This window comes from Shewanella electrodiphila (genome assembly GCF_023283985.1).
GTDB lineage: Bacteria > Pseudomonadota > Gammaproteobacteria > Enterobacterales > Shewanellaceae > Shewanella > Shewanella electrodiphila.
This window is the reverse complement of the sequence record NZ_JAKIKU010000001.1, coordinates 403,700-461,370: the sequence shown is the minus strand read 5'-3', so window position 1 is coordinate 461,370 and position 57,671 is coordinate 403,700. Positions and strand designations below refer to the sequence as shown.

Annotated in this window: 50 protein-coding genes and 4 tRNA genes (2 of these 54 running past the window's edge); 25 read left to right on the top strand and 29 right to left on the bottom strand. The window is 39.6% G+C overall.

Annotation, left to right across the window (positions count from 1 at the left end):
- On the bottom strand, nucleotides 1–494 hold the 5' portion of the coding sequence (gene rfaH, locus L2737_RS02090) for a transcription/translation regulatory transformer protein RfaH (RefSeq protein WP_248954581.1). 4 nt of this gene lie to the left of the window's left edge; only the first 494 of its 498 coding nucleotides appear in the window; the start codon lies at nucleotides 492–494; its stop codon lies beyond the left edge, outside the window.
- 317 nt (nucleotides 495–811) lie between these two features.
- Nucleotides 812–1,372: a DUF4136 domain-containing protein gene (locus tag L2737_RS02085; RefSeq protein ID WP_248954580.1), complete on the bottom strand. Its 561-nt coding sequence runs from the start codon at nucleotides 1,370–1,372 to the stop codon at nucleotides 812–814.
- 299 nt (nucleotides 1,373–1,671) lie between these two features.
- Between L2737_RS02085 and yciH the strand changes: the two genes are divergently transcribed.
- The 3 genes from yciH (at nucleotide 1,672) to ruvX (ending at nucleotide 3,268) form a co-directional block, all read left to right on the top strand.
- Nucleotides 1,672–2,001, top strand: coding sequence for a stress response translation initiation inhibitor YciH (yciH, locus tag L2737_RS02080; protein WP_248954579.1), 330 nt, complete (start codon nucleotides 1,672–1,674; stop codon nucleotides 1,999–2,001).
- 80 nt (nucleotides 2,002–2,081) lie between these two features.
- Nucleotides 2,082–2,642: a YqgE/AlgH family protein gene (locus L2737_RS02075; protein WP_102528652.1), complete on the top strand. Its 561-nt coding sequence runs from the start codon at nucleotides 2,082–2,084 to the stop codon at nucleotides 2,640–2,642.
- A gap of 200 nt (nucleotides 2,643–2,842) precedes the next feature.
- Complete coding sequence (ruvX, locus tag L2737_RS02070) at nucleotides 2,843–3,268, top strand: Holliday junction resolvase RuvX (protein WP_248954578.1); 426 nt, start codon at nucleotides 2,843–2,845, stop codon at nucleotides 3,266–3,268.
- 162 nt (nucleotides 3,269–3,430) lie between these two features.
- On the opposite strand, the gene hemH is transcribed toward ruvX, so the two are convergent.
- From hemH to L2737_RS02050, 4 genes are all read right to left on the bottom strand, one after another.
- A complete protein-coding gene (gene hemH, locus L2737_RS02065; RefSeq protein ID WP_248954577.1) occupies nucleotides 3,431–4,444 on the bottom strand; it encodes a ferrochelatase in 1,014 nt (337 codons plus the stop codon).
- Between the two features lie 210 nt (nucleotides 4,445–4,654).
- The gene (locus tag L2737_RS02060; protein ID WP_248954576.1) at nucleotides 4,655–5,200 is read right to left on the bottom strand and encodes a glutathione peroxidase; all 546 of its coding nucleotides are present in this window, start codon (nucleotides 5,198–5,200) and stop codon (nucleotides 4,655–4,657) included.
- Nucleotides 5,201–5,523: 323 nt separating this feature from the next.
- Entirely contained in the window at nucleotides 5,524–6,636 is a 1,113-nt protein-coding gene (locus L2737_RS02055) for a PilT/PilU family type 4a pilus ATPase (RefSeq protein WP_102528656.1), read from the bottom strand.
- Between the two features lie 11 nt (nucleotides 6,637–6,647).
- Nucleotides 6,648–7,685: a type IV pilus twitching motility protein PilT gene (locus L2737_RS02050; RefSeq protein ID WP_102528657.1), complete on the bottom strand. Its 1,038-nt coding sequence runs from the start codon at nucleotides 7,683–7,685 to the stop codon at nucleotides 6,648–6,650.
- A 35-nt stretch (nucleotides 7,686–7,720) separates the two neighbouring features.
- On the opposite strand from L2737_RS02050, the gene L2737_RS02045 reads away from it, so the two are divergent.
- The 8 genes from L2737_RS02045 to L2737_RS02010 all read left to right on the top strand — a co-directional run bounded on the left by L2737_RS02045 (nucleotide 7,721) and on the right by L2737_RS02010 (nucleotide 15,003).
- Nucleotides 7,721–8,410 carry a YggS family pyridoxal phosphate-dependent enzyme gene (locus tag L2737_RS02045; protein WP_248954575.1) on the top strand — a complete coding sequence of 230 codons (690 nt, stop codon included), beginning with the start codon at nucleotides 7,721–7,723 and terminating at the stop codon, nucleotides 8,408–8,410.
- Between the two features lie 229 nt (nucleotides 8,411–8,639).
- Nucleotides 8,640–9,458: a pyrroline-5-carboxylate reductase gene (proC, locus tag L2737_RS02040; protein ID WP_248954574.1), complete on the top strand. Its 819-nt coding sequence runs from the start codon at nucleotides 8,640–8,642 to the stop codon at nucleotides 9,456–9,458.
- A gap of 73 nt (nucleotides 9,459–9,531) precedes the next feature.
- A complete protein-coding gene (locus tag L2737_RS02035; protein ID WP_229367656.1) occupies nucleotides 9,532–10,080 on the top strand; it encodes a YggT family protein in 549 nt (182 codons plus the stop codon).
- Nucleotides 10,081–10,104: 24 nt separating this feature from the next.
- Complete coding sequence (yggU, locus tag L2737_RS02030; protein ID WP_248954573.1) at nucleotides 10,105–10,392, top strand: DUF167 family protein YggU; 288 nt, start codon at nucleotides 10,105–10,107, stop codon at nucleotides 10,390–10,392.
- A 140-nt stretch (nucleotides 10,393–10,532) separates the two neighbouring features.
- Nucleotides 10,533–10,979: a DUF4426 domain-containing protein gene (locus L2737_RS02025; protein ID WP_102528662.1), complete on the top strand. Its 447-nt coding sequence runs from the start codon at nucleotides 10,533–10,535 to the stop codon at nucleotides 10,977–10,979.
- Between the two features lie 174 nt (nucleotides 10,980–11,153).
- Nucleotides 11,154–11,750 carry an RdgB/HAM1 family non-canonical purine NTP pyrophosphatase gene (gene rdgB / locus L2737_RS02020; RefSeq protein ID WP_102528663.1) on the top strand — a complete coding sequence of 199 codons (597 nt, stop codon included), beginning with the start codon at nucleotides 11,154–11,156 and terminating at the stop codon, nucleotides 11,748–11,750.
- Nucleotides 11,751–11,755: 5 nt separating this feature from the next.
- A complete protein-coding gene (gene hemW / locus L2737_RS02015; protein WP_248954572.1) occupies nucleotides 11,756–12,895 on the top strand; it encodes a radical SAM family heme chaperone HemW in 1,140 nt (379 codons plus the stop codon).
- A 254-nt stretch (nucleotides 12,896–13,149) separates the two neighbouring features.
- Nucleotides 13,150–15,003 carry a DUF885 domain-containing protein gene (locus L2737_RS02010; RefSeq protein WP_248954571.1) on the top strand — a complete coding sequence of 618 codons (1,854 nt, stop codon included), beginning with the start codon at nucleotides 13,150–13,152 and terminating at the stop codon, nucleotides 15,001–15,003.
- Nucleotides 15,004–15,583: 580 nt separating this feature from the next.
- Here L2737_RS02010 and L2737_RS02005 read toward each other — a convergent pair.
- From L2737_RS02005 to trmB, 5 genes are all read right to left on the bottom strand, one after another.
- On the bottom strand, nucleotides 15,584–16,525 hold the full coding sequence (locus L2737_RS02005) for a LysR family transcriptional regulator (protein ID WP_102528666.1): 942 nt from the start codon (nucleotides 16,523–16,525) through the stop codon (nucleotides 15,584–15,586).
- Between the two features lie 543 nt (nucleotides 16,526–17,068).
- Entirely contained in the window at nucleotides 17,069–17,899 is an 831-nt protein-coding gene (locus tag L2737_RS02000) for a YggN family protein (RefSeq protein ID WP_248954570.1), read from the bottom strand.
- Between the two features lie 309 nt (nucleotides 17,900–18,208).
- Nucleotides 18,209–19,123, bottom strand: coding sequence for a glutaminase B (glsB, locus tag L2737_RS01995; RefSeq protein ID WP_102528669.1), 915 nt, complete (start codon nucleotides 19,121–19,123; stop codon nucleotides 18,209–18,211).
- An 8-nt stretch (nucleotides 19,124–19,131) separates the two neighbouring features.
- Nucleotides 19,132–19,458 carry a 50S ribosome-binding protein YggL gene (locus L2737_RS01990; protein ID WP_102528670.1) on the bottom strand — a complete coding sequence of 109 codons (327 nt, stop codon included), beginning with the start codon at nucleotides 19,456–19,458 and terminating at the stop codon, nucleotides 19,132–19,134.
- A 76-nt stretch (nucleotides 19,459–19,534) separates the two neighbouring features.
- Nucleotides 19,535–20,251, bottom strand: a complete 717-nt coding sequence (trmB, locus tag L2737_RS01985) for a tRNA (guanosine(46)-N7)-methyltransferase TrmB (RefSeq protein ID WP_102528671.1) — start codon at nucleotides 20,249–20,251, stop codon at nucleotides 19,535–19,537.
- 305 nt (nucleotides 20,252–20,556) lie between these two features.
- Here trmB and mutY point away from each other — a divergent pair, with 305 nt between their 5' ends.
- The 3 genes from mutY (at nucleotide 20,557) to L2737_RS01970 (ending at nucleotide 24,128) form a co-directional block, all read left to right on the top strand.
- Nucleotides 20,557–21,654, top strand: a complete 1,098-nt coding sequence (gene mutY, locus L2737_RS01980; protein ID WP_248954569.1) for an A/G-specific adenine glycosylase — start codon at nucleotides 20,557–20,559, stop codon at nucleotides 21,652–21,654.
- A 22-nt stretch (nucleotides 21,655–21,676) separates the two neighbouring features.
- The gene (locus L2737_RS01975; protein ID WP_102528673.1) at nucleotides 21,677–21,955 is read left to right on the top strand and encodes an oxidative damage protection protein; all 279 of its coding nucleotides are present in this window, start codon (nucleotides 21,677–21,679) and stop codon (nucleotides 21,953–21,955) included.
- Between the two features lie 373 nt (nucleotides 21,956–22,328).
- Entirely contained in the window at nucleotides 22,329–24,128 is a 1,800-nt protein-coding gene (locus L2737_RS01970) for an aryl-sulfate sulfotransferase (protein WP_248954568.1), read from the top strand.
- Between the two features lie 258 nt (nucleotides 24,129–24,386).
- Here L2737_RS01970 and L2737_RS01965 read toward each other — a convergent pair whose 3' ends face one another.
- A complete protein-coding gene (locus L2737_RS01965; RefSeq protein ID WP_229367685.1) occupies nucleotides 24,387–24,560 on the bottom strand; it encodes a hypothetical protein in 174 nt (57 codons plus the stop codon).
- 126 nt (nucleotides 24,561–24,686) lie between these two features.
- On the opposite strand from L2737_RS01965, the gene L2737_RS01960 reads away from it, so the two are divergent.
- The 3 genes from L2737_RS01960 (at nucleotide 24,687) to L2737_RS01950 (ending at nucleotide 29,582) form a co-directional block, all read left to right on the top strand.
- Nucleotides 24,687–26,105: an MFS transporter gene (locus L2737_RS01960; RefSeq protein ID WP_248954567.1), complete on the top strand. Its 1,419-nt coding sequence runs from the start codon at nucleotides 24,687–24,689 to the stop codon at nucleotides 26,103–26,105.
- 4 nt (nucleotides 26,106–26,109) lie between these two features.
- Nucleotides 26,110–28,500: a GH36-type glycosyl hydrolase domain-containing protein gene (locus L2737_RS01955; protein ID WP_248954566.1), complete on the top strand. Its 2,391-nt coding sequence runs from the start codon at nucleotides 26,110–26,112 to the stop codon at nucleotides 28,498–28,500.
- Between the two features lie 188 nt (nucleotides 28,501–28,688).
- Nucleotides 28,689–29,582: a sugar-binding protein gene (locus L2737_RS01950; protein WP_248954565.1), complete on the top strand. Its 894-nt coding sequence runs from the start codon at nucleotides 28,689–28,691 to the stop codon at nucleotides 29,580–29,582.
- Nucleotides 29,583–29,710: 128 nt separating this feature from the next.
- On the opposite strand, the gene L2737_RS01945 is transcribed toward L2737_RS01950, so the two are convergent.
- The gene (locus L2737_RS01945) at nucleotides 29,711–30,286 is read right to left on the bottom strand and encodes a YceI family protein (protein WP_248954564.1); all 576 of its coding nucleotides are present in this window, start codon (nucleotides 30,284–30,286) and stop codon (nucleotides 29,711–29,713) included.
- 201 nt (nucleotides 30,287–30,487) lie between these two features.
- On the bottom strand, nucleotides 30,488–31,039 hold the full coding sequence (locus L2737_RS01940; protein ID WP_248954563.1) for a cytochrome b: 552 nt from the start codon (nucleotides 31,037–31,039) through the stop codon (nucleotides 30,488–30,490).
- A 384-nt stretch (nucleotides 31,040–31,423) separates the two neighbouring features.
- On the opposite strand from L2737_RS01940, the gene L2737_RS01935 reads away from it, so the two are divergent.
- From L2737_RS01935 to L2737_RS01915, 5 genes are all read left to right on the top strand, one after another.
- A tRNA-Phe gene (locus tag L2737_RS01935) sits at nucleotides 31,424–31,499 on the top strand.
- Between the two features lie 38 nt (nucleotides 31,500–31,537).
- Nucleotides 31,538–31,613, top strand: a tRNA-Thr gene (locus L2737_RS01930).
- 471 nt (nucleotides 31,614–32,084) lie between these two features.
- A tRNA-Phe gene (locus tag L2737_RS01925) sits at nucleotides 32,085–32,160 on the top strand.
- Between the two features lie 38 nt (nucleotides 32,161–32,198).
- Nucleotides 32,199–32,274: transfer RNA gene (locus tag L2737_RS01920), tRNA-Thr, on the top strand.
- Nucleotides 32,275–32,680: 406 nt separating this feature from the next.
- Nucleotides 32,681–34,171, top strand: coding sequence for an arylsulfatase (locus L2737_RS01915; protein WP_428848370.1), 1,491 nt, complete (start codon nucleotides 32,681–32,683; stop codon nucleotides 34,169–34,171).
- Between the two features lie 152 nt (nucleotides 34,172–34,323).
- Here L2737_RS01915 and nagP read toward each other — a convergent pair whose 3' ends face one another.
- The 9 genes from nagP to L2737_RS01870 form a co-directional block, all read right to left on the bottom strand.
- Nucleotides 34,324–35,625, bottom strand: coding sequence for an N-acetylglucosamine MFS transporter NagP (gene nagP / locus L2737_RS01910; RefSeq protein WP_102528679.1), 1,302 nt, complete (start codon nucleotides 35,623–35,625; stop codon nucleotides 34,324–34,326).
- A gap of 276 nt (nucleotides 35,626–35,901) precedes the next feature.
- Nucleotides 35,902–37,014 (bottom strand): transmembrane glucosamine N-acetyltransferase NagX, encoded by a 1,113-nt coding sequence (nagX, locus tag L2737_RS01905; protein ID WP_248954817.1) that lies wholly within the window; start codon nucleotides 37,012–37,014, stop codon nucleotides 35,902–35,904.
- Nucleotides 37,015–37,114: 100 nt separating this feature from the next.
- Nucleotides 37,115–38,317: an N-acetylglucosamine-6-phosphate deacetylase gene (gene nagA / locus L2737_RS01900; RefSeq protein ID WP_248954561.1), complete on the bottom strand. Its 1,203-nt coding sequence runs from the start codon at nucleotides 38,315–38,317 to the stop codon at nucleotides 37,115–37,117.
- 110 nt (nucleotides 38,318–38,427) lie between these two features.
- Nucleotides 38,428–39,426, bottom strand: coding sequence for a glucosamine-6-phosphate deaminase NagB-II (gene nagB-II, locus L2737_RS01895; RefSeq protein ID WP_102528681.1), 999 nt, complete (start codon nucleotides 39,424–39,426; stop codon nucleotides 38,428–38,430).
- A gap of 192 nt (nucleotides 39,427–39,618) precedes the next feature.
- On the bottom strand, nucleotides 39,619–40,536 hold the full coding sequence (nagK, locus tag L2737_RS01890) for an N-acetylglucosamine kinase (RefSeq protein ID WP_248954560.1): 918 nt from the start codon (nucleotides 40,534–40,536) through the stop codon (nucleotides 39,619–39,621).
- A 334-nt stretch (nucleotides 40,537–40,870) separates the two neighbouring features.
- Nucleotides 40,871–43,561 (bottom strand): family 20 glycosylhydrolase, encoded by a 2,691-nt coding sequence (locus L2737_RS01885; RefSeq protein WP_248954559.1) that lies wholly within the window; start codon nucleotides 43,559–43,561, stop codon nucleotides 40,871–40,873.
- A gap of 668 nt (nucleotides 43,562–44,229) precedes the next feature.
- Nucleotides 44,230–44,934, bottom strand: a complete 705-nt coding sequence (locus L2737_RS01880; RefSeq protein ID WP_248954558.1) for a SapC family protein — start codon at nucleotides 44,932–44,934, stop codon at nucleotides 44,230–44,232.
- Between the two features lie 253 nt (nucleotides 44,935–45,187).
- On the bottom strand, nucleotides 45,188–46,717 hold the full coding sequence (locus L2737_RS01875; protein ID WP_248954557.1) for a tryptophan halogenase family protein: 1,530 nt from the start codon (nucleotides 46,715–46,717) through the stop codon (nucleotides 45,188–45,190).
- Between the two features lie 94 nt (nucleotides 46,718–46,811).
- Entirely contained in the window at nucleotides 46,812–49,409 is a 2,598-nt protein-coding gene (locus L2737_RS01870) for a TonB-dependent receptor (RefSeq protein ID WP_102529781.1), read from the bottom strand.
- A gap of 443 nt (nucleotides 49,410–49,852) precedes the next feature.
- Between L2737_RS01870 and L2737_RS01865 the strand changes: the two genes are divergently transcribed.
- Nucleotides 49,853–50,863, top strand: coding sequence for a LacI family DNA-binding transcriptional regulator (locus tag L2737_RS01865; RefSeq protein ID WP_248954556.1), 1,011 nt, complete (start codon nucleotides 49,853–49,855; stop codon nucleotides 50,861–50,863).
- A gap of 97 nt (nucleotides 50,864–50,960) precedes the next feature.
- Here L2737_RS01865 and L2737_RS01860 read toward each other — a convergent pair whose 3' ends face one another.
- Nucleotides 50,961–51,299 (bottom strand): P-II family nitrogen regulator, encoded by a 339-nt coding sequence (locus L2737_RS01860; protein ID WP_144210077.1) that lies wholly within the window; start codon nucleotides 51,297–51,299, stop codon nucleotides 50,961–50,963.
- A 240-nt stretch (nucleotides 51,300–51,539) separates the two neighbouring features.
- On the opposite strand from L2737_RS01860, the gene L2737_RS01855 reads away from it, so the two are divergent.
- Both L2737_RS01855 and L2737_RS01850 read left to right on the top strand, forming a co-directional pair.
- Nucleotides 51,540–52,055: a GspH/FimT family pseudopilin gene (locus tag L2737_RS01855; protein ID WP_428848369.1), complete on the top strand. Its 516-nt coding sequence runs from the start codon at nucleotides 51,540–51,542 to the stop codon at nucleotides 52,053–52,055.
- A gap of 271 nt (nucleotides 52,056–52,326) precedes the next feature.
- The gene (locus L2737_RS01850) at nucleotides 52,327–52,836 is read left to right on the top strand and encodes a GspH/FimT family pseudopilin (RefSeq protein WP_248954554.1); all 510 of its coding nucleotides are present in this window, start codon (nucleotides 52,327–52,329) and stop codon (nucleotides 52,834–52,836) included.
- Nucleotides 52,837–52,875: 39 nt separating this feature from the next.
- Here L2737_RS01850 and L2737_RS01845 read toward each other — a convergent pair whose 3' ends face one another.
- The 5 genes in view from L2737_RS01845 to L2737_RS01825 are tightly spaced (at most 9 nt apart) and all read right to left on the bottom strand, a layout consistent with a single transcriptional unit that may run on beyond the window.
- Nucleotides 52,876–53,199 carry a TapY2 family type IVa secretion system protein gene (locus L2737_RS01845; RefSeq protein ID WP_248954553.1) on the bottom strand — a complete coding sequence of 108 codons (324 nt, stop codon included), beginning with the start codon at nucleotides 53,197–53,199 and terminating at the stop codon, nucleotides 52,876–52,878.
- Nucleotides 53,199–53,588, bottom strand: coding sequence for a type IV pilin protein (locus tag L2737_RS01840; RefSeq protein ID WP_248954552.1), 390 nt, complete (start codon nucleotides 53,586–53,588; stop codon nucleotides 53,199–53,201). Before L2737_RS01840 ends, L2737_RS01845 begins: the two co-directional genes overlap by 1 nt.
- 4 nt (nucleotides 53,589–53,592) lie before the next feature.
- Entirely contained in the window at nucleotides 53,593–57,111 is a 3,519-nt protein-coding gene (locus L2737_RS01835) for a pilus assembly protein (RefSeq protein ID WP_248954551.1), read from the bottom strand.
- 2 nt (nucleotides 57,112–57,113) lie between these two features.
- Entirely contained in the window at nucleotides 57,114–57,560 is a 447-nt protein-coding gene (locus tag L2737_RS01830) for a pilus assembly PilX family protein (protein WP_248954550.1), read from the bottom strand.
- Nucleotides 57,561–57,569: 9 nt separating this feature from the next.
- Nucleotides 57,570–57,671, bottom strand: the 3' portion of a protein-coding gene (locus tag L2737_RS01825) for a PilW family protein (protein ID WP_248954549.1). Its footprint extends 870 nt past the window's final position; only the last 102 of its 972 coding nucleotides appear in the window; the start codon falls outside the window, past its right edge; its stop codon occupies nucleotides 57,570–57,572.

The window sequence follows — 57,671 nt, the reverse complement described above, 5'->3', positions numbered from 1 at the left end:
ATCCTAAAACGAGTGATACTCTTCACATCTGTCTCTATTCTCTTTTGCTGCCCCATGATGTTAAACAACACAAAACAGCGTTTTTCTGCATTTTTTTCTTCGAAAATAGCTTCTAAATCAACGAAAGGACCTTCGGTGAACTTTACTTTATCCCCGCTTTGCAATCCTTTATCAATTTCAGGCTTATGCCGCTGAACTCGATTTTTTATTCCTTGTATGATCCTGTCATCAATTGGAGTCATATCTTCACGACAACCAATTATTCTTGAAGCACCGCGAGTTGAATGAATGCGGCTAACACTCACTTCTGTAGGGTCAAAATAAATGAATAAATAACAAGGGAATAGCGGAACTTCAACTAGCTTTGTTTTTCCTTGAGATGTTTTCTCTTCTTGAATGATAGGTAAGTAGCTTTCAATCTGTTGCATGGCTAAATTTTGTTGTGCTCGTATTTCGTTACGAGGCTTACAATATAACAGATACCATGATTTCATCTTTAGCTACTCTTTTATAATCCAATGGTGACTTCCTTTATCACCAGACTCGTGATTTTAGCAAAGGTGAAAGTGTAAAGAAATGGCTTTTAGCGTTTATGCTTATCAATTGATGAGATTTAATACACAAAATATCTCTAATGCTCTTTGCATCATAAAAATTGATGTAATACTCACAAATTAGAAAAAATTTTCCAATAAAAAAGCCAACTCTTTTCGAGTTGGCTAACTACAGCACCATTTACGAAACATTTTTAACAAGTTTCAAGTCTACTTAAACTACAAACATTTCCAAAATGAGATGCATCAAAATAAATTTATTTAACTTCAGGCTTCGGTGGGAAGTTCATCATCACTTCACCAATCGCATGATTGATGATTTCTACTCGCTCTTCTGGTGAGTTTTGTTCACGAATAGTGTCAGCTACACTGCCACGCCATACAAGGTTGCCGGTTTTCTTATCAACTAAATCTACAATCAATGTACCTACTTCGTACTCACGAACCGTAGTTTGAGTGTTCATACCTGCACCACCCCAGCCACGACGGCCATAGTATGGGTAATAACCGTAACTAGTATTAAACGTATCTACATTAATCTTTTTATTGACCTTGGTCAGGTAGTTAACCAGTAAATCAGCTTGATCTACTTCTACTTTTGACAAACCTTTTTGGGTGAGCTGTGAGTTAACGGCTTCTCTCACTCGTTGGTCCATTAAACCATCTAGATGGTAGGTGCTATCTTCATTTTTCTTTTCTACCCAAGCAAAGCTTTTGTATTGTTCAAATGAAACGGCTGGATCATAGTCACTACTGGTCTTCAGTGTACTACAAGCACTTAATGCTAAAACGGCGGCAGCAACGAAAAGCTTTTTCATATTAACTCCAAATGGCAACAAGCAAACAAGTTGTTTTCATTTACTATTTAATGATTATATTCTGATTAATAATTAGCTTACCTAGGTAAACCTTAATCATCAACTGATTATATAAACAAAATGTGTCTAGTTCAGTTTATTTACAGAAACCTTTATACGAGTACCTCAGAAGATAAACTCAACTCATTGAGTTTTATATATCTTATCCTAAATCATTTCAAAGTTACTGAGCCGTTCTCTTTAGCAGCATCATTTAGTTTGCTAAACTATTACTAACACTTTCTTACTTTTGTTATTTTATGAGAATTGATCCAAATATTTCCTTAGTTTACAGAACTGATGGCGGTAAAATTGAACAACCCAAAGTTGAGGCTTCTATCCCTGAAGGTGATGGTATTGTTAGGATCCATAAAGACAGTAAAGGCCGAAAAGGAAAAGGCGTTAGTGTTATAAAAGGTTTGGGGTTGGCACCAAAAGAACTTAAGGCTTTAGCCCAAAAGCTCAAAAAACAGTGTGGTTGTGGCGGCACTGTCAAAGATTTTGATATTGAAGTTCAAACGGATGACCGTGACAAAATTAAAGTGTTATTAGAAAAGCAAAACTACACCGTCAAGTTGGCTGGCGGTTAATATTTTAGCTCAATTGATTTATCGGACGTATACCTTGCTTAGAACAGCATCCAACTTACGTATAAGCACAAGGATTTTTTATGGATAGCTTACAAGGTCATCTATTAATTGCTATGCCCTCATTAGAAGATACTTTCTTCGAACGCTCTGTTATCTATATTTGCGAGCACAACGATAAAGGCGCAATGGGTGTGATGATTAACCGCCCTACCAACATTGTTATTGATGAATTACTGGATCAAATTGGCTTAACCAATGAGTCTGAATTAAGTTTGGATCTCGAAGGTCCCGTTTTACTCGGTGGACCTGTTGATACAGATAGAGGCTTTGTGCTGCACACGCCACAAGAGCAATGGGTTAATAGTGAGTCTATCAGTGATTTTTGTATGTTAACCACTTCTCGTGATGTGCTTAACTCATTAGGAACCAAAGCGTCACCAAAACAATTTGTCGTTGCCCTTGGCTACTCAGGCTGGAGTAAAGATCAACTTGAACAAGAACTAGCTGATAATACCTGGTTAACTATACCTGCCACTTCTGAGTTACTCTTCGGTCAGGATGTTGAACAACTATGGACTGAGGCGACGAAAAAGTTAGGGTTTGATATTTGGCAAATATCTTCCCAAGTTGGCCACTCATAACGTTTAAAAGTGTTGTTTGACCTTTAGTTATTTAGTTATTTAGTTATTTAGTTATTTAGTTATTTAGTTATTTATTTTAGTTACTTATTTTAATTACTTGCTCATTTTATTTTTTAGCGACTTGCAATGCATTCGCATCCCACATTTCTCTATGCCAGTCATTTAGGTTTTAATCAGCTGGTTTTTTTAAAGGCAAAAATATGCAATCAAAAACCGTTTTAGGGTTTGATTTTGGAACTAAAAGTATTGGAGTGGCTGTAGGTCAAGAAGTAACAGCCAGCGCAGCGCCAGTTTCTGCAATTAAAGCCAATGATGGCATTCCAAACTGGGATGACATTGAAGCAATCATTAAGGAATGGCAACCTGATCTAGTCGTCGTTGGCCTTCCGCTTAATATGGATGGCACTGAGCAAGAGATGACTCAGCGCGCGAAAAAGTTTGCTAACCGCGTTAGTGGTCGCTTTGGAGTAAAGGTCGCGACACAGGATGAAAGGCTCACTACTACTGATGCTAAAGCGCGTCTTTTTGAGCTCGGCGGCTACAAAAAGCTTACAAAAGGTCAAGTGGATGCTGTATCTGCTGTACTGATTATTGAGAGCTACTTTGAAAATCAATTTGCCGATTAAAAAATTTAGCTAGAAATTTCAATACAAAAAAGGAGCCTTAGGCTCCTTTTTTAATTTAAGATACTAGAATTAAGATACAAACCTTTAGATACAATCTTTTAGATACAAAGCTTTAAATACAAGCCTTTAAATTCAAGTGCTAAGATGTTTAGCTTCAGAAACTTAAAGGTAAGGCTTAACCAAGTTTGCCATCATATTGATGTGGGCATCATTATCATTTAAACATTCGATATAACGGAATTTCTTACCACCCGCTTGTTCAAACACTTCTCGGTTTTCACCTTTAATCTCTTCAAGTGTTTCTAGGCAGTCAGCGCTAAATGCTGGACATACGACAGCAATGTCATTCACACCTTCTTTTGGTAATGCTTCCATTGTCGCATCGGTATATGGCTGCAACCATTTAGCTTTGCCAAAGCGCGACTGGAAAGTCATCACATATTCTTTTTCATCTAAACCTAGTTTTTCAACCACTAAACGAGTTGTTTTTACACAAAAACAATAATATGGATCGCCTAAATGTAAATTACGTTCTGGCATGCCGTGGTAAGACAACACAAGTTTTTCAGGCTTACCATTCTGGTCAAAATCCGTTTGTATTGATTCAGCTAGCGCATCAACAAAGGTTGGGTCGTCATGATAGGTATTGATAAAGTGCAGTGCCGGAATATAGCGCCACTTACATAGCTCTTTTGCAATCGCGTCAAATGCTGACGCTGTTGTAGGAGCGGCATATTGAGGATAAAGCGGTAAGACAACGATTCTATCAATGCCATCTTTATGCATTTTTTGAAGTACAGAAGGCGTTGAAGGATTACCATAACGCATTGATAAGTGTACCGATGCATCAACATCGTTATCAGCAAATAACTTTGCTAATTTACCTTGTTGTTTAAGGCTGATATCCATCAAAGGGGAACCATCTTCAGTCCACACTTCTTTGTATAAAGCTGCAGATTTTGCAGGACGAACACGTAAAATAATACCGTGTAGAATACACATCCAAACTAGCTTGGGGATTTCTACAACACGAGGATCAGCTAAAAACTCAGCTAAATACCTTCTAACCGCTGATGGTGTAGGTTCATCAGGTGTGCCTAAATTCATTAATAACACGCCAGTTTTACCGCGTGACTTGTGGCCGTCTTCTTTACTTAAACCAGAAAATTTATACAAAACTGTCTCCGAAAAATTCCATCACAGGGTGAGCGATTAAACTCACTCAGATGCTAAAGTCTGTCGCATGCTCAAAACTTATTATTAGTGAGTATTACTATTTAATATTATTATAACTCGCTCTCATCATTACTGATTTAAAGAGCAAGGCTTGTAATGCTCAAAAAGTAGCTAGATTGTAAATAATTAGTTTTATTCACGATGCAAAATTTATAGCACAGACTCTATCGCTTTTTTCAGTTCTTCGCTATCCGGTTTTACTCGAGAGTTGAATTGCTGCACACTTTCGCCATCTGCACTGACTAAGTATTTGTAAAAATTCCATTTAGGTGCTGCTGTCTTGTCACCCAAATAAGCGAATACAGAGTTAACATAACTTCCTCTAACCGCTGATGTTGACACCATAGTAAAGGTCACGCCGTAATTGACGAAACAAACATCAGCAGTTTTTGCTTCATCATCTTCTTCTTGAAAGAAATCATCAGATGGAAAACCAATCACCACTAGGTCATCTTCATATTCTTTATGCAGTGCTTCTAACGCTTCAAACTGAGGCGTAAAGCCGCAATTACTCGCTGTGTTAACAATCAATACCGGTTTACCGTTAGTCACCTCACACAAGTCAACGACTTCATCAGAATGTAATTTTCTGGCTTCTACATTTAGATAATCAGGACAGCTATTTGCAAATACGCTAGGTGCTAAAAAAGAGCTCGTTAAAGCAAGTAAGCTAGAGGTTAATAGAAGCTTTTTCATAATGTTCCCTTTGATTGTTATCCAATAATTTGGGTATCGGCTTAAGTTCATATGTGCAAAGCAATCACTTTGCGAATCATAATCATATAATCGATTATACGTTGTTCTTATAAAAGCAGATCATCGATAGTGTAAATAATCACTTCAATATTTCCAGCCATATCTTCTAGTCACAGCTTCTAGTGCCGCTTCTAGACAGTAATGTCAAAGCTATATAAGTTACAGCCATAAAAAAACCAAAGTGAAGCCACTTTGGTCTTTATATACTGTTATTCACTATTTAGATTTAATCTCATTAAGACTAATTCTATTCAAGACTCTATTTAACCTAAATCTAAAGTCACGCCATCCATCAAGCCTGAACCACTTGTTTCATTAGTTTGCAGTTTAATCATCAAGCGTAAATCATTTGGAGAATCAGCATGGTGCAATGCATCTGCATAGCTGATTTCTTTCTCTAAATATAAATCCAGCAACGCTTGGTCAAAGGTTTGCATTCCTTGCTCACGAGATTTACTCATGGTTTCTTTAAGTAAATGCAGCTCATTTTTCGCAATCAAACTTGCAATACGAGGGGTGTTAATCAAAACTTCAATTGCAGCACGACGCCCTGAACCATCAGACTTAGCCACAAGCTGCTGAGCTACAATGCCACGTAAATTAAGCGATAAATCAAACAGTAATTGATTATGCTTACTTTCTGGTACTAAATGCATAATACGATCTAACGCTTGGTTAGCATTGTTGGCGTGCAAGGTTGCCATACATAAGTGACCTGTCTCAGCAAACGCCAGCGCAAACTCCATGGTTTCTTGAGTTCGGATCTCACCAATCAAAATAACATCTGGCGCCTGACGCAGTGAGCTTTTAAGTGCAGCGTCAAAAGAATCAGTATCAATACCAACTTCACGTTGAGTAATAATACTTTTTCTATGGTCGTGAACAAATTCTACAGGGTCTTCAATGGTCAAAATATGGCCACGAGCATGAGCATTTCGATAACCCACTAATGATGCCAATGAAGTTGACTTACCAGTACCTGTACCACCAACCATAATAATCAAGCCACGTTTACTCATGACTAAGTCTTTTAAGATTGGTGGCAGCTTTAAATCATCAACTTCAGGTATTTTTGTCTCAATGCGGCGCATAACACAGCCAGGAGACTCACGTTGCCAAAAAGCACTGACACGAAATCGACCTAAATCTTTTGCTGCAAATGCAAAGTTACATTCACGCGAGTCATGAAACTCTTGTTTTTGTACATCAGTCATTAAAGACTCAACAAAATCCAAAGACTGCTCTGGGTTAAAACTAGTTTCAGAAAGCGGTCTTAGCTCACCATCAATTTTTGCACTTGGCGGGAATCCCGCTGTCACAAATAAATCAGAGGCTTTTCGGTCAACCATGACCTTTAAAAAAGGACGTACATCCATTCAATTAACCCTTAAAAGTTAGCTTGTTTATTCGAGCTCTTAGACATTGCATCATCACGGGTAATTAAACCGCGATTCACTAAATTTTGTAAACACTGCTCAAGGGTTTGCATGCCATGTGACATACCCGTTTGAATTGCTGAGTACATTTGTGCGACTTTATCTTCACGGATCAAGTTACGAATAGCCGGTGTGCCCATCATAATTTCATGCGCAGCGACTCGACCACCGCCCACTTTCTTAATCAGAGTTTGTGAAATTACTGCCTGAAGTGATTCAGATAACATGGTTCGTACCATATCTTTCTCACCCGCTGGGAATACATCGACAATACGGTCAACGGTTTTTGCCGCTGAGGTGGTATGCAAGGTGCCAAACACTAAGTGACCGGTTTCTGCTGCGGTCATTGCTAATCGAATGGTTTCAAGGTCACGCATCTCACCCACAAGAATAACATCGGGATCTTCACGAAGTGCTGAACGCAAAGCAGCATCAAAACCATGAGTGTGTTTATGGACTTCACGCTGGTTAACCAAACACTGTTTGTTTTGATGTACGAATTCTATTGGGTCTTCAATGGTCAAAATGTGATCATGGCGTTCATTGTTAATATAATCGACCATTGCCGCTAGCGTGGTCGACTTACCTGAACCAGTAGGGCCTGTTACCAATACAAGGCCACGGGGGAAACTTGATATTTTCTTAAAGATTTCTGGAGCACCGAGTTGCTCTAATGATAAAATTTCACTTGGAATGGTACGGAACACTGCACCAGCACCACGAGACTGGTTAAATGCATTCACACGAAAACGCGCAAGGTTAGGGACTTCAAACGAGAAATCGATTTCTAAATGTTCTTCAAAGTCCTTACGTTGTTTATCATTCATGATGTCATACACTAAACCGTGCACGGCTTGATGATCTAATGCAGGTAAATTAATTTTTCTGACTTCACCATCTACACGGATCATTGGCGATACGCCTGCTGAAAGGTGTAGATCCGAGGCATTGTGCTTTACACTAAAGGCAAGTAACTCAGTTATTTCCATGGTCAATGACATCCATTTAAACAAATAAAAACAATATGACAACAATAGCAGACCGAATATCAATCGCCCAGAGCCAAATCGCTCAAGCGGCGCAAAATTGTTCACGTAACAGTGAAGAAGTCACTCTTCTTGCGGTAAGTAAAACTAAACCCATTGAAGATATCATTGCGGCATACGGGGCTGGTCAGCGATGCTTTGGCGAAAACTACGTACAAGAAGGCGAAGAAAAAGTCATCGCCTTAAGTCAAAGCCACCCAGATATTGAATGGCATTTTATTGGCCCGCTGCAATCCAATAAGTCACGCATTATTGCTGAGCACTTTGATTGGATGCATACCTTGAGTCGTGAGAAAATTGCTACACGGCTTAATGAGCAACGACCTGATGACAAATTACCACTGCAAGTGTGTATCCAAGTTAATGTCAGTAATGAAGCCAGTAAATCTGGCGTTAGCTCTGAAGAGGTTAATCATCTTGCACAAATAATTGATAAGTTACCTCATCTTACCTTGCGCGGCTTAATGGCAATTCCAACAGCAACTGAAGATGTAAACTTGCAAAGGCAAGAATTTGCTCAACTTGAAAACTTATATCTTGAACTTAAACAACAATACCTTAGTGTAGACACACTTTCGATGGGCATGAGTAGCGACTTAGCTATCGCTATTGAACACGGTTCAACCATGGTCAGAATTGGCACAGCGATATTTGGGTCAAGAGCTTAAGCTTTGAAGTGACTAATAGTTTTGAAGCGACTAATAGATTTGAAACGTCTAATTAAAAAGTCAGCTTTAAATGTAAGTACACACTTTTATCAAGTGATGGCTATGTTTTTAAGCTGTTATTCATGAAGGATAATTTATAATGACAGCCTTGTAATGAGCCATGAAAGCCCAAATATAAGACTCCTACACGTACTCAACGAGTACATAAAATTAAAAGTGATTTAACCTTATGACTCAAGCAAAAGTATGTTTTATCGGTGCGGGCAACATGCCGCGAGCTATCATTAGCGGATTAGTGACCAACGGATACCCTGCTGATAAAGTTCACGCAACGAACCCAAGTGTCGGCAAGTTAGATGCGCTAAAAGCAGATTTTGGCATTCAAGTTTCTCACGACAATGTTGCAGCTGCGGATGATGCAGATGTGATAGTACTCAGCGTAAAACCGCAGTTAATGCAAATGGTGTGTGAGCAACTAAGTCATTTAGATTTATCCAATAAGTTATTAGTTACTATCGCTGCAGGCATTCCTGCAGCTCGTTATCAAGATTACTTTAAGCAGCCAATTAAACTTATTCGCACTATGCCAAATACACCAACCCAAATTGGTGTTGGCATGACTGGATTATTTGCTGACAACTCAATCTCAGCTGAGCATAAACAAATTTGTGAAACCCTAATGAAAACCGGTGGCGAAGTTGTTTGGGTAAAAACTGAAGATGAGCTTAATCAAGTTATCGCGTTAGCTGGCAGCTCACCTGCATATTTTTTCTTGTTTATTGAGTCGATGATCCAACACGGCATTAAAACAGGGCTTGATGAGCAAACGGCTCGAGCTTTAGCTCAACAAGCTGCATTAGGTGCTGCGCAAATGGTCGTGCAAAACCCTCAGCTATCATTAGAGAAGTTACGCACCAATGTTATGTCTAAAGGTGGCACGACTGCTCGCGCAGTTGAGACGCTTGAAGAAGGCGATTTACGTGGGTTAGTTGACCAAGCAATGACGAACTGCATAAAACGAGCAGAAGAAATGGCAAAAACATTTTAAAATTATACGGATTCAGCGACACTGTCACTATTAATGACATGTTATACGCACCAACCAAACAAGGCACTTAATAATGAATGCAATGCAATTTCTCGTTACCACGGTTTTTGACCTTTACCTTATGGTGGTAATTTTACGTTTTTGGCTTCAACTTGCTAGAGCTGACTTTTATAATCCATTTAGTCAATTTATCGTAAAAGCGACCCAACCGATTATTGCACCTATGCGCCGTGTATTACCTTCCATTGGTGTCATTGATACAGCCTCAATCGTACTTGCGCTTATTGTGGTCTTGGTGAAGTTTTTGACCTTATCTTTACTGGTTGATTTAAAAATCGATGCGGTATCATTACTGATTTTATCTTTAGTTTCGGTGATTAAAGAAGCAGGTGTTTTACTGTTCTGGGTATTAATTATCCGTGCATTACTAAGCTGGTTTAATCAAGGACATAATCCGATTGTGATGGTGATGGACCAATTAACAGAGCCGTTTTTACGTCCTGTTCGTAAAATCCTTCCTCCAATGGGCGGACTTGATTTATCAGTCATGCTGGTATTAATTGCGATGAACTTTATCAATATTTTATTCGCGCAATATATTCCGTTTTGGAATGCGGTTTAACCCTTCTAACTGGGTTTAACCATAATGAGCGCTATCATTCAGCAACAGAGTCACCTGTTGCTGAATCTTTATATTCAACCTAAAGCCAGTCGCGACAAGATCATCGGTCTGCATGGCGATGAGTTAAAAATTGCTATTACTGCACCTCCCATTGACGGTAAAGCCAATAGCCATTTGATTAAATATTTAGCTAAAGCCTTCAAAGTTCCTAAAGCGGATGTCGTAATCTTAAAAGGCCTTCAAGGTCGGCATAAACAAGTCCAAATATCCATGCCTAAACAAATTCCTAGTGAATTATCTCACTTACTGTAAAGCAATAAATTCAAAGTTAACTCATTAAACTTGCTTAGTTTTGTATGAAATTGAGGTGAGTTTGATTAAAATTCTCTATACTTAGGTCTACACTCCATTAGTGAATCACCTCTTGCAAGAGTCGATCAAGGATCACGATTATGTTTCGCACTATCATTTTAAGTTTATTGGTTGTTTTAGGCCTGTCACTCGGACTATCAAATACCGCCCAAGCAGAACAAAAACAGCAAGTAGGTAACTTTGATATCCATTACATGGCATTAAGCAGCACGTTTATCACCCCAAGTATTGCAAAAACCTACGGTATTGAACGAAGCAATTATAATGGCATCGTAAATATTGCAGTATTAGATACCAGTAAAGAGGGTAACCCGCCTGTAGCAATTGAAATCTCAGGTGTGGCAAACAACTTACTTGATGCAAGAATCACGTTAGATTTTAAAGAAATCCGTGAGGGTAAAGCCATTTACTATATCGCCCAAGTGCCATACCGTGACGACCAAGAAATCAATTTCAACATTGCCATTAAGCATGGGAATAAACTCAATACAGCACTTAAATTTAAGCAAAAATTTTACGTTGAATAATCAGAAACGTGCAGCAAAAACATTCTACAAAGCCAATTATAGTATGATTGGCTTTATTTTTATCAGTCCATAAACCATCACCTATTATCATCTTTTGAGCTATCTATCAGCTAAACGCTTAGGTATCATTAGCCAAATTTTCAAGTACCATTTTCCATCCACTAAGGTATTCCCATGCAGCAAATTGTTTTAGCCAGCGGTAACAAAGGTAAACTTAAAGAATTTGACCAAATGTTGTCACAATTTAATATCCAAGTATTGCCACAAAACCAATTCAATGTACCTGAAGTGGCTGAAACAGGAACAACCTTTATTGAAAATGCCATCATCAAAGCAAGACACGCAGCAGAAATAACCGGAAAAGCAGCCATTGCGGATGATTCAGGTTTAGAAGTTGATGCGCTTCAAGGAGCTCCAGGAATATACTCTGCTCGATATGGCGGAGAGGATGCGACAGAAAAAGACAGATACCTAAAATTACTCAATGCACTCGAAGGCCAAACCGAGCGTAATGCACGTTTTCAATGTGTATTGGTTTATATGCGTCATGCTAAAGATCCAACCCCGATTGTTTGCCAAGCAGCTTGGGAAGGAAAAATCGGCACTGTACCTCAAGGCGAGCAAGGTCATGGCTATGATCCTGTTTTCATTCCTGAAGGTTTTGATTGCTCAGCGGCAGAGCTAAGTAGTGAACAAAAAAATCAACTAAGCCACCGTGGTTTAGCATTGAATTTATTGGCTGATGCACTTAAAGCTAAAGGGATCATCTAAGCATTATGTTAACCCTACCACCACTTAGCCTTTATATTCATATACCTTGGTGTGTGCAAAAGTGCCCTTATTGCGATTTTAACTCCCATGGTCAGCAAGGTGAATTGCCTCAAGTTCAATATGTCGAAGCCTTACTGCAAGATTTACACAATGACTTAGGTTATGTTCAAAACCGTAAGCTGCATAGCATTTTTATTGGTGGTGGTACGCCTTCATTGTTTGATGCTAAACAAATAAAGGTCATTCTTGACGGCGCTAGAAAAGCTATTGGTTTTGAAGATGATATTGAAATCACCATGGAGGCCAACCCTGGCACTTTAGAGCATGATGATTTTGCCGCCTATCAAGCCGCAGGCGTAACGCGTTTATCAATTGGCGTACAAAGTTTTTCTAAAGATAAGCTCAATTTACTTGGCCGCATTCATGATGAAAACGAAGCTGTCACTGCGGCTAATACCGCATCAAAATCAGGCTATAACAGTTTTAACCTTGATCTCATGCATGGCCTACCAAATCAAAGCTTTGATGAGGCAATGGCGGATATTGATACTGCAGCAGAGTTAATGCCACCTCACCTTTCTTGGTATCAATTAACCATTGAGCCCAATACGCTTTTTCACTCGAAGCCGCCACAACTCCCTGACGATGAAAACCTTTGGCACATCTATGAACAAGGCCAAAAGAAGCTTGCGGCATTAGGTTACCAACAATATGAAATCTCGGCTTATGCCAAACCAGGGTTTCAATGCCGTCATAATTTAAATTACTGGCAATTTGGTGACTACCTTGGCATTGGCTGTGGCGCTCACGGTAAAATCACCCAACCTGAAAAAGATGTGATTACCCGTACTGTAAAAATCAAACACCCTAAGGGCTACTTAAATACTGAAGACTACACTTTTGAAACCTCAGAAGTGCTGCCAGAAGATAGAGCGCTAGAATACTTGATGAACAGATTACGACTGATGACGCCAATCCCTAAAGTTGAGTTTGAGCAACGCACTGGTTTATCAGCAGATGTGCTTACTGATGGAATAAATAAATCTATCTCAAGAGGCTTATTAACTGAATCAGAGAATCATTGGCAGCTAACATCTAAAGGCCATATGTTCGTCAATGACTTGTTATCGCAATTTATAGATTAATTCAGTCAGTAACTTATTGGGTAAACTCATTACAGTATAGGCTCAGCAAATAGTGCTTAATAGCCACCACTTGAACCAAGTCGGTGGCTTTTTAATGCTCACATCATTACTTAATCTAATAAACCGCAAGCTTTAAGCAACATTTAATACACAATTGCTAACATTTCACTTTACCCTTTTTCGCTTTGCTCTATTAGGATATCAATCAATATTAATAAACGCTTACTTCTATCCCTCGTTTACGGAAACCCACTATGCTACTAAAAACTAAAACGACAATAATAGCCGTTGCATTATCTAGCTTATTATCTACCTCTGCGTTGGCCCATGGATCGGACAACCACCCAGTTAAAAGCGCAACTGAAACCACTAAAAAAGCCACAACGGAATCAGAAAAAGCCAATGAATTATTTGAAAACATTTTCATGGAAAATGTTATGGCTAGCCCTATCTCACAAACCTACATGCGTATTAAAACTGATTACGATAAATGGGGTGATTTCAGTGATAAAGCTGATGATGAAGCATTAGAGCGTACTAAAAAGCACCTTAAACAACTCGAATCAATTGATGTCAGTAAACTTGATGTTCAAACTGCATTAAGTTTTAACCTAATGAAGCAAGGATTAGAACAAGACATTGCTGATGATAAGTGGCGTTACCATACCTATCCAGTTAACCAAATGTACGGCAGCCATACTTTTATCGCGACATTCTTGATTAATCAACACCAAGTATCAAGCGTAAGCGATGCTGAAGCTTATATCAGTCGTTTAAATGGCGTTAAACACGCTAGCAAGCAGTTAGTTGATGCTTTAAAGCTTCGCGCTGATAAAGGCGTAATCGCACCTAAGTTTGTTTTCCCATATGTCATTTCAGACAGTGAAAATATTATTACTGGCGCTCCTTTTAGCGACACTGAAGAAAAGAGCACTCTGTGGGCTGACATTAACAAAAAGGTCACAGCCTTAGATGCGCCTCAAGCTAAAAAAGATGAATTACTTGCTGCAGCTAAAAAAGCCCTCGTTGACAGTGTTCAACCAGCCTATACCGATCTTATCGCTTATCTTAATGAACTTGAGAAAAAAGCCGATACTCGTGATGGTGTTTGGAAACTGCCTGAAGGTGATGACTTCTTCAATTTACGTTTAAGCCGTGTCACTACAACAGACATGAGCTCAGAAACAATTCATCAGTTAGGTTTATCTGAAGTTGCCCGTATTCATGACGAAATGCGCGAAATCATGAAGACAGTAAAATTTGATGGTGACTTACAAGAATTCATGGCATTTATGCGTGATGACGACCAGTTCTACTACCCAGCGACTGATGAAGGCAAGAGCCGTTACATGTCAGAAGCCAAAGCATTAATTGATAACATGGAGTCTCGTTTAGACGAAGTATTCAATATCAAACCAAAAGCTAAATTAGTGGTAAAACAAGTCGAAGCCTTCCGTGAAAAATCAGCCGGTAAAGCGTTTTACAATCAACCTGCACCTGATGGATCACAACCTGGTACCTACTACGCTAATCTATATGATATGAAAGCGATGCCGACTTACCAAATGGAAGCATTAGCTTACCATGAAGGTATTCCAGGACATCATATGCAAATTGCTATTGCACAAGAACTAGAAGGTATTCCTAAGTTCAGAAAGTACGGCGGTTATACTGCCTATATTGAAGGTTGGGGCTTATACACTGAATACTTCCCTAAAGAGATGGGCTTATATGCCGACCCATACTCTGACTTCGGCCGCTTAGCAATGGAGCTTTGGCGCGCATGTCGTCTAGTGGTAGACACTGGTATCCATTCAGAAAAATGGACCCGTGAGCAAGGTATTCAATATTATGTTGATAATACGCCAAACGCAGAGTCTGATGCAGTGAAAATGGTTGAACGTCATATCGTCATGCCAGGTCAAGCAACTGCTTATAAAGTGGGAATGATTAAGATTCTAGAGCTACGTGAGAATGCGAAGAAGCAGTTAGGTAACAAATTCGATATTCGTCAATTCCACACTCTCATTCTTGAGAATGGTCCTTTGCCGCTAGATATTCTAGAAACGAAGGTCAATGACTGGGTTAAAGCCACTAACGCTGCATAACCCCCCTTATAAAAACAAAAACCACTGAGCTCAGTGGTTTTTTTATGCCTAAATTTTATTTTGACTAATACGCTATTGATAAAAAATGAAAATAAGAAATGATAATAAGGAATGACTGAAGCAAACAAGCAAGCAGGAACAAAAAAAGCGGTTGAGTGAATTTCAGGCAAAAATAACCCCAGCACTATGTCTGGGGTAAACCAATATAAACTAGGATGATGGTTTCAAAGCCGGCATTGTTCTAGTTTTAAAACCGTTGCCAGCAGTGATTCAAAATTTGCGAAGTTGCTGATTTGCACAAAAAGTCGAAAAGGGGTCATTTCTCAACAAGATGCGTGACTCAAACCATTCCGAATCAACTGAAATCTATTGTATTGATTTCAGAACATAGTTCAAGATGCGAAAATGAAATTGTTTTAATTTAAAGACAAAACCTTGCTGGACAATTTTTAATCACAAACAATTAAGTCATTGTTTAAAATGAACAAATAAAAAAACCGCACTTAAATGTGCGGTTTTGTTTTAAATTTTGAACAATGTTTCCATATATTCTTACGTCATTGACGACTTAAACTGGTAATTATTTACGCAATTTGTATAAATGGTCATATTTAGTGTCCCAGTATGGAGTACTACCAATATGGCCTTTAATGAAGTCGATAAATGAACTCACCTTAGGTGCAAGATGCTTACGGCGCGGATAAACGGCTTGTAGAGGCAAGTTATTCGTTAACTGCCAATCTGGTAACAAGGGTACTAAAGTGCCTTGTTCAATCTCATCTTCCAATAAGTAACTTGCTAAATATGCAATACCTAACCCGCTAACCGCTGCTGATTTAAGTGCTGGTGCATTGTCTACACGGAAGTTACCTGACACACCGATTTCGCAGTAATCATCACCTTTCTTGAACTGCCACATGCTGTGTTCATGCCACTCACCTTGATATACAAGACAGTTATGATCAACCAGCTGTTCAGGACGAGAAATGGTGCCATTTTGAGCGATGTACTCTGGCGATGCTGCAAGTAAGAACTGACACTTCATCAATGGACGAGCAACCATACCTAAAGGTAATTGCTCTGACATAGTTAATAATAAATCTAAGCCTTCGCTGACTACATCAACCTTGTGATCAAGTAAGCTGACTTGTAACTCAAGCTCAGGGTGTTTAGCCATAAACTCAGGTAAAGCCGGAATGATGTGCATGGTACCGAAAGATTGAGAAATACCCACTTTCAATACACCACGGGTCGCGTCATTTAAATTATGTACACTTGCGACAGCTTGTTCAGCATCACGAAGCAACTCTTCACCTTGAATATAAAGCAAGTTACCTGCTTCTGTCAGACTCAGACTACGTGTAGTACGTTGAATCAGTTGAACCCCAAGTTTATGTTCAAGATCAGCAACCTGAGTACTTACTTTCGACTTAGATATACTCAATCTTCTGGCTGCGGCACTGAAACTACCAGCGCGGGCAACATGAGTAAAAATAGCAATAGGTTCTAACAGTTCTAACATGGGAGTCGCCTTAAGCTGTTTACGACATTAAAAATAGTTTTTGGAATGCCAATCACTGTAACTTATCCGAAACAATACTGAACAAGATTTAATCGATATAGCAGTGCAAAAATGTATGCACGATTAACCAAAAAAGAAATTAAATTGTGATAGTCCGTTATCCTGTATAGCCAATCAAAACTAAAACAATAAGTTAATAGGATTAGCGATGCAGTCTTTTAATTTATGGAGTATACCAAAAAAATTACATATGGCTCTATATTTATAATATACAATTTTTTTATCAGAACAAATCATATCTTCAACAGAAGTGTAGTTGAATTAACATTTTAAAGGCTTTTTAAACGAAAAAGCCCCTGCATATGAATGCAGGGGAAGGTCAGGTGCATTTTGACAATGCTAGAAATTGAACAATCAAGATAATCAAATAAGTCACATAAAATTGCGCTAGCGTTGAACAACCTAATCAATTACCTATTAGTTAAATCAAATACTGATACTTATATATAAAATTCAATTCAACCAATTAACACTCAAGTAAACTTATTCGTATTGGGTACTATCCAATGTTGCAAGTTGGTATGAAGCAAGTTCAGGAATCGATTGACGAACTTCAGATTCAAGCGCCATAAGCTCTTCAAAGTCAGCACAAATCTTTTCAGCTTTCGCTTCAATAGCCTCAGACTGATCTGCTATTTGCAATTCAATGTCTTCACCTACTCTTTCCATTTTGGTAGAAAAAGCTTCCATTTTCTCTTCAAAACTTCCACCTTCAGATGACATCATTTCGGCGCCTAAAGCCATCATAAAGCTACCCATTGAATTCTTAATCATGGCTTCCATTTCTTGTTCAAAATCTTCATTAAATGCTTCTTCAATTGAAGATTCCGTAGCGCCTAAATAAAACTTGTCACCTTGTTGATAGGCCGCTTCATCAATACGAGTTTGAATGCCTGCTAACAGCTCATCTAATTTGGCGCCTGTTGCATCACCAAAGATTGGTGTAAGTGCTAGGCTCACAGCATCCGTTGCTAGTACTACAACTTCATTCACTAAATCGATAATTTCAGGAACTTGTTGAGATAACTCTTCTGAGTAATTGGTTAATAAGTTGCGTTGCTTATTATCTAAATCTATCTTGCTACCTTCGACATAAAGCTCACCCATTTCAACTCGATATAGCTCTTCGCCCTTTTCACTGATTAACAGCTTCTTAGGTTCGACAGTCACATCATAGTTAAGAGTGACATTACATTGCTCGTCATCTAGTGACAGCTTTGCCATAGCAGGCGTGATTGCTCCGGCAGTAAAAATAAGACCTGATAAAGCAAGACCTTTAATTAATCCGTTGGTGAAATTAGTTTGAGTTTTCATTAGCTCTTCCCTTGCTGTAAATAAAACACAGTCATTAAGTTGTAGACTGAATTTTCAAATTTGATAATTAAACCGTTTATTACGATTAAACTTAAATTAGATAAAGCACAGCCCATGCCAATATTTAAAAAACCTTTATTTTCAGAGGTTAAAGTGAACTAGGCGACATTATAGACAAAGAAAGGAATTATGAAGTTAACCGACAATGAGTGAAATAACCAACAAAGTGGTGTTTTTCACTCTTTGCTAATTTTCACTAAAAATAAACAGAAGGAGGGGAGCAATAGCAGTAAAAATGAAATCAAAGCACTAAAAGATTGAACGCCCCAAAGCCTGTGATAAGTGCTCCAGCATACGCGTACCCGCCAATGAATTTCCGTTTTGGTCTAACTCTGGAGACCAAACACAAATAGACATATCACCAGGAATAACTGCAATAATTCCGCCACCAACACCACTTTTACCCGGCATACCAACGCGATAAGCAAATTCGCCCGCACCATCATACAAACCAGATGTTGCTAACAACGCATTCAGCTGCCTTGTTTGTACAGGGGTAACCAGTTGTTCATTTTGAAGTGTCTTGCCGCGATTAGCCAAATAGAACATGGCTTTAGACAAATCAGCACAATTCATCTTAAGTGAGCAATAATGAAAATAGTTTTTTAATACCGTATCGACATTACCATCAAAATTACCAAATGATTTCATCAAGTAGGCAATAGAGGCATTTCTAGCACTAAATTTAAATTCTGAGTTGGCGACATTTTTATCAAAACAAATGTGTGAATTGCCACTGAGCTTTCTGACTTCTTCAAGCATACGGTGCTTGGGTGCGCTTTGTCTGGCTTGAATTAAGTCTGCAATCACTAATGCGCCTGCATTGATAAAGGGATTACGAGGGATCCCGCGCTCTAACTCAACTTGGACCAGTGAATTAAAAGATTGACCAGATGGCTCTTTGCCTACTCTGCTCCAAATTTCATCTTCGGTGTATAAGCTAAGTGCCAGCGTCAAACTAAAGACTTTAGAAATACTTTGAATTGAAAACGGCTCAAGGTAATCGCCTGCTCCAATGGTTTGTCCATCAGCAGTCGTTACAGCAATCGCAATTTTATTAGGATCAACACTCCCCAAAGCAGGAATGTAATTTGCTACCTTTCCAGAACCAATAAGTGGCCGAACTTTGTCGACCACTTGTTCAAGCAAAATTTGCTCAGGCATTGGCTTAATTAGCCCCACCAGATGTCGTATAACGCACTGACTTCAAGTTGAGGTACTTTCTTCGCTTCCCAAAAGGCTTTTACAGCTGCAACATCTTCTTCGGTACATTTGCCGATTTGCTGAGTGGCAATAATACCTTCCCACATTTTGTGTCCGCCACCGTGGAAGCCTAGCTCACGCGGTAAAATAACCTCATCGATAAACTCATCAACGGCTTTATCAATATCCGCTTCTGAAATAGCGTCATCGAATGTCCAATTGATATCAAAACCAAGTTCTTGGAACTCATCAACGCGAAGCTTTTTACGTAGACGGCGATTACGATTCTTAGCCATGTTTTTATCCTAGTTAGTGTTGTACGATTATAAATTATTATATTAATTCAGAAGCTAAGCTTATGTTTTAATAAATTTAGCTGACTTTTTCAAACATTAAATCCCAAACGCCATGACCTAAGCGATGACCACGGGCTTCAAATTTTGTCAGTGGACGGTGATCAGGACGTTCAACGACTGTATTAGTCTCAGATTGATTTTTATAACCTTCAGCTGCTGACATCACTTCTAGCATATGCTCACTGTAGTTTTCCCAGTCTGTTGCCATATGGAAAACACCGCCAATTTTAAGTTTACGGCGAATAAGCGCAGCAAATTCAGCTTGAACAATACGACGTTTGTGGTGACGTTTTTTATGCCATGGATCAGGAAAGAATAACTGTACTCGGCTCAATGAACCGTCAGCAATACTGTTTTCAAGCACTTCCATCGCATCATGATGATAAACACGAAGGTTAGTCACTTCAGCTTTACCCGCATCAACAAGACAAGCGCCAACGCCAGGTTTGTGAACTTCTATACCAATATAATTCAGTTCAGGAGCAGCTTGCGCCATTTCAACTAAAGAAGCACCCATGCCAAAACCAATTTCTAAAACGGTATCAGCTTCACGGTTAAATACTTCTGTAAGATTAATTGGCTCTGGAGTGTAATCTAACCCCATTGCTGGCCAGTGTGATTCAATTGCTTGAGCTTGGCCTTTGGTTAGGCGCCCTTCTCTCAAAACAAAACTTCTAATCTTACGAAGATATTTACCATCTTCGTTATATTCAGCGGTAGTAACGTCGCTCATTTCTGCCTCATCAATTAGGTACTTTTATTAAGTGACCCAATGTTTAACTTCAAATTCATAAAATAGTCAGTAAGTATATCGCAAAATCGTCATGACTAAAGTAGTTAATCCCCTTTGAGGCGGAGATTATTTTGCATATATTGCGTTTTTTACAGAAGTTTAGCTGCATAAGTCAAGATACCTCTGTGACTAGGCGCATTTTAACCTTCACAGACCATTTAACAGCTAGTTATCGTTTTTAGTTTTTCCATTATCAAAACCGTATCTAACTTGTTTATCAAAACGTCGCCATATACACTGCGCCAATGAATAAAGTTAACTCCTTTTCTGAGCGAATTGTTGCTTGGTACGATGTTCACGGGCGTAAAACGCTTCCTTGGCAAATCAACAAAACCCCATATAGAGTATGGATTTCAGAGATCATGCTGCAACAAACTCAAGTTGCGACTGTGATTCCATACTATGAAAAGTTCATGGACAGTTTCCCGTCAATTAGTGATTTAGCCAAAGCTAGCGAAGATGATGTTTTGCATCATTGGACAGGTCTGGGTTACTACGCGCGTGCGAGAAACCTACATAAGGCTGCGAAAGCGATATGCGATCAGCATAATGGTCAGTTCCCTGAGTCTTTAGATGAAGTGATTGCGCTATCAGGTATAGGACGCTCAACTGCAGGGGCAATTCTGTCACTTTCCCTTGGACAACATCACTCAATTTTAGATGGCAATGTTAAGCGAGTGCTTGCAAGACATGGCGCGATTGAAGGCTGGCCAGGGCAAAAAGCTGTTGAGCAAAAGCTATGGACCTTAACCGATTCACTGACGCCAAAAGCTGATGTGCGTAAGTTTAATCAGGCTATGATGGATATCGGCTCTGCCGTTTGCACCCGCAGCAAACCTCGCTGTGATGTATGCCCTGTTGCCATTGATTGTAAAGCGCAATTAGCTGGCAGGCAGAGTGAGTTTCCTGGTAAAAAGCCTAAAAAGACAATTCCCGCTAAATCAGCCTGGATGCTAGTGATAAAAAAAGATGGCCAAGTCATTTTAAACAAACGTCCACCAGCGGGCATTTGGGGCGGGCTATGGTGCTTCCCTCAATTTGAAACAGAAGCTGAATTACATGAGCACGTATCAATCAAGTTTACGGGCAAAAACATCACCCATACAGATTCAGAATGGCTTGCAGGCTTTAGGCATACATTTAGCCATTTCCATTTAGATATTCAACCCATTGTGATTGAACTTGAATCAACACAAGATTTAACAGAATTTGAATCCAGTGTAATGGAACAAAACCAGAGTCTCTGGTATAACATACATCATCCAGCTAAAGTCGGATTAGCCGCAGCAACCGAGCGGATCTTATCTAACTTAGTCGCACTTTCAGCAGCAGATCCTATCTAAGGGATCCCGTTAAGGAAACATCATGGCTCGTAATGTTAATTGCGCATATTTAAATAAAGAAGCTCCAGGTTTAGATTTTCAATTGTACCCAGGAGAAGTTGGCAAGCGAATTTTTGACTCTATCAGCAAAGAAGCATGGGGACTTTGGCAGAAAAAACAAACCATGTTAATCAATGAAAACAAACTCAACATGATGAATGTTGATGACCGTAAATTTCTTGAAGAGCAAATGGTAAACTTTTTATTTGAAGGTAAAGACGTCGAAATTGAAGGTTATGTTCCACCTGCTGAAGACGAATAATCTAGCTTTAAAAATCATCAAGCATAGCGCTTAAGACTCTTTATAATAGTGCTTAAGGCTATATAAAATTGCGCTAAAGACTTTCTAAAATAGCTCGATTCATCTATCAAATCTGTCGCTCACTAGACGATGATATGATGACGAGCTATTTTCGTATCCAGCAAGATACATTGGTTAACTGTTCCCACCTAAAGAAGACCGATGATTACTTTCGTTTAATAGTCAAAAGTTCCCGATTCAAAACAGAAATTTCATATACGTGACCTTTCTTGAAAATAGTAAATATTGTCAGTCCTTTGTTAGCGATAAGACATTAATAAAAAACATTAATCAGTATACTCAAGCACAATTGTTTCAAATGAGATTATTGATAATGAAGCCACTTATTTATTCGCTACTTGCCATCAGCCTGAGCTTTTCAATCACAAATGTGACTGCTGATCCACTTGGGATGAAGCCAATACCCGTTCCAGATGCGCCTTTAGGTTATCTCGTGCATAACCCATATGAAAATGCACCGCTAACTGCTTTAGTTACCTTAAATGGTCACACGATTTCAGATGTAGAAGTGACAGTTCATGCAAAAGATGACACGGGTGTAAGTATTCACTACCAAGTTGATGACATGCGTGTGATGAATGAAGGTGGCGTACCCATATTTGGCTTGTACCCTGCCCTGATGAACCACTTTACAGTTAACTGGACTCAAAACGGTAAACAGCATAGCCATGGCTATCAGATGCTCACACCAGATATTGATATGGGTTTTTCAGAAAGCCAATGGGCTAAAGCCCCCCTCGTTGAAGTTGAGCATGTCGATGCAGACTTTAAAGACCGACTATATTTCGTCAACTGGACTAACCCTGATGGCAAAACAGGCCAATTAGCTCATAACAATCCAGATGCTCCTGGCGCCTTTTCTTGGGATGGCAAGCCTGGCTTCTTTATTATCGATACTGCTGGCGATATCCGCTGGTATTTAAACCCATACACAACTCACGATTCAAAAAGCTTTGAAAATGCCGGTTACGCTATGGGAATGAATGTTACCGAAGATGGCAACATGGTTTGGGTTCAAGGCCAAGGTTGGAAAAAGATGTCTTTGATGGGCAGAATGATTTCTGAACATAGCTTACCGGGTAACTTTATTGATGCATCGCACGAAGGAATTGAAGGTGCTAACGGAAATATCTTTATTCGCGCTGCAGCCAAAGACTACCGCCGTCCTGACGGTAAGTTAGTAAACACTATTCGCGATCAAATTATTGAAGTTGATAGCACAGGTAAACTCGTCGATTACTGGGACTTGAACAGTATTCTTGATCCAATGCGAGACGATGCATTGTTATCTCTTGATGCTGGCGCTGTGTGTTTAAATATTAATGCCTCACAAGCTGGGCATCAGACTACACTTGAAGATTTACAAAATGCGCCCTATGGCGATATTCATGGTGTCGAAACCGGCCGTAATTGGATCCACGTAAACTCCGTGGATTACGATCCCACTGACGACAGTATTATTATCAGTTCACGTCATCAATCAGCCGTTATTAAAATAGGTCGTGACAAGCAAATCAAATGGATATTAAGCCCATCAAAAGGCTGGTCTGAAAAGTTTGCTGATAAACTACTGACACCTGTAGACAGTAAAGGCAAAGCATTAAACTGTAATGAAAAAGGCCAATGTAGAGGCACTAACTTTGATTTTTCTTACACCTCACACACAGCCTATAGAGTACCGCAAAAAGGAACTCTAACCGTATTTGATAACGGTGACGGTCGCCACCTTGGTCAACCGATGTTTGCCAATGAAAAATATTCTCGCTCAGTAGAATACAAAATCGATGAGCAAAAACTCACCGTTGAACAAGTATGGGAATATGGCAAAACTGAGCTAGGTTATAGTGGGTACTCACCTGTGACTTCAATCGTTAAGTATCAAGAAGATAAAGACAGTATGATGAGCTATTTTGCCTCGGCCGGCCTGTTTGGATTAGGGGGCGGATATGGCAACTTAAAAATGGACGACACCACAGGTAAAGTACAATCTATTTTAGTTGAACATAGATATGGTGAAACTGAACCCGCTGTACGAATAAACATTAACAGCCACGATATGTTTGCAACAGGTTATCGCGCTCAGGTCATTCGAGTGCAAGAAATGCTGAAATAACAAAATACTGCTTTTCTATTAGTCACAACTTAATGCCCGATAAAACAATTTGTCGGGCATTTTAAAACTCAGAGGTTTATTACGCCAAGCTGTTATTTTTACAAGCTACTATCTTATATAAGCCGCAACTTGCACTAAGCCATTGTTTTTACAAGATATTGCCTTATGCAAGCCCTTACTTATACCAAGCTATTATTTATACGAGCTACAGTTTATACGAGCTAGTGTTTATACCAAGCTAGTGTTTACTTTTCCAAGCTAACTGTCCCTTCCTTGCAACATTCTTAATATTGAATTTGCAGCTTTTCCATCCTCTTTATTAGCAACTCCTTTTGTGTCATTGCTCAGCAAAAATTGACTTTTAATGTCCAATAAAGCTGCTTTAAATTCAATCTTGAATAAATTAATACTGGTCAAAAAATGATTAATCATTTACATTCTAACAACGATGTAAGCGCTTACACTAATTGTTAAATATAAAAAACATTAAAAATCAGTTAGCTGTAAAGTTGCCATAAATACCAAATTTGGATGGAATCAACCAAGGTAATAAAAACAATGGCTCAAGAACCTAAAATATCACCTGTGACACCTCAATCTGAAAAGTTATCACTCAAAGAAAAAGTCGGTTATGCCCTTGGGGATGTGGCATCTAACTTTTATTGGCGTGTTTTCGATGTCTTTCTATTTATTTTTTATACCGACGTTTTCGGTATTTCTGCTGCTGCCGTCGGTACCATGATGTTAGTGACTCGCATAATAGATGCTGTTTCAGATCCATTAATGGGCGCTTTAGCTGATAGAACATCCACACGTTTCGGCAAGTTCAGGCCTTATCTTTTGCTCGGCATATTACCCATAGCTGCTGCGGGGGTACTTACCTTCACCGTCCCTGATTTAGGCGATGATGGAAAACTCATTTGGGCGTACGGCACATATATTTTCATGATGCTCGCCTATACCTTTATTAATGTGCCTTATGGTGCTTTGCTTGGCGTAGTAACATCCGATAGTCAAGAGCGCACGACCTTAACTAGCTTTAGATTTATCGGTGCTTTTTCGGGTGGCACATTAGTCGCTTATATGACACCAGAACTGGTTAATCTACTTGGAAATGGCAATGAAGCTTTAGGCTGGCAAATGACCATGGGCTGCTATGGCATTATCTCAGCAGTGTTATTTACGCTGACTTTTTTTGCCACCAAAGAACGCATTGCGCCGCCAAAAAATCAGCAAACCAGTATCAAACAAGACATCATGGATTTAACGAACAATAAACCCTGGCTTATCTTATTTTCACTCGCCTTAATCATCATGTTCACCATCACACTGCGGGCGAGTACGGGTACGTTCTACTTTAAGTATTATGTTGGCCGAGAGGACTTAATTGGTACTTTCACTGCGGTATATATGATTTCGCTGGCACTAGGTGCAGCCTCAACGCCGTTACTGAGTCGCTATTTTGATAAGCGCAGTTTACTGATTGGCTTAATGAGCCTAGTGGCTGTTTTGTCTGCAGGTTTTTACTTAATCCCACCGCAAAATTTAACCTTGATGTTTATCATGCAGGCCTTGATTGGTTTTTGCTTAGGCCCTAAGTCTCCTTTGGTATTTTCAATGTACGCTGACACCGCAGATTATTCGCAATACAAAAATGGCCGCCGCGCCACTGCAATGATTTTCTCTGCTGCGGCATTCTCACAAAAACTGGGCGGCGCTTTTGCAGGCGCCATGATTGGCTGGCTTTTATCTTCAATGGGGTATGTGGCCAATCAGCAACAATCGCCAGATTCGCTTATGGGCATATTATTGCTTAATACCCTGATCCCTGCGGCATTTGCAGTATTAGCGGTTTGGGTAGTAAAGCATTACAGCTTAGATGAACAAACAATGCATGATATTAACCAAAGCTTATATTCACCTGACTCGAAACAAGTCGACACTACAAACACTAACAACACAGCAGTGCAGGACTAAGATAGTGATCACTTACAACCAACAAAATGGCGCTGTCAGTCTACATAGCCCAACCAGCATGCCAAATGCATGTGGTTTTCTGTGGAATGAAAACATGATGATTCAAATGAATTGTCGAGGTTATGCCGTGGCTCAATTTATGCAGCCTGAACCGGCTAAATACGCTCATGGCCCCGCCCTTGAAGCCAAGACATTTATGCAGCCTGAGCACGCCTATTTTAGCCACCATCCGGGGCGCTTTTTCTACATAAAGGATAATCAAACGGGTGAGATATTTTCAGTCCCTTATGCCCCAGTAAAACAAGCGCACAGTAAGTTTGAGTTTATCGTCGATAAACATAAAATTAGTTGGAAAGTGGAGCATTTAAATCTAACTTGCCACCTGAGCTTATCGTTAACTGCAGAAGATACAGCCGAACTTTGGCAACTTAGCGTCACCAATCATGCTGATAGTATTCGAGATTTAAGCATCTACAGTTATTTCCCTGTCGGCTACATGTCCTGGATGAATCAATCTGCAAGATTTGATGACACGCTTACTAGCATTTTGTGTGAATCAGTCACGCCTTATCAAAAAGTTGAACAATACCCTGTTCAAAAAGACTTTAAGGACACCACGGTTTTTATCAGTGATAGAAACCCAACCAGCTACGAGACTCGACAAGTTATTTTTGAAGGTGAAGGCGGATTGAATAATCCTGATGCTATAAAAAATGAACATTTAGCCTCTAAGCCTGCCCATTATCAAACTCCTGCAGCCATAATGCAGTTTACGCAAAGCTTAAGCCCTGAAGAGTCATCGCAATTTAACTTTATCTTTGCCCCAGTTAAAGATGCTAAGGAAGCTAAGCAGCTCAAACAAAAGTATCTCAGTTCAGAACAAAAACTGAATAAGGCAAAACAAAAATATCAGCAGTATATTGCTACTTCTGATAATAAACTTGAAATTAGCAGCCCAAATAATGCACTTGATAATTTCATTAATCATTGGCTGCCAAGGCAAGTTTTTTATCATGGTGATGTCAACCGCCTTAGCACCGATCCGCAAACTAGGAATTACTTACAAGATGCGATGGGGATGATGTATATCAGTCCTGATAAAACCAAAAGTGCCTTTATAAAAGCCCTGTCACAACAACATAAAAATGGTGAAATGCCCGATGGTGTTTTGTTAAATGCAGATTCAGAGTTTAAGTATATTAATCAAATCCCGCATACAGATCATTGCGTTTGGCTGGTGATTTGTATTGAAGCCTATTTAAATGAAACTGGTGATTACGACTTTCTTAACCAAGACATCCCCTTTTCAGATAATCAATATAGCGTGAGCGTGCTGGAACACATAAACCTTGCCCTAGATTATTTATGGTCACAAAGAGATAGCAGAGGCCTGAATTATATTAACCAAGGTGATTGGTGCGATCCGATGAATATGGTTGGCTATAAAGGCATCGGTGTTTCTAGCTGGTTAAGCCTTGCAAGCGCCTACAGTATGAAGTTATGGGCCGATGTCAGTGTGGCTGTTGGGGAAAGTGCGCAAGCAGATAAATGGCGACAACAAGCCAATACTTTAAATCAAGATGTTAACCAACATTGTTGGGATGGTGAATGGTTTGCGCGAGGCATTACCGATGCAGGCAACTGTTTCGGTGTCAGCGCAAATACCGAAGGGCGAATCTATTTAAACCCGCAAAGTTTTTCCATGCTTTCTGGCGCCATCACAGAGCAACAATGGCCATTAATGCAGGCTCAAATCAAGCAACAATTGCAAACCCCCTTTGGAATGATGATGCTGGCGCCAAGTTATACCCATATGCATGAAGAAGTCGGTAGGCTTACGCAAAAATTCCCTGGTACCGGCGAAAATGGCTCAGTTTATAATCATGCTGGCGCATTTTATATTTTTGCTTTGTTTGAGAGAGGTGAAACCGACACAGCTTTTGAGCTATTAAATACCATGATTAATCCTAGCTCAGATAGCGATACCCTCGCCCGAGGTCAACTGCCTGTATTTATCCCTAATTATTATCGCGGCGCTTACTTTCAATACCCTGAAGATGCAGGTAAATCCAGCCAATTATTTAATACTGGCACCGTTGCATGGATTTACCGAATCGTCATCGAGCAATTAATTGGCTTAAAAGGGATTAAAGACGGTCTTAAAATTCAACCTCAGTTACCGAGCGCTTGGGACAAGTTAGAGGTCACTCGTCTGTTTAGACAATCAACAATTAAACTCAATGTAAAACGTGAAGAACATATCTCAGAGCAGCAAGTGTTAGTTGATGGGATTCCACTTCATATCAATCAACAGGGCGAATTTATATTAGCGATAAAGCCAAAACAAAATTATTGCATTGAGGTTGCTCTCCCATTGGCACCCTCTGTTAATTAACTGAGCATAGATATTATTTAATGATTTAAAAACAATAGATTAGATAACACTTTCTGGGTTTGTTATCTTTTAGCATTATCTAATCTATTTATTCGAATACCATATAGAATAGACTGCCTGTGACGTTATTTTTAAACACAAGTACACTTATCACAAAGTATAAAATGCAAATTCGGAGCAAGAAAACTATGGAATGGTGTAGTAATCGTTATCGTATCCCCAATAAACAAAATCATGACCTGACAACTGCTAGTTTAGGCATGTTTAACCGAGTTAAATTTAACCATAGCGCTGTAGCCCTAGCATTAATTATAAGCCCTTTTTTTAGCACACTATCCGTTGCTGCAGCCGAGTTATCAACTGAAACATTGCATCAAGAACACAGCCATCAAATCATTGAGGTTAATAGAGCCAATAGTGACATCACTCTTGATGGCATCCCTAGCGAATCAGACTGGCAGCAAGCTAAATGGCACCCCATTGATCAAATGATTATCGGCCCTGCTATTTCTGCAGATGATTTCAGTGGCCAATACAAATTACTCTGGCGTGAAGATAAGTTGTTTTTACTCGCAGAAATTATTGATGACGTACTGTTCGATCAAACTGCTGATCCAACTGTTCTATATTGGGATGATGATACTGTTGAGGTATTTTTAGATGAAGATGCATCAGGTGGAGAGCATCAATTTAACCACAATGCGTTTGCATATCACGTGGCGTTAGACCGACAAGTTGCGGATTTCTCTACTCTTAAACAAGCCATGACCTTTAATGAACATATCGAAACAGTTTGGACTCGTGATCCTATTAATCCTAAAAAGATATACTGGGAGATGGCTATTCACATCTTTCCTGACAGCTATGATGATAGTTTAGATGCTTTTGCACATAACCAAGTGTCACCTATTACGCTTACTGCCGGTAAAGTTATGGGGTTAATGCTCGCTTATTGTGACAATGATGGTTCAAAGCAAAGAGAGAATTTTATCGGTTCGCATCCTATAAAAGCGGTTGATGGCGATATGAATCGAGGTTATAAAAGTGCAGATGTATTCGGTAAAATCAAACTGATTAAATAGCTATTATATGGTGATTTAAATACCTATAAAGACACAACAATGACGCTATTGCTTTACTGTTTTGGATAAAGTTAAGCGGCATTATTGTATAACCAGTTAGCGTTCGACTTCTGGCAACAACATCAAATTTATTGCTTTATACCTTCAACAATAAGATCTAAAGTCACATTGGCAGACGCTGGCCCTAAGTCCATTTTGATGCCAAAGTCTTTCATCGCAAATTCAGTTGTACCTGCAAAACCTGCACGGTATCCACCCCATGGATCTTTGCCTTCGCCAATAAATGCTGCATCAATGGCAATCGGTTTAGTCACACCGTTTAAGGTTAAATTACCATTCAGCACAAGTTGACCATTACCTTTATCTTCGACACTGGTAGATGCAAATTCAGCCTGTGGAAATTTACCTGTATTTAAAAAATCACTGCCACGTAAATGCTTATCTCTTTCTGCATGGTTAGAGTCAACACTGGTCGTATTAATAGTCACGTTAATAGCTGAACCAGCTATGTTCGCTGCGTCATAGCTAAAATCACCACCAAAATCATTAAAACGGCCAGCTACAAAGCTATAACCCAGATGATTGACTTTAAATTGGATAGAAGCGTGAGCTCCCTGAGTATCAATAACATAGTCTGCAGCATTCGCTGTCAGTGGCATTAAAAGTGCTGAACCGATTAGTGTGCCAATAAGTTGCTTTTTCATTTTGCTATTCCCTTATATAAATCTTTAGTAGATTAAATGTATTGATAAAATCTGTTGATAAAAGTCTGTTGTCTGTCTAAATAAAATCAAACTCAGTTAATCGTATATCAAATATTGAGTCGCAATGACTGCCAATACTTTATTTACCGAGCTTTGTATACCGAGCGGACTCATTATCCTGAGCTAACAAACCGAGCTAAATTATTTTCGAATCGGTTTAATCATTTTGCTTAACGTACCGTCTTTATCCTTAAGCTGGTGTTTAATCGCGCCAGCTGCATGGATGATAACAAGTGCAATTAAGCTATAAGCCAAATACTGATGAACTAGCCCAGCAATATCTTCTTGGTTAGAAATAAAGCGGCCTAATGAAGGCACTTCAAACCAATCAAACACCAAAATACCTCTGCCATCTGCAGTTGAAATTAGAAAGCCGCTTACCATTATTAACAGCATTAAAGCGTACAACACTCGATGAGCCCACTTAGCTGCAACCTGTTCCCAAGCCTTATGAGATTGTTCAGGTTGAGGTTTAACAGAAAAGAAGCGCCATAAAACCCTTAGCAAGGTTAACCCCAGTAGCAGAATACCGACACTTTTGTGAATATCGGGAGCTGTTTTATACCAACTACTGTAATAAGTCAGATCCACCATCCAAAAACCTAGGCCAAATAAACCTATGATGGCTAAGGCGCTTAACCAATGAATAATGATAGTCACTAAACCATAGCCATTTTTAGTATTTGCTAACATCGAGCATGTCCCTCTGTATTTCGATGATGTTTATCTTATAGCTTTAACCCTAAAATAAAATCGCAAAATAGAACCTAAAACATCCTATTTTTTCGAAAGGTTGTACTTATGGAAACCAAATGCTTTTGTCATAACATCTAAATAGTCACTCCCACCGCAAACTGAAGAGTGAACTAGAATTGAAAGAAATGATTCAACCTCTATGTAAAAATCATCAAAAAAGCACCATTTTGGATACTAACTAAGCGAACAATTAAAAAGTTTGAAAAAACCACTTGCGTGTTTAAATCCATCCCTATAATATGTGCCCACTCCAAACGACACAGCCACTAACAAGTGAGTTAGCAGCTAGTTTGAAGTAGTTAACTAACGCTTAGTTTAGTTGCCCGAATAGCTCAGTCGGTAGAGCAGAGGATTGAAAATCCTCGTGTCCCTGGTTCGATTCCGGGTTCGGGCACCATAATTTATTTAATAGTGTTGTCACTGTTAAAAAGATAAGCCGGCATAGCTCAGTTGGTAGAGCAACTGACTTGTAATCAGTAGGTCCCGAGTTCGACTCTTGGTGCCGGCACCATATACAGAACAGCCACTCAATAGAGTGGCTTTTTTGTATCTGTTTTTAGATAAAAACTCTAAAGCACTTATCTCATTTTCTTTATTCAACACTCAAGTCAAGTTAGCTAATTAATGCATACTCATATACTGGCTCTGAATAAGCACTTCAATAAAGCCACTTCAAAAAAGTCGCTTCAATATTAGTTAACATATGGTATTGCCTTTAGGTCATCATTAGCCGAGTAACAAACTACCTGCTCTCTGTAGCCTTTATGCTTCTATTTTTACCACGTAAGCTCCCCAAAGAGATCATTTCATCGCTAGCTTGCATATTATATCGCCGCTTAAGCGCTGATTGGTTCAAAAGTGCTAAAAAGCACTTGCACGATGAGAACCATGACTATAGTATGTGCGCACTCCAAACGAGACAGGTGTTAACCACCAAGTATATTGTCAGTTTGAAGTAGATAACTAACGCTTTAGTTTAGTTGCCCGAATAGCTCAGTCGGTAGAGCAGAGGATTGAAAATCCTCGTGTCCCTGGTTCGATTCCGGGTTCGGGCACCACAATTTATTTAATAGTGTTGTCACTGTTAAAAAGATAAGCCGGCATAGCTCAGTTGGTAGAGCAACTGACTTGTAATCAGTAGGTCCCGAGTTCGACTCTTGGTGCCGGCACCATATACAAAACAGCCACTCAATAGAGTGGCTTTTTTGTGTCTAAAATTTGTCTCACAACTCACTCATACATAATTCAAATCAACGCCTAAGCAATTAAGTAAGCACCTTGGCAAACAACTCACCTTCCCTCATTCTGTTTTAATAGTGATCTAAATCTGTCATCAACCTGTATTGGTGATTAATTAGTCTTGTTTTAGTCACACTATCGCATCAGTGAAATATTTATTCATATTTACACTATATTTATGTAAACAACACTTATTACTACTTGTTAAATATCTAATTTAGCTGTTACGTTAATACTTAGTGTTGTTTATGTACCACTTCAATCTTCAAGTCATATAGGGAAATTAACATGGTTAGAATCAAGAAGTTCCTAGGAGTAACTACTGCAGTTACTATAGGTATGCTTTCAGCAAGCGCTGCTGCAGCCAGTAAGCCAAATATATTAGTTATATGGGGTGATGATATTGGCCAAGCCAATGTCAGTGCTTATACGTTTGGTTTGATGGGCTATAAAACACCTAACATTGATAGTATTGCTAAAGAAGGACTGATGTTTACCGATTACTACGGTGAGCAATCATGTACTGCAGGGCGCTCAACCTTTATCACTGGCCAAAGTGTTTTTAGAACAGGTTTAAGTAAAGTTGGACTTCCGGGTGCTGATATCGGCCTACAAGCTGAAGATGCGACTATTGCTGAAGTATTGAAACCTCTTGGTTATGCTACTGGTCAATTTGGTAAAAATCACCTTGGAGATAAGGATGAGTTTTTACCCACTGCGCATGGCTTTGATGAATTTTTAGGTAACTTGTACCATCTAAATGCTGAAGAAGAACCTGAAAATGTCGATTACCCAAAAGATCCTGAGTTTTTGAAAAAGTTCGGTCCACGTGGCGTTATCAAATCTACAGCTGATGGTAAAATTGAAGATACTGGCCCACTAAGTAAAAAAAGAATGGAAACCATTGATGACGAAACCGTCTCAGCAGCCCTTGATTTTATGGAAAAAAGCGTAAAATCTAAGAAGCCTTTCTTTGTCTGGTGGAATGCAACTCGTATGCATTTCCGCACTCACATCAAACCTGAGTTACAAGGCTCTAGTGGCTTAAGCAACTATGCTGACGGTATGGTTGAACATGATAACCATGTTGGTGAGCTGCTGAAAAAAGTAGATGACTTAGGCATTAAAGATAACACTATTGTGTTTTACTCAACTGATAATGGCCCGCATATGAACACTTGGCCAGATGCAGGTTTAACGCCATTTAGAAGTGAGAAAAATACCAGTTGGGAAGGCGCTTTCCGTGTTCCTGCTATGGTGAGATGGCCAGGGAATATTGAACCAGGTAGTGTATCCAACGAAATCATGCATCACATGGATTGGCTGCCAACATTCGCAGCTGCGGCTGGTGATACTAAAATTAAAGATAAACTTCTGAAAGGTTACAGCGCAAATGGTAAAAAGTTTAAAAACCATCTTGATGGTTATAACTTCCTACCTTACCTAACAGGTAAAGAGAAAGCGGGCCCACGTGAAGAAATTTTCTACTTTACTGATGATGGCGACTTGGCTGCACTACGTTATAAGAACTGGAAAGCAGTATTCTTAGAGCAGCGAGTAACAGGTACGCTTCAAATCTGGGCAGAACCTTTTGTTGAGTTACGTCTTCCTAAAATATTTAACCTGCGTATGGACCCATACGAAACAGCTGATCGTACCTCTAACACTTATTATGATTGGTTGATTGACCGTGCATATTTGTTAGTACCAGCGCAAGCTTATGTTGCTACTTTCCTTGAAACATTTAAGGAATACCCTCCAAGACAAAAAGCGGCAAGCTTCAGCTTGAAGCAAGTGATGGAGAAGTTAGAGCAACCTGCTAATCACTAATGTCGATTAATCACATCATCAATAAATGATGATTAATAATCAACAAAGCCACTCAATCGAGTGGCTTTTTATTGAATAAAATAAACTTGATTTAGATGACCTGACTTATCACTTCAGGACTAGAACTATCACGTTTATCACTATCAAATGTCTTATTTCCAGCTCGTCATCTTATGACCTTTGACTGCATAGAATAAAATGAATAAGTAACATGGGATCATCACTAAGTAGCCGCCTTGCATACCAAGAGAAGTAGCAGAGCTTGTTAGCCCCCAAAACACAGGTCCAAAAGCGCCACCAGCAATACCCATAATCAGTAGCGCAGAACCGGTACTGGTTAACTTACCCATACCTGAGAGTGCTAAAGGCCATACTGCTGGCCACACGATAGCATTCGCTAGACCTAAAAATGCAATAAGCAGTAATGTATCAGGTAGTTCAGCTCCACCAAACGGCACTAATATTATATTAGCAATAGTAAAAGATTCACTGTCACCAAACACAATACCTAATGATAATATTACGCCTAGTATTGCGCTAATCAGTAACGCATTAGGCTGTGATATAAATCGAGGAATACAGATAATACCCAGCGTGTAACCTATCACCATACACACCATAGTGTATGAGGTCATTACCCCGTAATTTTCGACGCCTAAGGTTAACGCGTAGGTGCCAATGGTATCGCCAGCAATCACTTCGACTGCAACGTATACAAATAATGCAACCACACCTAAAGCCAAGTTAGGACGTGCTAAGGCCTCTTTAATTTGCCCTTTCTCTGAACCTTCCTCTGCTTCTTGCTCCAATTCTGGCAAAGGTGATTTTTTCACTGCAAACGCTAATACACCAATGAATATCGCCATCCCTAAATACGGAAGGATTAAACTATTGGCCATTTCATCAATCTGTATTTGAGTTAAGGTCGTTCCAACACGGTCTTTAAAGCTATCTAAAATCAAAGCAGTAAATACCATTGGCGCAATAACACCAGCACCTTTATTTAAAATCCCCATCACACTAACACGCGCTGCTGCTGACTCTTCTGGGCCTAAGCGAACCACATAAGGATTAACCGCAGTTTGTAATAAAGTCTGCCCAGTCCCCATGACTAATTGCGCTAACAAGAACAATGGAAATATCTGAGTTTTAGCGGCTGGAATAAACAATAAGCCTGCGATCATCATGATCCCCATGCCTAGGGCCATGCCAGATTTATAGCCCACTTTACGTATAACCCAAGCAGATGGCAGTGCAGTAAAGGTCACGGCAATATAGAAGGAAAATAAGATCAGTGAAGCTTGAAATGGGGTGAGTTGTAAAATCTGTTTAAGGTACGGCATCAATGAGCCGTTTAGCCAAGTGGCAAACCCGAGTACGAAAAAGAGAATGGCGACAATCGCCATCGGCAGTACACTGCTTTTTTGCTGGCTGTTATTCATTGTAGTTTCCATAAACCTGCTTCTTATTGTCATTAATATCTGGCAATAACCGCTCGTTACCGCCCCATATGTGTCTTATTGTTATTGAGGTTTTAGCATTGCTATGATGCCGAATTGTTAACTCATTTCATAGCAAATATGCAATTCATGTTAAAACATAAACACCACAAAGACAACGCTGTCATTCCTTTAACTGGTAGAACCATAACAAGTGAAAATCAGGCTTGAGAAATTACTAAACAAGCCAAGCACTTAAATCGCCACTAAAGCAGATAACTTCAGTCGCTCTTAAATTCTAATAAATATCTTACGTTGATATAGCCATAACAAGGCTAACCATTGCACAGCGAGTAAACTCATCACTGAGAGTAATTGTTGCCAACTAGCTGGTGCGACATTGACTACACCACCAAATAGACTTTGAGCAAAATACTGCCAGTTCATTAAACTAGATGCGAGATAGATGATAATCGCATTCGTGCCAATCACTACAAATACCAACGACCATTTTTGCCACTTTAAGACATCTACGATGCCGTAGAAAATCGCTAAAAATACCATGCTCCAGCCAGACGTCACCAAAACAAAGCTGCTAGTCCATAAGTCTTTATTAACTGGAATGATCATATCAACTAACCAACCTAAACCAATTAATAATGCACCAACGAGCAATAGGGTTATGACTTTTACCCATTCGCCAGACAATTTGTTCAATGCTTGTTGCTGTTTTACTAGATACTGTCCGACAAAGACGCCAATTAAACCATTAACCACAGCAGGGAGTGTCGATAGAATACCTTCAGGATCTAATGCTCGATTTTGATAGGAAATACCTGGAAGGAATAAGGTATCAATATATGCGTTGATACTACCCGTTTGAGTAAACTGGCCAGCTTGACCGTTAGGGAACGGCATGAATAATTGCAATAAGCCATAACCAATTAAAATGGCGAATGCGCTAATGATTTGAGTTCGTAAACTTGTGTGCCACACAAGCATCGCACCAATAAACCAAGCGAAACCAATACGTGCTAACACGCTTGCGTATCGGACCTGCTCAGGATCTACAGGCGCGCCAGTGCCCCATCCATGGTTATAAAGAACGCCTAATAAAATCAATAAACCAAGGCGTTTAAACGCATGGCGATATATGGGGGTACGTTGTGAAAGTGGTAACTTGTCTAACCTTTTAGGAGATAAGCCTAAAGCGACACCAGATAAGAAGATAAATAAAGGGAATATAACATCATAAAAAGTAAAACCATGCCATTGGCTGTGGTGCATTTGGCCATCAAACCATTGCCATCCACTCCAGCCCGTTAACATGAGTAATGCAGCAAATAAGCCTTCACCACCTAGAATCCAAAACATGTCAAAACCACGAAGAGCATCAAGTGACATAAGACGCGGTTTAGACGGCTTACTGGCTTTTGTATTTGCCCTTACGTCTTGGCCTTCTTGAACATTAGTTAAAGGTTGCGATGTGAGTGAGCTAGACATCTTAAACACCTTGAACGTTAGATTCTGTGTAAGCAACGTCGCTATAAATCAGCTCACCCTTGATATAAGTTTGACTCACTGTCTGTTGCGAATTAAGCAGAACAAAGTCGGCTTGCTGACCAACAGCAATTTTGCCTAGTTCTGTTTTATTAAGGTATTGAGCAGGATAAAGTGATGCCATTCTAAGTGCTTCTTCATGAGATAAACCTAGCATACTGACACTATTATTAACTGCTCCCACCATATCTAACACACAGCCAGCCAGTTCACCTGACTTTGCATTAAGCCTATCGCCTTGTCTAATGACCTCAGTGCCAAATAGTTCAAAACTGGCATTATCATCCATGCCGACCGGCGGCATAGCGTCTGTGACCAGCATGACTTTGCCTTGCGGTTTAGCGTTAATTGCTACTTTCGCTGTCGCGCTGTGGACATGGTGACCATCGACAATTAAACCACACCACGCATGTTCGCTTTCTAACGCCGCACCCACCATGCCAGGTTCTCTTGAACCGAAACCAGACATTGCATTAAATAAATGAGTAAAGCCGTCAGCTCCAGCTTCTAGTGCCGCTACAACCGTATCGTAATCGGCATTTGAATGACCTAAACACACTTTAACATCATGTGAGACTAAGATTTTTATCACCTCAGCAGACACATTTTCAGGCGCTAAAGTCACCACTTTAATGCCTAAATCTTTGCGAGCAAAAATCGCTAACTCTTCATCGGAAATGGTTCGAATGAACGATTGCGGATGAACCCCCTTTTTCGGCACACTTAAATGCGGCCCTTCAAAGTGAATCCCCAATACGCCGACAGTTTTTGATGCAATCGCTTCAGCAACTGCATCTGCCGCTTTTGCCATGACTTCAACTTTATCTGTAATAAGTGTTGGTAAAAAGCCTGTGGTGCCGAACTTGGAATGGGCCGCACCGATCGTTTTAATGCAATCTAGCGTAGGCTGAGCATTAAACAGTGCCCCGCCGCCGCCATTTACTTGCACATCAACAAATCCTGGTACCAATTTACCCTGTAAATGAGTCACATTCTCTAAAGCGTATTCATCCACTAATTGTAAATCTAGACCGGTATCAGCAATGTGATTAATTGCTGAAATGACACCGTTTTCAACGGTTATCGCAGCTCTTGGCTGAAACTGTTCGCCATCAAAATATTTATCTACAATCAGAGTTTGCTTCATAGTGTGTCTCTTTAGGGCACTTATTAACTTTGTTAAACCTAACGTTGCTAAACCTAACATTCTTAAACTTAAGTTTGGTTCAGCTCAGGACAGGACAGTGAAAATTTAATTTACAGGGTTTGAGTGACTTTTTTAAGCCCTTCAGGCTGATCTGGGTCAATACCTCGTGCAACTGCTACAGCAGCAACATCAATGTAAAAGCGTTGCAATAATGCTAATGGAGCAACACGTGGATGAATATCTTTTGAGGTTTGATTTAAATGCACTAAGTCTGCGCCGCGCTGAGACACATTTTCAATCTGCTCAATATGGCTTTCGTAAGATTCATCGTTGATGCAAGCATCGACAATCGCAAGTTTCTTCTCAACCAGTGTCACTGGTCCATGTAAAAACTCAGCACTACTGAAAGATTCGGCATGAATAGAGCAGACCTCTTTCATTTTAAGTGCAATTTCTTTTGTCACGGCATAACCTAATCCACGGCCGAGTACCACTAAATTATTCACACCCTCTAATGATTCTGGTGTTAACTGAGGCGCTGAATCAACAGCCGTTTGAAGTGCAGATGGCATTGAATCAACTGCAGCAGCTAATGACTCGCTTTGAGTCCATTCAGCTGTTAATTGAACAATGGCAGATAACGTCGCTAAATAGCTTTTAGTTGCTGCTACTGCTTTTTCTTCACCTGCACGCAGTGGCAGTACCACATCGACAATATCTTTAATCGGTGCTGTTTCATCATTCACAAGTGCCACGCAAAATGCGCCTGCATTTTTAGCCATTCTTGCTTGGGCTAAAATGTCAGGGCTACGGCCTGACTGAGAGATAACAATGACGAGTCCGCCTTCAAGCTGTAATGACTTACCATATACACTGGCAACTGACGGCGCCGCGGCAAAAGTAGGAATACCCACTTCAATTTCAAACAAATACTTAGCAAATACACCTGCATGATCTGATGAGCCACGACCCACTATCATCACAAATTTAGGTTTGAAAGCACGTAGTTTTTCACCAAGTTCTTTCGTTAAGCCAGCATTAGCAGCAAGTTGATCAGCAATTTTTTGTGGTGCAGAGCGAGCTTCTAGCTCCATAATTGTATCTGTCATCGGTTTAACCCTATTAATGATTGTGAGTAAGATGCAATGGTGCAGCCTACAGATGTTTAAATATGATGATTAAGTTTGTCGCTTAAGTTTGTCGTATAAGTTTTTGCTTAAGTTTTTGCTTAAGTCTGGCGCATAAGTTTTTCGCAAAATTTTAGTGATTCACCGCGATTGGTTAGCGGTCTGCACTTGGTATTAAGACACTTCGCGGTTATGTTGTTGAGCTGCAAATTCTTGACGCGCAAAAAGTATTGCGCCGATTTCTGGCGGTGAAATAGCAAGCTCAACCCTGGCGACAACATCTTTATCAAGCCAGACAGCTAAAGGTTCAGCTAGGCCACCTATCATTGAAAAGCGTGTTGGTTGCAATGCAAAAAGCTTGCGAGCCATGTTGCTAATGTATTTTGCGCCTTGTTTAACAATTGAAATGGCAACGGCATCGCCTTGCTCAGCTTGTTGCAATACAATGCGAGCTAATTGGGCATAGGTACTTGAAGACTGGCCTGCAAGATTCTCAACCAGTCCCATTGCATCCGTTACATTAAAGTGAGCTAAAAGAGGCTGAGTTAATTGAGTGTCTTCAGCAAAGCCGTCAAGGTTTAATAGCACGTGCTCGGCAGCTTGTTGGCCTAACCACGCTCCGCTCCCCTTGTCTCCTAAAGCAAAACCATGGCCGCCAATTAATAAGTTTTGGTTACCAACATGTGCATAACCGCAAGAGCCAGTGCCAGTGATAATTACCGCACCATCGTTGCCTTCATGGGCACCGATACAAGCAGTATGTAAATCTGTTGTCAGATACATTTTGGCAAAAGGATGCTGCCATTGGTTAACAAGGTCATATAAACGCGGCACGTTAACGCCTGCTAAGCCAAGACCAGCAACTAGCGTGCTAACAGCATCAGGGTTAAGTTTGGCATCAGAAATGGCCAGTTGAGTAGAAGCGAGAATAGATTCGAAGGTTTGCTCTAAGCCATGTAATGGATTAGCTCTACCGGCGACACCAGTTCCTATCACACCTCTTTGAGGACAAAATATTGTTGCGCGGCATTTACTACCACCACCATCGATGCCAATAAAAAGCTGTGATTCAGTTTGCAAGTTAACGCCCATGACATCCCTCTTATCTCTTCTATTTAAGCCGTGTTAAGCAGCGTGATTCAAACGCTAAATAAACAACAGTATTCGAAAATACCCACGATACGGCTGGCTTCCTGAATAAGTTAACTTAATGTTACACCACAAATGACAGCGTTGTCATTTGTTTTTTAACAATGAAACTACAATGATGCTATATAACAAGCTAAGCGACTGTTTACAAATAACAATCTCATTATAATAAAAATATAAAAATGAGTAATTTACTCATATTAAAGACATAAAAAAGGCGTTAACAATCTGTTTAACGCCTTATGTAATCGGTATGCAAGTGTAGCTTGGTATTTATCTAGCGATTAGATAAACTCAAACTTCTACCTTTTCTGTTGCCATCTGGTGATATTGTGCGAACCTCAACCTCACCAGTCACTTCAACGGGTTGCTTGAACAGAGTCCAGACGCCTCTTTGGTCTCGATATTCAATCTGTAAGCCTGGAAAAGCAATATTGGTGTGCAGCTTTCCATTAATCACTTTAGCGCCCACTGTCGGTAGTCGATAAGCAATGTTGGCTTTGTCGAGTTTAGCGAATTCTTTTTGCCCGAGCGTGTTTGCTAGTTCATTCCATTGCTGTTGTTGTTTTGCCCGTAGTTCTGAAGTAAAGAAGCCTGAATTAGCATCATATACAGCACCTGAATATTGATAAGGCACTTCCCAATCAGCTTGGTGCCAAGCTTTCTCAGCAAGCATTAAGACTCTTGGATAGATCATGTATTCTGCAACATCATCACTTCGAACAGTTTCACTCCACAGTTGACCTTGAATACCGCTAAAGCCTTTTCCTTGTTGCAGTGGACCCGATATCACTTTACCTGTCTCATCTTTCTTAACGGTGTCGTCTGCAGTAAATGAGTTACCTTCAATGTCTTGCCACTGTTCAGCATTTGCGGGCAAGTTGTCTGGCATAAAGTTGAAAATCTTTTGACTATTTTGAGCTCGGCCTGCCCAGTAATAACCGTGTTCTTTAGGATCAGCTTCATAAGGGAAATCAAAGTACAGTACTTCAGGGGTTGAAAGGACGGCATCCCAACCGAGATTTGCCTGTTTGTGCGCCAGTCTGTAGCCATCATGGGAGATAACATCCCAGATATTACTTTGGCTTTTAGCTGGCATGTTCGCTGGATTAGTATGGCTCATGCCATCACTCCAGCCCGCTGGTTCGATTCCTTTAGCTGCTAATGAATTAGATAAGCGTTCGATAAAGTAGGCTCCTAAGTCATCAACTGACGTCACACCTTTATCGTTATTGGCAACAAACGTAAGGCACTGAGGAGATTGCTTCCAAGCACCAGCGGTTTCATCTGCGCCAATGTGATAACGATGCAAAGGATGATTGGCTTGTTGGTGCAATTTAGCGATCTCACTGATCACTTTATCAACAAAGTGGAACGTTGACTCCATGCAAACATTTAAAGTGTTGTCACTGTAATATTGCACTGATGAATACACCGTTTTATCGTTAGCGTCTGAGAGTAAATATTCGTTTGCCGCAGCTTCGTTCCCTGCCGCCATCAATTTACGATAGCGTGCTTCCATTGATTTTATCGCAGCGCGAGAATGCCCAGGCATATCCATTGATGGGATCACTTCTACCTGACGAGCCGTAGCATATTGGAGTATTTCGATATAATCAGCTTTAGAATAAAAGCCGTTAACTTTACTATCTGCAAACGGTCCACTGCCTAACTGTGGGATCAAACATGTTGTTTCAGTTAAATCGTGGCAGCGCTTACTGCCTATATCTGTTAGTTCTGGTAGTCCGTCAATCTCTAATCTCCAGCCTTCATCATCAGCCATATGCAAATGCAGCTTATTGAGTTTATAGGCTGCCATTTGATCGATTAAATCTAAGATCATTTGTTTGCTATGGAAGTTTCGTGCGACATCTACGTGCATGCCACGAAAGTCATAACGAGGACTATCTTTAATTTCTAAGGTGTTAAGACTTAAGTCATCAGGTGTGATTAACGCAGCGATTGATGCGATGCCGTATGAGAATCCAGCTTCATCTGATGCGCTAATCACAATCTCATCTTTTGCGACAGCTAACTGATAGCTCTCAGGTACATTGATATCATTGACCGTATTTAAGGATAACTTAATACCTGAGTCACTCGCCTTAACACCTAAGCGGGATAGTCGATTTAATGCCGCAGCAACAGAGCTTGGCTTAACCTGATTATATAAAACGTTAATGCCTTGGGCTAAATCCACAGGTTTATCTGTCGAGGTTACATTTACAGATGCTGGTGTTGGTATAATACGGTTGTCAATCACTTGATTGTTCAGAGAAACCTGCTGGTTTGTTTCAAATAACACTTCAGCTTTTGCCCACACTAATTGATCTTTATCAGTGCGGCGATACTGCCTCTTGGCATCTGTAAAAGCTTCAACGTAAGGTCTTTGCTCCATGCCTGTTTCAGCATCAATTGAAACTTGTGTACTCGTTATGATTGCTGGCGTTAACCCCTCAACCACAATGTAATAGTTTGGCATTGGATCCGTTTCAGATAATTGCCATAACTCGCCTCTAAAACCAAGGGTTTTAGTCTCCCCAGCTTTGAAGCCAGTAAACTGATCTGTAGGGGATATTTGATGTAGATCCCCCTGCACTCGAGTAATTGCAAACTCTGGGGTTAACACATCCTGAACGGGACGCATTTGGCTATAAAATATTGACCAATTGGTATCGTTAATATTGTCAGTGCTAGTAAAGTCGATTTCAGCGATAAAGCAGCGTTGATCTTTTTGCGCTTCTGAACAAGCTTCATCTGGCACATTACTCACCATGCGATAAGTAACATCAAGCTTTTGTGCAAACTCATTAAGTGCTGCTTGAGTCCAACTATGATTAACAGCACTTGCTATTGATGCTGTTTGCACATCAGGCTTAACTTGTGAGGATTTATCTGAAGATGAATGCTGACAACCAACCACCCCTAATGACAATAATAAAGCTGATGCAATGATAGTCTTATTCATAAATTCCTCAGTTATCCCTGGTTATGTCTAAAGCCAACAGCTCGGTGAGCCTTAAGCATAATGGCTTTAATACTAAAGCTTTAAGCGTAAATCTAATAGCATTAAGCCTAGTGGCTTTAAGCGTAATAATTTTAAGCACAATTGAATTAGGTCTACACATAATACTTTTAATCAATATCTAGTTTTATCAAATAACAGGCTGATATAAGGCTGTTTATTATAAAAAAGATAAAAAAATAGCTGGGAACCATAGGATGAACCCAGCTTATACTCGTTTCTGGGGAGAGACTAAAAGTATAAAAATAATTGTACCTCGCCCGACCGAAATACAATTAAAACATGGACAAAAGACCTCTTCCTTACCCATGTGGACCTTAAAACAACGAATCACACAAGCGATGACAACGCTGTCATTAGTAATCTACAGAAATAAATTTTAGATTTCTACACTTTTTTAATAAATAGCTACAGTTATTTAACAATAAGTATTTTATACAAATTAAAACAGAGACTTAAGGGGGGTTAATTTATTAAAATAAACTGAAATGTATGAAAACTTACGAGTGCTAAGGTTGTTTAATATTGCAGATGAAAAGTCAGCCAATAAAAAAGGCATTGCTAACTACTATTAATAAGTAGCTCACAATGCCTTCTTTGATGCGCAAAGATTAAGCCTTAGACATAATCTCAGTGCGAGCTAAACGATTAACTTGATTTAGCGATGATAGGTGGCCATAGATAGGACCTAGTAAACCGCGCTTTCTAAGTTCTAAATAATCTTCATCAGAAAGCTCATTCAGCTTAGCTTCATCAATTAGGTATAAACCATTGATATTACGCTTTTCACCAGCAACATCTACTGTCAACGTTTGTGTGGTGAGTAATTCTTTTTCAGCTAAGAAACCTAAGATATTACGGCTAGCTTGGTCTTGCTCAAAATGCGCAATTAACGCTTTTTTACGGCTTTCTAAGTATTCAGTTTCTTTCTCGCCTTCGAATAATGCTTGGCCTTCAGTTTTACTTACTTCAGCAGCTTCTTCACGGATACCGATCCAAACTTTATCTTTGATATCTGGATTAAGTACAAGGCCAAGTGGGTAGTCACGAACAACAGCAGGAATATAAAGACCTTGCCACTTACCATCTTTAACACTTAAGTTTTGACCAGGTTTAAGACCTAGCATTGCAACAGCTTGAAACTCGCCATTGTCACTATTTTTAACGAATACAATTGGGTATTCAGTGGCTGCACGACCAATTTCGTGCAAAGTTACTGGAACAATATGCTGATCTTCAACATGTTTGTAGCTTGATGGAGTGATTTTTAAATCACCGTGTTTTGCGTGTTCAAGTAACGTAATTTGGTTAGACATCTTGGCTCCTTCAGGCGCTTCTAATCAATAATGATTTACATAAAAAATTCGGGATTCAGGTCCCTTTTTGTTTAAAATTTTAGCTTTAACTTTCGCTTGTAGATTAAAATATAAATCCCAAAATTTTTAAATGACGCCTTATCAACTTTCAGTAAGTCAATACGCAATAAAGCTCATTATCATTTAATCTGCTGCTAACGTTACCGTATAGAGAAATAAAGTACCACCAGCTATATAGATTTATTGGGGTTGTTTAGATTGTTTTCAAGCCAAACTGGTTAATTTTATTTAATAGTGCCCGATGCTCAGGTAATTCTGCAGCTAAAGATTGGCCAATCTGCTGAATTCGAGCCACTTGCTGTTTAGCTGTGTTGCAATAGAGTCGATCGAGTTGAGATGATTGAGTTTGGTATTTCATTCCATAAAGTACATACAAATAATTATCGATATTGAACACTTCAAAGCGAGAAAACAAATCATCAGTTATTGGGCTATAGTCTTGCCATAACATCATTTTTTGCTTCAACGCTTCAGGGATAGAATCCGGATGTCGGTTATCAATCCAGAAATCAGAATCAGTTCTGTCCGAAATGCAATAATGCAGTTTGGCAAATTCAACAACTCGTTCCCATGCATAAGTCATGGTGTCGTTAAATCGCGCTGATAAACTCGGCATTTGCCCCATGGTTTGCGGTAAGCGCTTAGCTAAATAACCTGCTGCAAAGTCTGTTAATAAAATAGATGTCGCTTCAATGGGCTCTAAAAAGCCTTGAGCAAGACCAAGCGCTACACAGTTTTTAAACCAAAACTGCGCTCGGTAACCTACTTTCATTGGGATTTCACGGGACTCTAGATTGGCTAACTTGCCACCTAAATATCGATCGAACTTCTTTTCAGCTTCCGCTGATGACATATGATTATCTGAATAAACAAACCCTGTTCCACGTCGCTCTGGTAATGCTATATCCCAAATCCAACCCGCCTGATGTGCTGTGGCGATGGTGTAAGGCGGAATAGCATCCTTTGTTGTTATTGGCACTTGTGCCACTATCGCCTTATTAACAAATAATTGTTTCGATTTATCAACAAAAGGAACCTTAAGTTTCTTAGCTAACAGAATCGATTCGAAACCGCTGCAATCAATATAGAAATCAAATTTCAAATCGCCGAATTTATCAGTCTTCAATTGCGTTAAATTACCCTGCTGATCGATATCTGCATCGAGAACGTTTGCATGCAAATGTTTTACACCAAATTTTGTAGTCGCATTGCCAGCGAGTAATTTGGCGAACTTGGCAGCATTAAGATGGTAGGCATAACTCACTTTGCCACTGTATTCTGGCGTAGTAATTAATTTAGGTGCTTTGAGTGACTCGCAAATATAGTGTTGCGGTGATACAGCTTGAGTAAAGGCTTGCTCTGATGCTTGATTTAGCCAGTAATCGGTTAAATCAGTACCAAGAGGACTGGGAACATCAAATAAATGGTGGTAGCTGTTACCCATGCCATGTTTATGCTTGTCTAACCAATTACAAAACTTAATAGATTGCTTAAAACTGACATCACAATCACGAATAAAGTCAGTTTCACGAATACCAAAGCTTTGTAGTGACTGCTTAATAGCAGGTACTGTTCCTTCACCGACACCGATAGTTGGAATATCGGGAGACTCAATTAATGTCACTTTCACATTTGGAAGTAATTGTGCTGCTTTTCCGATATGGTTTGCCGCTAGCCATCCAGCTGTTCCACCACCAATTATGACAATGTGCTGTACTTCCATATCGACCTCATATTTTATTATTATTTTTGTTATTAAAATAAAAAGCCTAGCAATTTGCTAGGCTTTTTATCAAATTTACGAAACTAAACAATATTTAGAAACGTAGGTTTAAGCCCACTTTGTAACGAGCTTCGCCTTCGAAACTCCAAGCTGGGTATCCGCCTTTAAGCTCAGGTTTAACTTCAGCATCATCAGGTGCAACACCTAATTGAACACTGTCTTCTTCAAGTAAGTTAACCACTTCAAATGATATACCTAAGTATTCAGTGATGTTGTAGTTTGCACTTAAATCAAGTGTTCCAAAATCTTGATGTTCGCGGTTACCGTAGAAACCTGGTAATTCACGCATCATGTATTCGCTACGCCAGTTATAAGCAACACGAGCTGAAAAGTCTTCCATCTCGTAGTAACCGACTAAGTTAACTGTATGCTTTGAAGAGTCAGAGAATACGCTAACTTCATCAGGGTAGTTTTCAGCTGCTGCATCTGAATCTGCGAAAGTATAGTTAGCTGAGTAACCAAAGCCGTTATCAAAACCATCTTGGATTTGTAACTCGATACCTTGGATTTGACCACCTGTTCCGTTTTTCTTACTCGATACAGTCCAGCTATCTTCACCTGAATCAGGATCCGTAATGCCAATGCTTTCATCTAATGTCTGTGAAGAAGTAACAAACGAGCTAACATCTTTAATAAAGTAAGATACACCCATTAAACCATCTGGGCTAAAGTACCATTCAACACCTAAATCAGCTTGAGTCGCTTTAAATGGCTCAAGTGCAATGTTACCGGTATTAACAACTTCATTTCCTGCAGTACCATCTGCATAGCCTACAAGCGCTGACGAAGAAAACATATCTGCGTAATTAGGTCGTGAGATAACTTGCGATGCTGAAGAGCGGATAATGACATCAGGAGCCACATCAAAAGCAATGTTTACACTTGGTAATACGTCACTGTAGCTTGCATCAGCAGTACTTAAGTTATCAGCATATGAACCATCATCTTGAAGAGCAAAGTAATCTGATGTTGCGTCCGTTGAGATATAACGTAAACCGAAGTTACCGCGGATACCGTCAGACTCAAAATTAGCCATTAAATATAAAGAAAGGTTTTCTTCATTAATCGTGCCGTAACCTGACTTATAAACTGGTCCTTCTTTAGAAAAACCACCAATAGCTGCTTTGGCATCTCGTAACATGGCATCCATATCTGGCTTAGGTAAAGTATAACCTGCGCCCGATGAAATTTGACCATTGTAATAAGCTGAAGCATCTTTTGCCGCTATATCAGCATTAACGATTGCTGGTAGTGTTTCCTGAGTGACATCATGGTCTGCGTAACGAACACCGGTTTTAATTGCAGTGATAGCGCCTAAATCAGTAGGAATGGTAAAATCTACTTGAGCATAAGTTTCTTCATCTGAGTTTGGTTGCTTCTTAAGCGCCCAACCTGCTGGTGACAATTGACCACCAAAATCATCTGCTGTGAAGTTTTTATTAGCGACATCAATTTTAATCACTTCACCAGTTGCATCGTAAGTACCAGCGTAATCAGCAGCTGTACCTAACCAAAAACCATAGTTAGAAGTTAATTCAGTACCACCTTCAGACTTGGTATTACCCACACGGCCTTCAACTTTAAAACTTTCATTTTCGTAATCGAAATTGAAGTCGTAAGTATTTGAATCCATACTTGCTTGACGAGCCCAAGTTTGTGCCCAACCTGGGTTTGCGCCATTGCCATCACGGCGATAAAAAGTACAAGTTCCTAACGAATTACGTTGTTCACATGCTTCATCTTTATCATCTGGGAACATAACAAATAACGAGGTATTAGCGTTATTTGCTTGCATATCCAGACTCATGAAATCTAGACCAAAGTTTAAGTTATCTGTCGGACTATATTGAAGCGCACCGTTAATCGCAGTTCGTTCACGGTCTTGCTCAAATGTAGTAGGAACAATATCACCCCAACCAACTAATGATTCTATTCCGTTACGCTGATATGTTGTTTCTGAACCCGCTGCTGAGATTAGAAAACCGAAGTTTTCATTCTCATTTTTCCAGCTATATAAGCCTGATAATTCAGGATCAGTTTCTTCAGAAATTGTCCCGTAATCACCTTTTGCGCTAAAGAATACTGAGTTAGCATCTAAATCTAATGGTTTACGTGTTTTAACGATGACGGTGCCACCGATACCGCCTTCAGGTAAATCAGCCTGAGACGATTTGTAAACTTCAATTCCACCAACCATTTCTGATGGTAGTAAACTGTAGTTAAAGCTTCTGTCGATTGATTGTTGGTCAAACCAACCAGTTGAAGCAACTGAATGGCCGTTTAATAATGTACGAGTTAGGCTGCTTGAAGCACCACGAATCGAAACACCTTGTCCCTGACCAAACTGACGACTTACAGCTACACCTGGTATACGACCTAATGACTCACCCACGTCACCATCAGGAAATTTACCGATATCTTCAGCTGTTACAGCATCAACTACAGAGTTTGAAAAACGTTTTTCGTTAACTGAAGCCTTCATCGAGGCACGCATGCCTTTTACTTCAATTTTCTCAATGTTTTCTTCTGCTGTTTCAGCATCAGCAGCTAATGCTCCTACTGAAACCATACTGCCAAGTAAAATAGCAATGTTAGTTGCTAAAACATTTTTCTTAAAATTAATAGGTCGCATCTTCATTTCCCTTCCATAACTTTATTATCGTTTTTGGATACATAACCATTCCATTCAGAATGACAACGCTGTCATGTCTAGAGCAAACATTACACAATAATTAACAGGCTTGCCACAAGAAAATAACTTTGGCGTGTTTTTTTTAGTCAGAAAACAATCGAAAACCAAACGGCACTAACTATCAAACCCAATAAAAGCAATACTTTACAAGAAGTAATATCTTGTATCATTTTCGCTACATTTATTTTAATTCAAGGACTCATCCAACCAGCAAGACAATTGAAGATTGCCAATTTCAATAAAAATAAGCACTATTAGAGGTAATTGAACTTACTTTATTTCATCTGCTAGATGCTTTGATAACAATTATTGGGGGATAAATGTCATCAAACACAGATAAATATCTGCTAAGTTAATAGCCTGAATCAAAGAGCAAAATAATAATGAAAGTAACCATCAATGACGTCGCCAAACATGCTGGTGTGTCAATTAAAACAGTTTCACGGGTGACCAATAAAGAGTCCTCAGTGAGACAAACTACTGTAGATAAAGTTAACGCAGCAATTAGCGAACTTAATTATCAACCCAACTTAGCAGCCAGAAACTTAGCCAGTACCAAGTCATATGTTATTGGTTTCATTTATGATAACCCCAATGCTTATTACGTTATTGATATGCAAAATGGCATACTGTCAGCCTGCCAGGATAAAGGCTACGAGTTGTTGATCCACCCTTGTGATGCCAAGTCGCCAGATATTTGTGATGAGCTCACTAAAATGGTTAAACATTCACGTTTATCTGGCCTAGTGCTAACTCCGCCTATGTCTGAAGACCCGAAGATACTTGCAGCACTTGATGACATAGATGCCAACTATGTAAGAATTATTGCAGGCGAAAGCACTGATGCAGAAAATGGGCTTACTGTACTCGTCAATGATAAACATGGTGCATTAGAAATTACTCAACACCTTATCGACATGGGGCATTCTGATATTGGCTTTTTAAGCGGTGATCAGCACCATGAATCAACTAAAGAACGTTTAACTGGTTTTAAAGATGCCTTAAGACAAAATCAGTTATCAGTAGTTAACGACTGGGTTTTAGATGGGCAATATTCATTTGAATCAGGGGTCGAAGGTGCAAACAAGCTTATTAACTTACCTAAACGGCCAACTGCGCTTGTTGCTTGTAACGACGAAATCGCGGCAGGAGCATTATTTGCAGCAAGATTAGCCGGGCTAGATATCCCAAAGGATCTGTCAATTGTAGGTTTTGAGGACAGTCCATTTTCACGTCAAACCTGGCCTAAATTGACGACAGTACATCAACCTAACGTGAAAATTGCAAAAGTTGCCACCGAACTTCTGATAGCAAATAGTAAAGAAACAGTGGATAAGAAGTCGATGGTATTTACACCAGAACCTGTGATTCGAGATTCATCATCGATGCGTTAATCTTGGTTAAATAACCTTGTAATATCCAGATTCAAAAAAGCCTCTACAGATTATCTGTTAGAGGCTTTTTTATCGTTAAATAGATTCTAAAAGCAAATTAAACCGCTTCTTCGTTCTCTTCACCAGTACGGATACGAATAACACGCTCAACATCAGTGACAAAAATCTTACCATCACCAATCTTACCTGTTCGTGCGGTATCGACAATCACTTCAATCGCCTGATCTAATTGCTCATCCTGAATAACAAGTTCGATTTTAACTTTAGGTAAGAAATCAACCATATATTCAGCGCCACGATACAATTCGGTATGCCCCTTTTGACGACCAAAGCCTTTAACCTCTGACACAGTCATGCCAGTAATACCTATTTCTGCAAGTGACTCACGCACATCATCTAACTTAAAAGGCTTAATAATGGCTTCTACTTTTTTCATTTATCCACTCCATTCACAGGCAACACGGTATATAAGCTAATTTACTATTACATAAACTTTAAGCTATATCGTTAAAATACAATACTATTTATAATACTACGCTAAAGCGGTTTAATTTTCTGTAGCTATTTTACGTTAATTATAAAACGTGATTTTCGTGCAATAAACTAATCCCTGTCTATACTCTATATGCGCTGCAGGATGCGGCATTTAATTAACAAGGATTGTTAAATTATGAATATTCAATATTATCGCCATGGCTTTAATTTAGTCGAGTTAATGACAACGGTAACTGTTGCAAGCATATTGATGGCCATTGGACTCCCCTCTCTAAAGTCACTTCAACTACAAATTAGAGCTAAAAGTAATATCAGCACTATTCAGCACTCACTTCAATTTGCTAGAAACATGGCCATAAATTATGGTAGCAGAGTAACGGTTTGCCCTCTGAATGATGGAAAGTGCCATAAGGATTGGCAGGCGGGATATGTGATTTTTTTGGATTCTGGTACCAGCAATCAATTTGACATTGGCGACCAAGTTTTAAAGCAAATCAGTCCTTTTGATTCAAATGATATTGTTCAATATAACCGCCTAGCGGTACGGTTTTTACCTGACGGACTAGCATCTGGCACCAACGGAACGTTAACCTATTGTCCTGAAATTCATACAAGTATTTATTCGAAAGCTGTAATTGTCAATCAAGCTGGCAGGGTAAGGTACTCAACCCAAAAACAAATAATGTGTAAAAAATAGTATCAAACTTAGATCTGCAGGGCGAGATCGTTAACCTTTTTCGAACAGTTTTAATGTTCTTTTAATCATGATTCTGTTCAGGAAATCTTCATTTTTACACTTACCAAAAAATAATTTAGCATTCAGATTGAACAGGCTGAATGAAAAACACACTCTCACTTGGTTGCCAAGCTTAGCTCTATTAATAAATTAAAATGATAATATTACATATGTTTATGCCCTTAATGCTTCGATTTGTTATACTCTTATTGAGCAGTTTAAAGGAAAAAAAATGAAGAAAGCAATTAATGGATTCACACTCGTTGAGCTTATGGTAACGGTAGCTGTAGCAGCAATTCTGTTAGCAGTTGCATCACCATCTATGGTTTCACTATATGAAGGAAATCGTGCACGAAGTGCGATTGGTAATATAGAAACCGCTTTTTTACAAGCTCGAAGTCAGGCGATTAGTTATGGCATTCAAGTTACAATTTGTCCCTTAGTTGGAACAAACTGCAGTACCGATTGGAGTGGAGGTTACAGCATCTTTATTGATGTAGCCCCAATTAATAGTCTCAATACTGATGACCTGCTAATAGCAACTCAAAGTGCTATAAATAGTAGTGATTTCATTAAGTCATCAGCAAACAGTTTTACATTTAACCCCGACGGTATGTTAAATGCTACCAATGCTGGTTCAATGGTATATTGTCCTGGCGATACAAGCAGTGCTAATTCCCGTGGAATTTCTATCGGTGTATCTGGAAGGGTTACTGAATTAACAGGAAGTAACTGCACTTAAGTGACCACTGATAGTTAGCCAGCGGTCACTTATTCTTTATTAGTGGGTGATACTCTGCTCCCGCAGCCTATTAATCTTCTTATTCTTAAATGGCTGCCCTTCACCTACGCATTCAAACACACGTCTGACAGTCATGACTCTATCTGAACCTTCACGATTAGATTTAAGCGTACTGACTTGTTGAGTTAATAATGCAGCTTGGTTTTCAACAGCCTCCGCAGAAGACCAATAAAATATTGCAATATCATCACCAGTCGAGGTGTTAATATGGCAATAATAGTATTGGCTCGTTTCCGCTTGAACTCCATTAGAAGCAAATAATAAGCTTATTGACAGAACGAATATATTAATTGAATTTTTCATTACCAGCATTCCTCTGGAGACCTTAAACCTGAATCAGTTAATGTAATAGAAGCGCATGCTGAATCTCGAGTTGCTTGCACACCTTTTGCTGTAGCACTAATCGTTAGTACTCCCGCAGCAATGGTAGAATCTATCTCATAAAAAGTGTTCTCTACCACCCAAGGGTCAGCATTGAATCCAAGTTTCGTCATATCAGTTGTATACGACCGATTATCTAAATAATATTGCTCTTGCCTATTCGCTACAGCCATCAAACCAGCAAGACCGTCTGCTCTTGCTCCTTTTGCTATAAAGCCTGTATAGCTTGGATAGGCAATTGAAGCAAGAATACCAATAATTACAACTGTAATCATAACTTCTATTAAAGTAAAACCTGTCTTCTTTTTCATTAAACTACTCATCAATATGATAATAAATTTTGTTAATACCCAAACCACCGCCAATGCACTTGTCATCTCCAGGGGGACAACCATCATCAATAGGTTCAATTTTTTCCATTAAATCCCCAGCTGAGCCAATACCAATAAGGTACATATAACTATCATCATCCCCATTGGGAGGGATAACAAGCTGTGGAGTATCAGGAACTCGATCACCCATTTCAAGGTACTCTTGGCTGTATGAGCGAGTGCCTTTGTGCAAGTCAAACCCGTATAACCGGCCTTCACCAGTAACTAAACATTGATTTGTGGCTTCCAAATTACCTGGAATATAAGAAGTAAAAAATACCTTTCCTTGAATAATGGTTGGTGCTGAAAGGCTCTTCTCACCAGATGCAGAAAAACTATAATACCAACCGCGTTTTACTCCAAAAGCGATATTCTCATCTTCGGATTCAGGAGGTGTGCTAGTCACATCATATAAATCCTCGATCTCCAATGGCTCAGGTATTTCGCTTCCTTCTGTACCCGTAAAAGGTTTCGTGACAATATTTCTATCTTGCAAAACAAAGAATTTATCTGAACGAGTCTTATCTAAAGGATGTGGCCTATGCCCAGAACCTACTGTTACCGCATCATAAGGGACATTTTGAAAACTTGTTGTTGTAGTACTTTCACCATCAACTGTAACTGTCACTTCCGAAATATTAGTAAACACTGTTTGAGCAACTGCTGCTTCTGCAAAAAAACGTCTATCGCCTTCTTGGGATGAATCGCCCAATGAAGCAAATTTAAATGCTGTCCACGGATTAGTTGAGTCATTAGGCGAAGCACTAGGTAAATCCATCCGCCAAATATTTGCACCTGTATCAGTGGCGTATATACGGTCGGTTAATTTATCATTATTGCTATCCAAAATAGCAATACTATTTGGAATACTATCAATAATACCTGGTAGTGAGGTTTTACTAGTCCCGCCTGACGTACCGAAGTGATGCACTAAACTACCTGTTTCAGCATTAAGTATATAAACCCCACGCCCTATTGTATCGTCGTCGCCTACACCTGCAGCATCTTTCGTAGAAGGGTTATAACCACCACCGATAATTAAAACTGGCGATGCCGTTGCTGATGCAGCATTGCCAGCAGGCACACCAGGAACAAAAGTAACGACAGGTTCAGACCATGTTTGACCAATATCAGCCATACCAGTTGAGCTTGCATCAATTTTCCACATGAATGTTGGAGAATCTGGGTTGGTAATATTTAAAGCGTAATAAGATTTACCACCTCGTCTCATTCCTATAAACAACCAGGCTTTTTCTACAGCACCTGAAGCACTTCTTTGTACGTATGCAACTGGTGGGCTATCCATTCCATACACAGAATGAACTCCAGTTGGCACATTAGCCCTTAATTCGCGTAAATTCGGTAACAGCTCTTGTGGCATAAATGCCCACGTTTCCTCAACCTCATCACCTTTATCTTTAAACATGTGTAAAAAACCTTGGTTTGTGCCAAGTATCACTCTGACATCTGGGGTTCCATCTGTTCCGTAGTTTATTGCTAATGGTTTTGAGTGTAGTGGATCACCCATAACATCAGTACGCATATCAGATGTCGAATTATCTAAATCTTCATCATCAACATCTTTACCTTCTGCCCACTCGAAAAGCTCCTGAAGTTCTGATTTATCAACTCCCATAAAAAGTGCTAACTCGTCTTCGCTTCCAATACCTGCACTGTTAATTGCATTTGATTTCGTAAAATCAGTTAATGCTCCACCGCTTCCAAAGTTACCGTAAAGCGTTCTATCGGCTGACTGCAGCATTAATGAGGCTCCACCAATTGCAACGTCATTACCGTCACCGCCACCTGAAGTAGCAGAACAAACACTAGCAGGAGTCCAGTAAGAACAAGCCGATGAATCTAAATTACCATCATCACCAATTGCATTATTACCGTTTTTATCAACAACATCACCAGACCCAGTAACCTTGAATTTTTTAAGATTTCCTAACCAACGAGGGCCTTTGTTGGGTAAGAACATTGCATAGTAAACTGAATCTAATGTTTGCGTTCTATCGAAGTTGTTACTGGCTACTGAAGGAGAGGTGAAGCTCGAATTTGACTCTAAAATATTTGAAAAAATATTTTGTAACGCTTCTTGCAGTTTTTGAGCATCAAGGGCTGAATAATAATCACCGCCACCACGGTTCGCAGTTTCCTGCAAGATAGGCGCTGCGCTTGCTGCGCCAGAGCTGAAACCAATAGTGTAAGTTGAAATCGTTTGCGTACCTTCCAAAGTGGTATTCACATCATTAGTATTCAACCAACCCGCTAATGCAGGTAAATAATTACTCTCATACTTTTCGCTACTGGTAATACCTAGTGCTTCCACAACACTATTAGCATCAGTATCACGTGTTGGCTCACCATCTGTTACATAAATAACATAGGCTTTATCTTGACACTGTTTACCTTCAAAAGGCGATTCATAAATACCACTTGTTTCACTCGTTTCACTTCCTTTATCTCTACTAGGGGTACTAACTGAATCATCATCACCAAAATAGACACTTTTCCCAGAGAAGTACCGATATGCTTCATATAAATTTTCACACAAAGGTGTCCAACCATCAGCACCTAAGTCATCAATAGCTTCAAGTAAATTGTCTTTATTATCGACATTGTTTGGCGATATATCATAAATTATTCGGCCACCACTATCATCATCATCCCTATTCTCGTTAAAAACTGACAAACCAAAATCAACCCCTGGAGTTGTAACAATGGTATCTTCCATAACCCTTTTAGCGACAGCCATTCGTGAATAATTTTGCGTGCTTTTTGTACTATGATACCAGTTAACATATTTCTCAGTGTAAAGCGTGATTGACTGACCGATACCTAAGTTTGTTAATTTTGCCTTAGTAATTGCATCTTCTACCTCAGCAGCAGATGAAGTTCCATCAACGTTGGTATACCTAATCGGCTCAGCACTTGTACCTAAGCTATCAACAGGAAAACCTTTGGTTACACCATTATTTTTAAAGTTACTTTCGGCTATATCTTCATAGCAATCAACTTGTTGAATACCACTACCGTCAGTTAATGGTAACTCTGACCAAACACCATTTTCGCCAACATATTTATGTTCCCGTAAAAAACCAGTAAACATGCCATAGTCTTCGAGGTAGTTTTCTGATATTTGACAACCGTTGATTTTATGTTTGAAATACTGAAGGCTTGAAGAAAGTGGCACATCACTACTACTTCTAGAGAAAAATAATTTAGTGGCATTTCTAAGATTGCCATTATCATTAACATTTTCGTCACCACGCTCATAAGGGACATCTGTATTAAAGTTAGTACCCATACTCCCAGAAGTATCAAATATAATAAGGACTTGTGGTTTAGAGCCTGAACGAGCTGTCGATTCAAAAACATAAAGCTCTGTGTCATCGGCAAAGCTAATTGCAGAGAAACCAATTGCAGCAAATAGAGCGGATAATGATAAATACTTAAACATAATTAACTCCCTGTTAACACTTCTTGTTCGATACCTGACACGACGGTAACTTGTCCTAAATTATTTCGGCCAAAAGCCGCCGCACTTGATATTTCAACTCGTCGACAACTAATCAAATTACCAGAATTTGCTTTAGTACTTCGTTGACAATTCACATCACCAACCGTCATTGGCGTCATGGTATTTATCACTCCAAGTGCATCGTCTAGATCCGTTGTTACAGCATTCATGGTAGCCATTACTTTTCCTTGCTTATTCGTTATGACTTTATCTTGCGCTCCTTGAACAGACATCATAGCGCCAATGCGCTCAGACCCTGCACCGGCCATCCTTAACGACTGTGTAGAATTAACAGCGAGAGCAACTCCAATTACCGTCATAATGATTAATATAATCAAAGAGAAAAAAAGCACGATACCTTGTTGCTTATAAAAAGAACCATTCATCATTTAGCTTTCCTAGTTACGTATTAACACAGGGTTCTCAAGTACCACCGTGGTCGAAACAACCTTGCGACGATAGTTATCATTTAGTGGACCAATACTCTTATCACCTAACTG

Coding starts and splice junctions, on each gene's coding strand:
- L2737_RS02085 (WP_248954580.1), bottom strand. CDS start 1,372: ATGAAAAAGCTTTTCGTTGCTGCCGCCGTTTTAGCATTAAGTGCTTGT.
- yciH (WP_248954579.1), top strand. CDS start 1,672: ATGAGAATTGATCCAAATATTTCCTTAGTTTACAGAACTGATGGCGGT.
- L2737_RS02075 (WP_102528652.1), top strand. CDS start 2,082: ATGGATAGCTTACAAGGTCATCTATTAATTGCTATGCCCTCATTAGAA.
- ruvX (WP_248954578.1), top strand. CDS start 2,843: ATGCAATCAAAAACCGTTTTAGGGTTTGATTTTGGAACTAAAAGTATT.
- L2737_RS02060 (WP_248954576.1), bottom strand. CDS start 5,200: ATGAAAAAGCTTCTATTAACCTCTAGCTTACTTGCTTTAACGAGCTCT.
- L2737_RS02055 (WP_102528656.1), bottom strand. CDS start 6,636: ATGGATGTACGTCCTTTTTTAAAGGTCATGGTTGACCGAAAAGCCTCT.
- L2737_RS02050 (WP_102528657.1), bottom strand. CDS start 7,685: ATGGAAATAACTGAGTTACTTGCCTTTAGTGTAAAGCACAATGCCTCG.
- L2737_RS02045 (WP_248954575.1), top strand. CDS start 7,721: ATGACAACAATAGCAGACCGAATATCAATCGCCCAGAGCCAAATCGCT.
- proC (WP_248954574.1), top strand. CDS start 8,640: ATGACTCAAGCAAAAGTATGTTTTATCGGTGCGGGCAACATGCCGCGA.
- L2737_RS02035 (WP_229367656.1), top strand. CDS start 9,532: ATGAATGCAATGCAATTTCTCGTTACCACGGTTTTTGACCTTTACCTT.
- yggU (WP_248954573.1), top strand. CDS start 10,105: ATGAGCGCTATCATTCAGCAACAGAGTCACCTGTTGCTGAATCTTTAT.
- L2737_RS02025 (WP_102528662.1), top strand. CDS start 10,533: ATGTTTCGCACTATCATTTTAAGTTTATTGGTTGTTTTAGGCCTGTCA.
- rdgB (WP_102528663.1), top strand. CDS start 11,154: ATGCAGCAAATTGTTTTAGCCAGCGGTAACAAAGGTAAACTTAAAGAA.
- hemW (WP_248954572.1), top strand. CDS start 11,756: ATGTTAACCCTACCACCACTTAGCCTTTATATTCATATACCTTGGTGT.
- L2737_RS02010 (WP_248954571.1), top strand. CDS start 13,150: ATGCTACTAAAAACTAAAACGACAATAATAGCCGTTGCATTATCTAGC.
- L2737_RS02005 (WP_102528666.1), bottom strand. CDS start 16,525: ATGTTAGAACTGTTAGAACCTATTGCTATTTTTACTCATGTTGCCCGC.
- L2737_RS02000 (WP_248954570.1), bottom strand. CDS start 17,899: ATGAAAACTCAAACTAATTTCACCAACGGATTAATTAAAGGTCTTGCT.
- glsB (WP_102528669.1), bottom strand. CDS start 19,123: ATGCCTGAGCAAATTTTGCTTGAACAAGTGGTCGACAAAGTTCGGCCA.
- L2737_RS01990 (WP_102528670.1), bottom strand. CDS start 19,458: ATGGCTAAGAATCGTAATCGCCGTCTACGTAAAAAGCTTCGCGTTGAT.
- trmB (WP_102528671.1), bottom strand. CDS start 20,251: ATGAGCGACGTTACTACCGCTGAATATAACGAAGATGGTAAATATCTT.
- mutY (WP_248954569.1), top strand. CDS start 20,557: ATGAATAAAGTTAACTCCTTTTCTGAGCGAATTGTTGCTTGGTACGAT.
- L2737_RS01975 (WP_102528673.1), top strand. CDS start 21,677: ATGGCTCGTAATGTTAATTGCGCATATTTAAATAAAGAAGCTCCAGGT.
- L2737_RS01970 (WP_248954568.1), top strand. CDS start 22,329: ATGAAGCCACTTATTTATTCGCTACTTGCCATCAGCCTGAGCTTTTCA.
- L2737_RS01965 (WP_229367685.1), bottom strand. CDS start 24,560: ATGATTAATCATTTTTTGACCAGTATTAATTTATTCAAGATTGAATTT.
- L2737_RS01960 (WP_248954567.1), top strand. CDS start 24,687: ATGGCTCAAGAACCTAAAATATCACCTGTGACACCTCAATCTGAAAAG.
- L2737_RS01950 (WP_248954565.1), top strand. CDS start 28,689: ATGGAATGGTGTAGTAATCGTTATCGTATCCCCAATAAACAAAATCAT.
- L2737_RS01945 (WP_248954564.1), bottom strand. CDS start 30,286: ATGAAAAAGCAACTTATTGGCACACTAATCGGTTCAGCACTTTTAATG.
- L2737_RS01940 (WP_248954563.1), bottom strand. CDS start 31,039: ATGTTAGCAAATACTAAAAATGGCTATGGTTTAGTGACTATCATTATT.
- L2737_RS01915 (WP_428848370.1), top strand. CDS start 32,681: ATGCTTTCAGCAAGCGCTGCTGCAGCCAGTAAGCCAAATATATTAGTT.
- nagP (WP_102528679.1), bottom strand. CDS start 35,625: ATGGAAACTACAATGAATAACAGCCAGCAAAAAAGCAGTGTACTGCCG.
- nagX (WP_248954817.1), bottom strand. CDS start 37,014: ATGTCACTTGATGCTCTTCGTGGTTTTGACATGTTTTGGATTCTAGGT.
- nagA (WP_248954561.1), bottom strand. CDS start 38,317: ATGAAGCAAACTCTGATTGTAGATAAATATTTTGATGGCGAACAGTTT.
- nagB-II (WP_102528681.1), bottom strand. CDS start 39,426: ATGACAGATACAATTATGGAGCTAGAAGCTCGCTCTGCACCACAAAAA.
- nagK (WP_248954560.1), bottom strand. CDS start 40,536: ATGGGCGTTAACTTGCAAACTGAATCACAGCTTTTTATTGGCATCGAT.
- L2737_RS01885 (WP_248954559.1), bottom strand. CDS start 43,561: ATGAATAAGACTATCATTGCATCAGCTTTATTATTGTCATTAGGGGTG.
- L2737_RS01880 (WP_248954558.1), bottom strand. CDS start 44,934: ATGTCTAACCAAATTACGTTACTTGAACACGCAAAACACGGTGATTTA.
- L2737_RS01875 (WP_248954557.1), bottom strand. CDS start 46,717: ATGGAAGTACAGCACATTGTCATAATTGGTGGTGGAACAGCTGGATGG.
- L2737_RS01870 (WP_102529781.1), bottom strand. CDS start 49,409: ATGCGACCTATTAATTTTAAGAAAAATGTTTTAGCAACTAACATTGCT.
- L2737_RS01865 (WP_248954556.1), top strand. CDS start 49,853: ATGAAAGTAACCATCAATGACGTCGCCAAACATGCTGGTGTGTCAATT.
- L2737_RS01860 (WP_144210077.1), bottom strand. CDS start 51,299: ATGAAAAAAGTAGAAGCCATTATTAAGCCTTTTAAGTTAGATGATGTG.
- L2737_RS01850 (WP_248954554.1), top strand. CDS start 52,327: ATGAAGAAAGCAATTAATGGATTCACACTCGTTGAGCTTATGGTAACG.
- L2737_RS01845 (WP_248954553.1), bottom strand. CDS start 53,199: ATGAAAAATTCAATTAATATATTCGTTCTGTCAATAAGCTTATTATTT.
- L2737_RS01840 (WP_248954552.1), bottom strand. CDS start 53,588: ATGAAAAAGAAGACAGGTTTTACTTTAATAGAAGTTATGATTACAGTT.
- L2737_RS01835 (WP_248954551.1), bottom strand. CDS start 57,111: ATGTTTAAGTATTTATCATTATCCGCTCTATTTGCTGCAATTGGTTTC.
- L2737_RS01830 (WP_248954550.1), bottom strand. CDS start 57,560: ATGATGAATGGTTCTTTTTATAAGCAACAAGGTATCGTGCTTTTTTTC.